Origin of the sequence: Dawidia soli, assembly GCF_018598185.1 — a bacterium.
GTDB classification, from domain to species: domain Bacteria; phylum Bacteroidota; class Bacteroidia; order Cytophagales; family Cyclobacteriaceae; genus Ohtaekwangia; species Ohtaekwangia soli.
The window spans coordinates 173015-230685 of the sequence record NZ_JAHESC010000003.1; the positions used below are offsets into that span (position 1 = coordinate 173015).

A 57671-nucleotide genomic window follows, 5' to 3' on the forward strand; every position below is an offset into this window, starting at 1 on the left:
ATACCACGGATTCAGGTTGAACGTCAGGATCAGATGCTGTTTCCACTCCTCTTTGTCGGCGCTATCAAGCTCGATCACCAGTTGTTTATTATCGATCTTAAACATCTTCCGGTCGATCAAAGCACTTGAAACACCTACACGAAAAGACAGATTTACCTTCTCTTTAATCTTGATTTTCACCGTATCGTTCTTGGCTTCACCATTGGCATCTTCACCTGGAAAAAGTGCCACTACGTTCACAGGAGCATTCATCTTCTTCTTCTCAAGTTCAATAAAGGTGGCCTTTGCCGTCATGGTAGCCAATCCGACTTTTCCGGCCGGCCCCATTGACAAAATGCCGGCATCCTTCACAATACCGATGACGTCATTAAATTCCTGCAAAACAACTGACTTCTGCGTCTCCGCGTAAAAGTTCGCCGCTGCCAATTTTCCCGAGCCATCGATCAACACCATTAGTATCTTGTCGCAAGCAACTAGGTCCTCGTCCCACGTCCTTCCGTCTGTAGAATGAAGAATGGCCGTATTCGTCGTCTCTGTTGTATTGTATATCAAAGTGTAAAGCTCCTTGTATTTTTCGATCTGAAAGGCTCGAACATCCGAGAGCGTTTCGATAAGTGCTGATATGGCTTCGGCTGCACTGTCCCGGGTGGTCTGGCCCAGGGAAACGTCAATGTGTTTGACAATGTCAGCGCGCACAGTTTGATAAGGCGCCCTTTGGCTTTCCTGATTGATTCTAGCCAACTCCCCATCGATGACCGCTATCGCACGCTTTGCCGACAAAATAGGCATCGCATCATACTTTTGTATTTCCACTAATATTGCTTCCGTATAGGCTTCGATATCTTGCTTGACCAGGAGCAGGTCTGCAATCTTGTCTGTTTGTTTTGGATTGACATTGGTAAACACGAAGATCGCCTGTCTTTTCAACATCTGTTTTTCAATCTTGCTTTTCCACCAATCATTGAACGTACCCGCACGGCCCATCGCAGGCACACCGATATCATTGATAAAAGTCAGTAATTTTGTCGTATCCAGACCAGCGAGCTTATCGCTGACCGCCTTGTCCAGGTTTACATCAACTGATGTTTTGGCGTGAATAATTCTCTTCTCCATCTTTTGCGCCACGGCACAGTAGCACATCAGAACGGCTATCGGCAATATGATCAGGCACTTCGAATTCATATAAAGTTGAGTTTGTGGTTTTGAGTACGATTAAAAAGAATAATACTTTCTTGTCTGGGCAACAGCCGCCGCAGATTTTCCTGTGTTTTCTGCCGCAAGCCCGCCAGTTGTGTGCTTTCGCCCGATGCCATAAGTAAAGCCTCGGTAAAAAAACTCGTGTCACTATTGGCAAACGATCGTTCTTCCTCGGTGCTGCTGGCAAATAACGCCATCGGCGCATCACCGACTATGAACTGCTCGGCGCGATCAATCATGCCGGCAGCGTGACAGCAGTCAAGTATCACTGTAAGGGCTACCTCGCGATTCAGGATGTCCTGCACAATTCCGGTCAGTTCGTCATCGGTAAGAAAAAAATCCCTAAAAGCAGCTCCAATATTACCTGCACGGAATTCCAAGCGCTGATGATATAGCACCAGGAACTCATCAGGAATATTGCTGCCAGATTCTCCCTGCCCATCTACACTTGAGAAGTCACCATGCCCACAATAGTAAAAGAGTATCTCCCGACTCCGGCTAAGCGCAGGCTTGTCAAAAAATTGCAACACATTTTCCTTTGTCGCCTTCTCATCCTGTAAGCATTGAATACTCCAGTTCTTATCAACCAGTTTGCGATTCATACGTTCTACGTTAAATCCCGAAAAGCTCAGTGGAGTATACCATCCCCGTTGAAGGGTTTTATACACATTTCCAGGAGCTACCAGCAACGCTTGCTTTTCCATGCGCATCAGGCAGCAATCAGCCGGGTAAGTCTGTTTTTCAGTATCTGAATCTCGCTTTCGAGCTGTTTACGATGATCTGCGTCTGCGTGTGGCAGCAAAGAAGCCTTATTGTCCATTTGCAAGCGTATCAGCTGCGCTTCGTTCCCTTTTGTAGCCTGATTCAGATTCCGCTTTTGGTTCTTAACCTCCAGCAACAGGTCCAGCAAGTCATGAAAGAACTTAGAGCCAAACGTGAGAAAGAAACCCGTGAGGAGGAAGCCAAGCACCACCATGGGCTTAATGCTGGTGACAACAAACTGAAAGTTGGTAAGATCCACCGGCACTGCTGTGGTCAACTCAATTTTGTCCGACTTGGCCTGGATCAACTCAACAAGGTTGATATCGAAAATGACGGCTACAACCAGACCCAGCAATAGGCTCAATAAAGTTATCTCCTGTTCTTGCGCCGTTTTATCACCGCTATTCTTTTGAATATTCTGAAAGGCCACCAGCGCTACCTTTTCTTTTGTAAAAGGGTTAGTGAACCAGAACTTGCCGATAACCAATACTACCGTGATGACGCTTATAAGAATAGTAAGCCATATCAGGCTATTATCCAGGTTCCCCCAGGATTTCACCAACGCGATAACAAGAAAGGCATTTATCACGAGGGTGAGCCACTTGAATTGCGTTGGATACTGGCGAACCAGTTGTGTAAGCTTTTCCGTGATCACACTCAGGGTAAAAAGCACGGTCACGACGTATACCCAGAGGTCGGTTGTATTAGAGAGTTCCATAGATAATTTTTGGGGTTTTATTGATTCAAATTTCTCCTGTTCAGTCCTCGTATTCAATGTGAAAAAGAACCAATCCGTACCGGGAAATTTCACGTGGGCACGCGACTTGAAAAGAACCGGCCCACCGTGAAAAATCCCGTTCTGCGACAGTCTTCCATGCACCAATATTGTAGCGTGAATAAACAGTGACGATTCGCTGGACCTCACGAAAAAAATTCAATTACACAATCCAAAAACATCAGCACTATGGAAAGAAGATTCCGACTCGGAAGTGAAATTGTCGATTTCAATGCCGAGAGCGCTCCGACGCTCACGTATTCAGAAGATCAAACACGCATGATCCTGTCATTCCCGATCATCTCTGAGCCAAGACCTGCTACGGAAAATCCGGAGGCAAGCAACCCACGGCGTCACACCTACCGCGATGTATTCGAGCTCACCGGTGGCAGTGCCTTTGGCACCGAACTAACAGCTTCCCTATCCAGTATCGGACAAAACGCCACGGTACTCAATGTGAGCATGCGCGTTAATTCAAAAGTTCCTGGCACAGGCGCGGCATAGACTGCCGCCGAACCAAAGCGCGAAACGAAGGAGGCTGTATCGATAAGACACAGCCTCCTTTTGTATTATGCCACTTTTTTAACATTTGCGACAGATGCCGGAGCAGCGGGTGCCATCCGGGCCGACGGTTGGATGAATTGATAGATAAACATTTCCCAGCTAAATCTTTTCACGAACAACGTCGGAGACAAGGACGTCTCAAGCATAAAATTACTAAGAAAAGACGTTCTATAATCGCTCAGTTTCTTGGGCAGATACATCGAAAAACAAGACGGTGCCCTGAACCGTATATCCATCTCATTTACAAAATCATGTCCAATATGAGAGGCCGTTACCAATTCGCGCAGTATGGTTTCAAAATATTCATAGGGTATCACGCTGAATAACGATGGCAGTTCATTGTGCAGGCAGCGCAAGAAATTCCGAAAATCAATTAAACAGAACGCTGGAATATTCGGAGAAATATATTCACACTCCTCGATCGCCTTCATAATACGGTCGCGATAGCGCGGCATCTCGCGTATAAGGTCGATCGCCAGTTGGTCAATGAGCTTCGCCACAACAGGATACCACGACAGGTTATTTGCAAACAGGGCAACCGAATTCATCGATTCCTGGTTCCTTTGTGTCCGCTGCAGGGCATATGACGACACAATGGCTTTTGAAAGATTTTCAGGCATAACCAGCGGATCATTGCTGATAGCCTCCAGGATCATGGTGTAATCAAAAGCGTCGCGGAAAAACATTTCAGTCTGGAAGGCGATCAGGTAATCCACACAGCTACTTAATTCATAGCCGGTATCGAAAAACTGCAGGTAACAATTGGCCATCACCAGCACGTCGATCTTGTCATCGCCAAAGGCCCACTCGATAGCCTGGCGCAGCTCGGTGATCGTCAGAATGGGCAAGTCGTCCTCTGTAGCCGTGGCCGCCGCACGCCGCATATTTTTTTGAGATTTGCCTTCCTGTTCCAGCTGCTCCAGTAAACGGAAGTGGAATGTCGCAGGGGTTGTCTTCGCTTTCGCCTCCGCGGTTACGGCCGCCATAAGATTTTTACCGGTATCCGGAAAAATGCCAAAAGGCTGGCCATGATCCCACGTGAAGAGAATATAACGATCGGCCATATACAAAGAAAGCACACTATTCTTAAAAAAGTCAGCAACATCGGCTTGGACAGCCAGCTTGAACGTTTGCTTTTCACATATAAACCTGAAGCGGCAGCCATTCCCGACGGCTTCAAGCGAGTAGAATAACGTTGTCCAACCAACCGCCGTGGTAATGCCCGGGTCTTGCAACGACAAGGGTATATTCTCCGCCCGGATATTGATACCGACGATCACGGCTACCTCGGCCGACTTCTTGACGGCCTGCAATTGCTGCAACAACTGGAGAAGCTCCAGGGAATTATCGGCGGCACCTTTCACCAGAAAGATCGCCGTCCATTTAAATTTATTCATAATAAATTGGGGTTTTAGGTGAATAGTTGACCAAAGTTGCCATCTCCCCGGGCACTCCCGCAACGAGAAAAGATTCGCGGGAATACGGGAAAAATCCCATTATATAGAGTCCCGCAAATGAATAATATTGCCCAGATGACCATAAGCTCGTATATTGACTATACAAGGATGGTCGCTATTGTTAACCCCATAAACAAACGCTATGAAAGTGACGATCGGAATAGCAGATGACCAGCAATTGTTTCTCAAATCGCTAGCCACGCTTATCAATACCTTTAACCGGTTCAACACCGTGCTCGACGCCCTCAACGGCGAAGACCTGCTCAAAAAGCTCGAACGCGCGGAAGAAAAACCCGAGATCATATTACTCGATGTAAACATGCCCCATGTAGACGGACTCCACGCCGCCAAAGAGATCTCGACCCGTTACCCCGGCATCAAGCTCATTGCCCTTTCGATGAACGATGATGATACCACGATCATCTCCATGCTCAAGGCAGGATGTTGCGCGTACCTGATCAAAGACATTCACCCCAATGAGCTGGAAAAAGCCCTGGAGGAAGTAAGTCAGAAAGGATATTATAACGCCGATGCCGTGAACATCAACTTCAGGAGATTACTGCTGCGCGGAGACACCAACGAGGTAAAGATCTCGGACCGCGAACTGGCATTCCTGAAGCTCGCCTGCACCGACCTGACCTATAAACAGATCGCGTCGCAGATGAGCCTGGCCGAGCGTACAATTGACGGTTATCGCGAGTCACTGTTCGAAAAACTGAATGTGCAAAGCCGCGTGGGCATGGCGATGGAGGCGATTAGAAGAAAATTGGTGACGGTGTAAAACGAAGTTTAGTAGCAACCAAAGAAAATAGCCCGTTCTCGTTTCTTTTGAGACTTCATTTTTGTAGTTTTCTCAGCGGTGAGATCGATCTGTTTTATACTAACCCTGGCCGTTGGATTATTGCTGCAGGCTCCCGCTTACAGCCAGGAGGCAAGGTTTGTCACGCCTGCTCAATACACACAAACCGACGGCCTCACCAGCTATTATATTACAAAAATAGTCCAGGACCACTACGGCTTTCTCTGGATCGGAACCCAGGAAGGGCTCAACCTGTTCGACGGTGTAAAATTCCAGACCTTTACCAAGTGGTCGCCCGACAACCAGCGCATTCACGGCAGCTTCATCTCCGACCTGATAGAAGATAAAAAACGAAACTGTCTCTGGGTGCTCCTCTCCTATGGAGATGTATATGCCATCGATCTTCAAACCCGCACCGTCACCACCCGGGTGTCACTCGACACCAGCAACCCCGACAACGTAAAATGGAAACGATGCCTGGCCATACAAGGCGACACCCTCTGGATCGGCGGATTCGATTTCGCCGCTGCGTATCATATACCCACCCATAAGCTCACACCGGTAGACTTTAAAGGCAAAAGCACCCTCGGCAAAGACGAGCTGAACATCGCCATGTTATTTATTGACCGGTATGGCCGGGTGATCATCTTCGCCGACGGCCAGGGGGTGATCGTACTGGACAAGCATTTCACCCCGCTGCAGATGATTCACCAGCAAGCCCTCCACAAACCGGAGAACGACACAAAACTTCGGTTTTGGGATGCCGCTATAAAGAATGACGCGCTATACATCGCCAGCAGCTGGGGGCTTCAACAATTTGAAATAACACCCACCGCCATAACACACCTACCGGCGATCAACTACCCGGATACACGCGCGGAACTGCTCAGTATTACGATCTCGTCCGATAGTACGATCCTCTTCTCCGCCCACCACGGCGTTTTTGAGTTTAACTTTCGTCGCCTCAAAAGCACAGCGTTCAAAGATGTAAATCCCGACCGGAACCTCTTCACATCCACCTACGACATCTTTTACGACAGCGCTACACGCCGCGCCTGGGTGGGCACGCTGGCGGGCTTTGCTTCTTTCCCGACCAGGCTGGATCACTTCAAAATGTTCTCCAAGTCCACCACCACCAAGATCCAGCATTTATTCTCCGTTCAGCCCAAATCAGAGAACGAAATATACGCCGGCGATGAGAACGGAATTTACTATGTCGATACCCGCACAAATGAAATCACCAAAATTGATGAAACCGGCTCCAACCTCATGTTATTTAAGGATGCGTCAGGTCATATATTTGTTTCGAATAAAAAAGGCCTTCTTCTGATCGAAGGCAAACAGCTCAAGCCCGCCCGCACCGTATTTCCCGAGTTAAGTCCGCTCGATGCCGACCATCTGAGCTGCGGCATTCAGTATAACGACTCCCTGGTAATTTTCGGTAGCATCATTCAAAAGGGCCTGACAGTATGGAATACCAACGCAGGCAAGCTCAACGTCTACCAGCAGTATTCGAAGACACACGCCATCACAGGGCTCACGATCATCAACTACCTGCACAAAACAACGTCCGGCGAGGTAATGATCCTCACCGAGCGATCGATCATCGCATTCAACCCGCTCACCGGCCATCACACCACGCATACGATCCGCAACACCGCCACGGGCGAAGTGATCAGTAACTTCATGGACATGGGTGAAACAAACGAGCATTATTACATCGGAACCTACGGCGACGGGTTGATCGAGACCACCAAACAATTTGAGGTAAAACGAATCATCGGCGCAAAAGAGGGGTTGAACAATACCTGCATTTACCGCGTATTCCCCTACCGGAACCGTTCCATCATCGCAACGACCAACGACGGCTTATCGGTTGTACACCTCAACCCATTCAAGATCAAAAATTACTTCCAGACAGATGGCCTGCATTCAAACGCCTTCGAGCAACTGTGCGGCTATCAGGATGACCATCGGATCATCACCGGGGGTGTAGACGGGTTTACGATCATCGACCCCTCGCAACTGCCCGTCAACCCCCATCCCCCCAGGTTGTTTTTAAAAAGCCTCCGCATTAATACGGCTGACGGCCTGATCGACACCAGCCACATCGCATTGCAGAAAATGACCATCCCCACCAACACGCTTCGCACGACCATTACATTCTCGGCCCTGAACTATAAAAATCCGAAAGCCACTACCTACGCCTACAAGATCCAGGAGCTAAACAGCGACTGGATCAACATCGGCCGGCAGGACTTTGTAGACCTTATCGGTCTGGCACCGGGCGACTATACCTTTCAGGTCCGTGCAGCCAACGAAGACGGCGTCTGGAACGACACCCCTCTCACGGTGAAGCTCAATTACCTGCCCCAGTGGTATCAAACCACAATCTTCAAAATAACGCTGGTCTTCGTGTGTATGTTCATGATCTACGCCCTGCTGCGGTATCGCATCGCACAGCTTCACAAGCAACAAAAGATCCGCAAGGAGATCGGCAACGACTTGCACGACGACATCGGCAGCACCCTCAACACGCTCAAAATGTTCACCCACCTGGCGATCCGCGACCCCGACAACAAAAGCCACCTCGCGCAGATCGAAGAGTCCCTCACGCAAGCCACGGTCGGCTTGCGCGACATGATCTGGGTACTCGAAGACTCCGAAGACTCAGTGTTTGAGCTGGCCGAACGCATTAAAAAATTTGCCCTTCCCATTTGCGTGGCGCAGGGCATCAAGCTCACCGTAGACGTTCACGCCGACAACGGCAGCAAGCCCCTGCTCAAAACCGAAAAACGAAACCTGCTGCTCATCGCCAAGGAAGCGGTCAACAACAGCATCAAGTATGCAAAGTGTAAAACGATCGATGTATCCCTGGTGCAGAAAAAAAAAGAAATAATCATGATCGTAAAAGATGATGGACAGGGGTTTGACAGGCATGCCATCGACCACGGCAACGGCCTCTTGAATATGGGCTACCGTACACAACAGATCGGATACGCGTTCGATCTTCAATCCGGTCTGAAACACGGCACCCGGATCGAAGTACGAAAACGCATCCCGCTCTTCGCCCGGAACAACTTCCGGGCGCACTCCGCATCACCCGATACCCGTTAAAATCACTTTACGACCCTAAAATTTCCGAATTGCGACGCAAATCGCTTATTTTCACCGGCAGCATCTAAATTGCCGCGCCAGACCCGCACGTTTTACGCCCAGACATGAAAAAGAGCAAAGTTTCGATAACCGATATTGCCGCCCAGCTCAAGATCTCCACGACCACGGTGTCCTTCATTCTCAATGGAAAAGCCAAGGAAAAGAGGATCAGCGACGAGCTGGCGGAAAGGGTTTTAAAGCTCGTGGAAAAGGTGGGCTACCGGCCCAACCACTTTGCACAAACGCTGCGCACCGGTAAGACCAACATCATCGGGCTTATGGTCGAAGATATTTCAGACCCGTTCTTTGCCAGCCTGGCCAAACATATCGAAGACGTTGCCCTGCAGCGCGGCTATAAAATCCTATACTGTAGTACCGAGAACGGAAAGAAACGGGCCCAGGAATTCCTCCGCATGTTCGACCAGCTCGGCGTCGACGGCTACATCGTCACCCCTCCGGCCGGAATAGAAGACGACCTCAGTGCGCTCATAGCAAATGGCAAAGAAATAATACTGTTCGACCGCTATTTCAAAAATGTAGCAACCGACTACGTCATCACCGATAACGCAGAAAGCGCCTATGAAGGCGTTAACCACCTCGTAAAGCAAGGCTATAAAAAAATCGCCTTTATAACGCTCTCGTCACGTCAGCAGCAAATGACCGGCCGCCTCAAGGGCTACGAGCGCGCTATGCGCAAATATGATCTACCGGCGGTAGTCCACAAACTTGCCTATTCCGCCAACCGGGCCGAGTACATCGAAAAGATAACAGACATCGTCAAACAGGATCCCTCCATCGACGCCATACTCTTCAGCACCGGCTCGCTGGGCCTGAGCGGCGTCGAAGCACTCACCCACCTCGACATCAACATCCCCGACCAGATCGGCGTGGCATCATACGATGACCCCGACCTGTTCCGCATCAACCGTCCGACCATCACCGCCATTGCCCAGCCCATCGAACAACTCGCCCAGGCATTGATCACCCGACTCCTGAACAAAATAGCCGAGCCCTCCAAAAAGGCCCGTAAAGAAAAACAGGAGATCATTATACCCGCCACATTGATCCCGCGCGAGTCCTCACGCCGAAAGGCCTGAGCTTCGTTACTTCACAGAAAGCGTCTCTTCCAACTCCTCCAGTGAAACTCCTTTTGTCTCCGGCATGATAAACGCCGTAAACAACAGCTGCAGCACCATCAGGAAAGCAAAGCCGCCAAAGATCATCCAGGACTGGAAAGCGTTGATCAAAATGGCCCCCAACAACGTGATCAGCGCCGCTAACCCGTTGAGCACGCCCATACCCCAGGCCTGCCCGTAGGCCCTGACGGCGGTCGGGAAGATCTCGGACATATACACAAAGATCACCGCGCCCTGCCCCACAGCATGAGAAGTAATGAACAGTAGCATAAAGACCAGCATAAAGACCGCCGGCGCGCCGATATAGAATCCATACGCAACCATGGTCAAACTAATAATATACCCAAGCGATCCCACATACATAAGCCGTCGCCGCCCGATCCGATCGATCAGATAAATACCCACCAACGTAAACACCACATTAACCACGCCAATGGCAACGGAGCTCAACAGTGATTGCGCCATACCGGAACCCGCTTTTGCCAGCACCTCCGGCGCATAGAACAGAATAAAACTGATCCCCGAAAACTGGTTAAAGAAGGACATCAAAAAAGACAATACCAGCACGCGCGTATACTTGCGGGAGAAAAGCCGTTCCGCATGAACACGGGAAGGCTCTTCCATATGGATCGCGTGAAGCAACCGATCGGCCTCTTCCCGGGTGCTGATCCGGTCCAATACACGAAGTGCCGTCGCGGTATCACCCTTGCGCAAGATCAACCACCGGGGACTTTCGCTGATACTAAAAAGCAATAACGTGAAAAGGCTGTACGGCACAACCATGATCCCCAACATCCACCGCCAGTTGCCCGCGCCAAAAGAAATCGCAAAGAAATAGTTAGAGAGGAACGCCAGTAAAATGCCCAGTACAAGATTTAGTTGAAACAACATGCCCATCCGGCCCCGGTGCCGCGGATCGGCAACCTCCGATATATAGGTTGGCGCGGCAATCGAGCCTATACCCGCACCAAGCCCGCCGACAAACCGGAAAAAAGAGAACATATACGGATTCACGGCAAGCGCCGTACCAAGCGCCGACGCAACAAACAAACCGCCTACCAGGATCAACGTCTTCTTCCGACCCAGCTTTTCCGTAGGGTACCCTCCCAACAACGACCCGGTAACACTCCCCCAGAGCACCATGGAAATAATAAATGTTCCATGAAACCAGTCCGAGGTGTGCCACAATTGTTTCAGCGGAAGATTGATCCCCGATATAATAACCGAGTCAAACCCAAAAAGAAAGCCCGTGATGGAGACGATTAAAACACACAGAAGCCCCTTACGTTTCATAGCACATACAAGATACAGGCGTTTTCAGGGTAATTCAACGGTTACGCCGTGTGTCAGGAAGAATTTCTGGCGATCAGGAGCGTCGGCAGCGTGATATTCTTGACAGAGGGCTGCTCACTGTTTTGCATGCGCGCCAGCAATGTATCGATCGCCGTCTGGGCAATCTCTTCAATGGGCTGTGCAACGACCGTAATATTGGGTTTATAGATCCGGAAAAGATCGTGATCGTCAAAAGACACCACCGCAAGGTCGTCCGGGATCTTCAACTCCAGCCGGCTGATGGCCTGCAGGCCGCTAATGCCCAAATAGTTCGTACCGAACACCACTGCATCCAGCTGCCGGTTCTTGTCCAGGAACGCCTCGATCTCGCCGACATAGCTCAGGTAATGCTCCCGGAAAGGCAACGGAAAAACGCAGGGCGTCAGACCGTGATCGGCAATAGCCTCGTTATACCCGATGACCCGTTCCTCCTTCTCCGGCTTGTCCAGTGCCAGTGCCACCAGGCCGATATTGGTAAAGCCCCGATCGATCAAATGCTTTACCGCTTCGTACATACCACCCCGGTTGTCCACCATAACCGAGTCCGTAACCTTGTTCCCAAACTTCCGGTCAAAGAGTACGACATTCATCCCGCGTTCCACCATCTCCTTGATCTCCTTCTCCATGCCGCGGGTGGGAGCGATAATACAGCCGTCGACCCCCATCGTGGTAAACATCGACAGGAACTCCTTGCCGCGCTGTTTGTCGTTCTCCGTGCTGCAATACGCGATCTTATAGCCGTTTTGATAGACCTTCTCTTCGATCCGTTTGGCGATGCTGGCATAGAATGGGTTCGAGATATCCTCCACCATCAGACCGATGATGTTGATTCTGCCCGTCCGCAACCCCTGCGCAAATTGGTTGGGGTGGTAGCCCGACTTCTCCGCGGCACTCCGTACCCGCTTGATCAGCTTGTCGCTGAACCGGCTTGCCTGCGCCTCACCGTTCAAAATGATCGAGACCGCCGTTTTTGAAACGCTCAGCTTCTTTGCTAAATCTCCAATAGACGGTCTGGCCTTTTTCATGCTGATCTCCAATATCCCCGGGCACATAACAGGGGATCTTTACCTGCCAAAAATATAAATTAAGTTGACATCACGCATTCCCTAGCGCGCATCCGCACCAAAATGTTCGTTGGGCTTGTCCCCCATCACCAGGTGCAGCTCGCCTCCCTTTACAATATCTGCAAAGTCGATAAAAGTCTTGTTATAGTCAGCGCCATTTAACGTGGCCCGCTGAATATAGACATTGGTGGGACTATTGTTCTCCGCCACGATGGTAAACTGCTTACCGTCATAGTACTTCGGATCCAAAGCAATCGACACTTTGTCAAAAACCGGGCTGGTAATATCGTACTGGCTCTTTCCCGGGCACACCTGGTACAAACCGGACGCCGCCAGCACATACCAGGCCGACATCTGCCCTACGTCCTCATTCCCCACCAATCCCTCCACCGAATTCTGATACGCCCGGCCGCAGATCTGCCGCGTCCACTTTTGTGTGAGCCAGGGCGCTTTTACATAATTGAACAGGAACGGAACGTGGTGCACCGGCTCGTTGGCGTGATTGTAATACAGGTTCCAGAGAAAATCCTTGGGCGCCTGCTCAAAGAAATGAACAAGATCATCCTTCACCCGGGCGTCGCCCCCCATAAGCGCTACCATACCCGGTATATCCTGTGGCACAAACCAGCCTTGCTGATACGGGTTGCTTTCAATCGAACCCAACCACTCTTTCAAACGCCCCTCTTTGGGCCACGCTTCCCACGAGCCATCCTCCTTGCGCGGCCGGAACCAATTCACCGAGTCATTAAAAATGTTACGGTAATTTTGGCCCTTTGCCAGGTAAACCTTCGCCAGGCTGTCCTTGCCCATTGCAGAGGCCAGCACACCCGTGCACCATTCGGTATACGCATACTCCAGCGTGTTGGAAATTCCCAGCGACTGGTAGAAGTAACCTTTGTCACCGTTGCCGAACCGCTCGCTGGTCTTCACCGCCAGGTCGAGCAACGCCTTGTCGTCCACTTTTAAGATCCCCTTGTTATAAGCATCCGCCATAACCGAAATCGCCGGGTTACCGATCATACAGCCGCTGTAAGCATTCAGCAGTTCCCAACGTTCCAGGTAGTCACGATTGGATTCATGCGCCAGCGCGATCAGTGAATTGGACATATCGTTCACCAACGATGGGTTGATGATCGTCTGCAACGGAAACTGGCTGCGGAACACGTCCCACCCACTAAAGATCGTACGGCGCGTATAGCCCGATGCCTGGTGTACTTTCCCGTCACCCCCTGTAAAGCTGCCGTCCACATCGGCGAATGCCCGCGGGTCGATCATCGTGTGATACAGGGCTGTATAAAAGATAGACTTCTCGTCATCGGTGCCACCGCTCACCGTCATTTTGCCCAGCGCGTCATTCCACACATCAACAGCACGCTGACGTACCGCATCAAAGTTCCAATCCGTAATCTCAGACTCCAGGTTGTGCTGAGCCCCTTCCATGCTGACAAAGGAAATACCCGCCCGGAGCATGACCTGCTCGTTCGCCGTACTCGGAAACTCGCTAAAGAAACCCAGGTGCTTACCCTCCGCTTCCGTCGCCGAATCGAGGACGTTGGCTTCTGCCACCCGTTGCTGATACCGGTCGCTCTCGACATCCTCGCGCTTGCGCGTCCACTGGTCCGGAATATCGGCACTCCACACACCAAATTTCCGGAACGGCTTATTGAACTGCGCATAGAAATAAACCGTATAGTTCGCATGACCGTCACCATTACCCCAGCCACCGCCGTCCGGCGTGCATTGCATCCAGCCCTTGATCGTATGATCATCGACCACCTTCACGTACTGGCGCACGGACGTACCACCCACCCGCCGGGCAAGGTCGATTTGAATACGGGCCTGGTCGTGTTGCGGAAAGGTAAACCGCAGCATGCCGCTGTGCGGTGCCGCCGTCGCTTCAGCCCGAACGTTGTAGTCACTTAACAAAGTGGAGTAATATCCCGCCGAGGCTTGCTCCTGGTCTTTCGCATAATGCGAACGGTAGCCTGTATTTGGACCACCTTCTTTACCGCGACTGGTTTTGAGCGGCCCCGTGGTAGGCATCACCAAAAAGTTACCCAGGTCGCCGTACCAGCCGATCCCGCTCATCTGGGTAAAAGCAAAACCCTCGATCGTAGTATGCTCATAACTATAGCCGGAGCCGTTATCCCCCCCTGTAATGGTATTGGGGCTCACCTGTACCAATCCATAAGGCGTCGTAGCCCCCGGAAAGGTCTTCCCGAGGCCATGATAGGTACCGGCCTTACCCGTACTGGTGCTGGCCCCGATAAAAGGCCGCACATACGCGGCCGGTAGATCTCCGCCCGTATCCGGTGTTGAAGTTGACTTACAACCTGTCAGCAGTGTGATGACAAAACACCATTGCGCTATCCGTCCCATAACTATCACTATTTTGTTTTTCCTGTACCTACCGCAACGATTTCGATCCGGTGACTCTTGGGTTTATTCATATCGTAGATCATATCCACCAGCAGCTTCATCTGGTCCACATACGACTGACGCACCGCGGGAAACCGAAGGCTTTCATAGGCACCGATCTTTCCGGCAACCGTCCAGTCTTTCTTCGCCTGCTTACTGGCGAGATCGTATGCCGCCTGGTCATCTTGAAAGAGCATGCCGCGCGACAGGAAAAAATTGAATTGCAGGCCGTAATAATCGCGCAGTTTACCCTCGATCTCTTTACGCGCCTGATTCAGATTCGCCACCTGCACCGCTTGTTTATATTGAGGCGTTCTTACGACCAGGGCAAGGTTGACGCCGGCCGCAAACTCTTCCTTCTTCCAGGTACCCATCACGTTACCGTCGATCTTCAACTCATATTGCGCCGCCGTAAGCCCTGTAACACGCAGCAGCTCCTGGTTGAAGTCTTGAATAAAGGGAACTACCGCCAGGGCATCGGATTGTTTTTGATCACTTCCCCACATACGCGAAGCCGAATCGACTGGAAAAGGTAACGCCTTCGCCAGGTAGTCGAACGCCACGTCGTCCGTTACAGCAAGTCCATTAACATCGGCGCCGTTGTTTTTCTTAACCACCTTCTTCCGGGCATCTATCTCTACCTCCGCCAGTGGCACGCCGCCCAATCCCTGCGCCTTCAGGAACAGATAGGCCATCACCAGGTGCCCGCCGTTACCGGGGTGGATGCGGTCTTTACCAATGATCGTAAACTCCGGCGTGCTCTTCTGCCCTTCCAGGTTGATCTGCTGCATCGGGTAATACAGATCGACAAAGGGCCACTGATTCGCCGAGGCTGCTTCCTTTTGGAATGCAATAATACGTTCCATCGCCTTGCTCTTACCCGGAAAATAATTGTCCTTATTCTTCATAGTCTCGTCATAGGGGGGCGACGACATCATAACTTTCTGCGCGGGCAGAGCCTTCAGCTTCTCCACCAACGGCAGAAAGCTCTCGCGTGAAGCAGCGACCTTCTTGTCTGCCTCTTTCGCCGGTTCGGCACCGTTGTACTCAAAGTAACCCGAATCATTCATACCAAACGTCAGCACAATGGTCGACGGATTGCGCTTGACCACATCCTCATCAAACCGCGCAGCGATGTCTTTCACCGTATTGCCGCCAATGCCAACGTTCATCACCTCGATCCGTTCACCGGGAAAACGCGTCATATAGTACAACCAGACATAAGACTCATAGTAGCCCGCCTCGGTTATGCTATTGCCCACAAATGCCACCCTGCTCCCGGTGGGAAATTTCTGAAGGGACTGCGCGCCGGTCATCAGGGCACTGCCCGAGAGGATACCGGCAAGTATCATATCTTTCAAACGCTGCATATACTTACTTGGATAATTTCATTTTAATAGTACAAATCCCAAACTGCGGCACCGAGATGGCCACCGTGCTTTTTCCATCTGCCACCACAACCGGCAGTACCCGCCGCACATCACCATTAAGCTCGACCTGCCGGGCCTCTTGTACGACACCCTGAACAACCGCCGCCCCGGACGACTCCTTCGCCGACACATTAAAGATCCTCACCAGCACGTCATCGCCCTCCATCTGCAATGAGCTTACTTCCCACCCTTTACTGAGTGTCAGCCACGACTTGCTCCAGGACGCCGGCTTCTCGCCAGACACGACCGCCACCAAAGGCTCATTCCAGCGAGTAGCCGTTTCACTCACGCCGGCAGCATCCCATTTTTGCGCGTGCGGCACCAACGCGTAGTGAATTCGCGACGGACCTGAAAGACTATAATTTCTACCCCACAACGCTGTACCCGAATATTGAAGGGTCAACGCCAACGGATGATCCGCACCCGAAACATAGCTGGTAGTATGATCGGTCAGCAAGGTCATGCCGTAGTCACCGGCGGCATCTTCTGCATCTACCCACCGAAGCGCTACGTTGTTTTTAATACTGTCCCACCGGTCAAAGTACGTATTCTCCAATGCGCTCGCTGTCACATCGAACGGTGCGTCTTTATAGATCTTCGTTTTACCGAGCGTCGTGGGAAACACGGCCAGCAGCTTATACCGGTCGTCGTAAAACGCCTTCTCGGGATTCTCGGCTTTAAAACCTGTGGCCTGCGAATACTTGCCGATCCCGGGATTTCCTTTCCAGTCGATTATCAGGTCGATATCGATCTTCGGATCATGCTGGTATAGCGTCACCACCTGGTAAAAAGGATGCGGCCCGATCTGCCCGGCAATCTGCAATCGCGTCTGCAAAGGTCCGTCCTCCAGCACGCGGATAGTGGCAGGCTTATCCGTACTCGACAGAAAAGCATTCTCATCATAAAAGAAGCCCCGCAACTCGTTAAAGCTTCTTGGATGCGAGGCGTCTACAAACTCTTTATTTTTTAAAGCCTTTGCCTGCAGGCCCTTAATAACACCACCACGGGCAGGGTCGATAACGACGCGATAAAGGCGGGTATCGACAATGTAGGTGTTATCCTGACCACCCGTGACATGCCCTACTTTTGATGTATTTGATTTCTTTTTTTTAACCCGATAGGTCGAGTAGCCCAACGCAGGAACATGTGCCAGGAATGATAACTCGCTATAATACCCATGCTCGAACCGGCTGAGCTGGGACTCCAGCCAGTTGCCATGTTCATCCTGAATGCCCCATGAACTCGCATCCGCGTGGGCAGCCAGGGGAACAGAGACAAGTTCATGCCGATCAGCGGCCGTTGTATTAAACACTCGAACATATTCCCCGGCCGCACGAATGCTCCGCATACTTTTCGACGCCGCCGACCAAACTACAGAATCACTTGCCTGTACCGTGAATTCCGTCCAGTCCTGTGTCATATCCGCCCAGGTATGCCCAGGCTTTCCGTTGTAGGGAACGATCCAGCAATCATGATGCTGTGCCAGCAGCAACGTCCGCCAGGCACGGTCAAATGCCTTCTTCGGATAAGCCGTACGTCCCTCCAGCGCACGCAGCGTGGCGACCTTTTCCGCCATCACGATCTTATTCTCCGCAACCCGCACCTGTTGCGCCAGCCGCTGCAACACCTGCGATCCCCACACCAGGCTCACAAGCATATCCTCCTGGCTTACCCGCCACGAGTCGCGGATGGATGAAGTACCGGCTGTCGTAAAGTAATTCCGCCAGGTAGTATACAGCGAAGGCTGATACGTCGGCTTCGCCACCCCCAGCCACGGGCCGCCCCGCCAACCGGCATCCTGTAAACACATGCCCACCGGCGAGGTGATATTGTCCCGAAGACAGGCCTCGATATACTCCTGCCCGTTACCCCACGCCGTCGTCTGCCAGGTCGACCCCGGAAACAGCTGCTCACAACGGTAACGCGGCACCGTCGGGATCGCCGTACCATCCGGCCCAACCCAGTTTACAATACCTGCGCCATACGCCCGCGTATACCCACCCCAACAGGTATTGGGATTTTTCAGAGAGGCATAGGTAAACCCGAATGACTTCAGAATTTGCGGCAGGGCACTCGTGAAGCACGGCTCCTCTGAGCTATAGGTACGAAAGTCAACGGAGGGAAAATGTTCTTTCATCTTTTCGATACCGTAGGAGAACTGCCGGATAACACTCTCGCCCGTAATATTATACAAGTAAGCCTGGCCATACGCCGGATTCACAAACTCAACACGCTCGCGGACTCCCGGCTTTTGCAACGCCTCTTTAAACGCAGTATACGCCCCCGGATCATATACCTTCACCGAATCCCACGTTTCCGGCTCAATCTCCAGGTTGATCCGCCACGCCGGATGCTTCTCCAGCTGCTCGACCATAAACCGCGTTTGCCATCGTGGATAATGTCCATAGACGCCTCCATGGTAGCCGTCGACAAAGTAAGCCGTCTGCGCACGACCAACCCCGCCTCCCAATACCAGGCAAAACCCGATGAGAAATAATCCTTTTATACCGCCTCGTACCATACTATCATTTCTGTTCACGCCAGGAATCCGTTCTAAAGGGCACTGCCGGCAGACCGTTGCCGTTTTCAAGATTAGTCACCGCATAATTTGTAAAGGCATACCGAAGTGCGACAGGCCGTTTGACCTTGGCCGAGCGCACCTTTACCTGGCTCCCGACAATGACCGCCTCCGCCGGATAGAACATACCATCCGCACCCGCCAGCGAAAAGAACTTCGGAGCAGAACCATCCTTCGTCCTCAATCCCCCCGCAACGGTCTCCGGCAGGTACGTAACCAACGCGGTGCTTTTGTCAAATGTCACGGTCTTCATCTGTGGCCCCTGATACATCACCGACAACTGGTTATATGTCCGGTGCAACGCCGTCAATGCCAGGCGTATCCCTACCGGCTTTTTATTCTTCGGATGCAGGTCCTTCGCTTCGCCGACATCCATCGTCAGTACCATACCGGTATTGTCAAGCTTCAAGATGTTGGCCTGCGCCTCGCGGAAGAAGGCATAGTCCGCCAGTTGGGGATTCTCCTGGTCCCAGAAGAACGGAGCCACCTGCACAAAATAAAAGGGCAGCTCTCCTTGTGCAAAATCAGTCCGCCAGCTCCGGATGAGTGTATGCATCAGGTGCGTGTAACCACCGCGTTCATTCCGGTTGGACTCGCCCTGATACCAGCAAAAGCCGCGAATCGAAAGTCTGACAAACGGGTGGATCATGGCATTGTACAGCAGGAACGGCCGGGTAACCTTCTCAAAAGAAAACCCACCATCGATAACCTCACGTGATTTTTCACTGGTCAGGTACGGCTGCAAATAAGCCGAGTCCAGCAACGGATCGGCCGCCAACACCTCGCGGGGCACATACGCCTGTGCTGCCGATGCGCCAATACCCGAAAAGATAACACCAACGGGCACGTTAAGCGTCGTGTGCAACTGCCGCGCAAAGAAATACGCAACAGCGCTGAATCTCTCCACCGTCTGCGGTGTACACACTACCCACTGTCCCTTCACATAGTCCAGCGGCGTATTACTAAAGTTCAGGGCCGCATTAAAAAGCCGGATGTTCCTATAATCCGCCTTCGCAACCTCCGTTTTACCATCCAGTATATCACCCACCGGCGATTGCATATTGGACTGCCCACCGCAAAACCATACCTCACCGATCAGTATATGGCGTAGAACAACGGGTGCCGCTGTACCACTGGATATCTGAAGTGTATGTTCGCTGAAATCTCCCGGCTGCACCCTCGGCACCGGTATAATCCCCACAAAATCACCCTGATCGTTGGCCTGTACAACGAGCGTGGTTTTTAACCAATCGGCTTCGATCTTTACCGGTTCGTACCGGCCGGCCTTGCCCCACACCGTAAAAGGTTTGTTCTGCTGAATTACCATGTTATCGGTCAACACATCGGCAAATCGCAGCACCGGCTGTCCACTCGCCCACAGGAAACTCCCCGACATCAGAAATACGATCAGCCAACACCGGCAACCCGGCATAACCTTACTCAAAATCGATCTTATCTTCACGTTATACTATTAACATCAAAAATATCAATCTTTACCACGCTGGCCGATAACATCACTACCGGAATAGATACCGTTCGTGTAAAAGGTTACCGGAAGCGGTGCCTCACCTTCGCTTAATGCTCCGGGTTCGATACAGAAAAAGGCTTATCCCGCGCATCCGTGCCCCGGTCGAGCGCCGGCGTATCACTCATCTCGAACTGTAACACACCGCCGTCCATGATCGTCTGGTACGTGATCCAGTTGTGCGTATACACTTTCCCGTTCAACAATGCCGATTGGATATAAACACGGTCTTCGTGGTTGTTACGGGCGTCGATCACAAACTTCTTCCCGTTCTCGAGGGTGATCGTCGCCTTCCGGAACAATGGACTGCCGATGACATATTGATCCGTTCCAGGGCACACACTGTAGATACCCAATGCGCTCAGCACATACCACGACGACATACCACCCTGATCTTCGTCGCCGGGAAATCCGTTTTCCGTAGCGTTGTACAAGCGTGTCATAATGGCGCGCACCTGCTTCTGCGCCTTCCACGGCTGACCTGCATAATTATATAAATACGGTGCGTGCTGAACAGGCTGATTGCCGTGAGCGTATTGCCCCATTTTCGCCAGCACCATTTCCCTCATCTCGTGGATGGTCTGACCATACGTACCAACCTTGAACGTTGAATGCATGGTAAACAATGAATCCAGCTTCGACGCGAAGCGTTTCTCACCTCCCATTAAATTGATAAGCCCCTGCACATCGTGGAAGACAGACCAGGTGTAATGCCATGCGTTTCCTTCCGTAAAAGGCCCACCCCACTCGATCGGGTCAAAGCCGGGAAGCCATGAACCATCGTTCTTCTTTCCGCGCATAAAGCCAGTAGAAGGATCGAATACAAACTGATAGTTCATCATCTGTCGTTCAAAGACCTTCTGGTAAAAAGTATTACCGGTGGTCTTTGCCAATTGATACGCGCAGAAATCGTCGTACGCATACTCCAGCGTTTTGGCCGTAGACTCGTGATAGTCAGGATAGGGAACGAATCCAAGGTCGAAATAGGGCTTGAATCCTTCTCTTCCGTTGGCGCCACCCCACGGCCCCTTGTTTGTAACTTCATGAAGATAGGCGCCCAGCGCCCGGGCGGGATCGAACGTGCGAATGCCCTTCGCCCAGGCGTCTGCCAGCAGCGAGATAGAATGGTTACCCACCATGCCGCCAGTCTCACCCGGGTTAGACCACGATGGAAGCCACCCACATTCCTGCTGCGCGCTTAAAAGGGCCTGCATGTACCGGCCTTGCTGGGCAGGATGCAAAATATTACTCAACGGAAACTGCGAGCGGAACGTATCCCAGAATCCATTGTCGGTATACATGTAGCCTTCATGTATCTTGCCGTCATACGGACTGTAATAATGAGGCTTATTGTCCTTGTCATACTCAAAGAACTGTCGCGAAAACAGGTTGGCCCGGAACAGGCAGGAGTAAAATGTCGCTTTGTCCTTCTCGTTGTCACCTTCCACCAATACCCTGTTAAGAAGCGTATTCCAGCGTTTGAACGCAGCGTCCTTTGTCTGTTCGAATTTCTTATGAGACCCCAGCTCCTGCTTAAACGTAAGCTCCGCCTGCTCCGGGCCGATGTAGGACGACGCCACGCGCACCTGTACTACCGCGCCCGGCCTGAACTGCAGATACGCTCCTTTGCCCGCACCTTCGTCTAATGTGTTGCCACTTTGGATCTTGCCTTCTTTGTTCTCCCACGTACCGTAGGCCTGAAAAGGCTGGTCGAAGATCATGACAAAGTAATTCCTGAAATTCTGCGGTACAAAACGGCCGTTGTCTACCCAGCCGATGATCTTGCGCTCGCCGGGAATTATTTTGACATGGCTGTTCTTCACATAGCCATCCAGGACAAGGAAAGCATCACCCTTCGGAAAGCTGAACCGGAACTGCGCCCCACGCTCCGTCGGAGACATCTCCGTGCGAATGCCGTTATCGAATTTTACACTGTAGTAATGAGGCTTTGCCGTTTCATTGGCGTGCGCAAAGGCCAGCGCACGTTCTTCCTCCTTAACCGTCAGCTTACCGGTACCTGGCATCAGGGAAAACACGCCGTAGTCGTTCATCCACGGACTGCATTGATGAACCTGTTGAAACCCGCGGATCGTTTTGGCTGTATATTGATATTTCCACCCGTCACCGCTCTTGCCGGTCTGGGCAGACCAGAAATGCATGCCAAAGGGAAGACCCGTCGTCGGGTAAGTATTGCCATACGACAGGTCCCAGGTCGAGTTCGTTCCCTGCAGTGTATTGACATATTTCACCAGGTCAACCTCCTGCGCCGATACACGCACACACAGTCCAGCAAAGATCAGGGCAAAGGCCGCACGGCGAAACAGATCACATTTTATACGCATCACTTAGAAAAAGGTCTTTTCTTTAATTACTCTCCCAGTTATACACTCGTACGAAATACGGCCGGTAGTTATCGGCACTTCCCGGAGTATTGAAGTTATCGCCAAAATCAATCGGGTTGATGTTGTACGATATCACCAGCTCCCCTTCCTTCGACAACGCATGGTGAACCACCGCGTTGTACGTAATAAAGGCCGGATCGGCATCTTGTGTATACTTATCAGGGATCGTATACAGTGTGCGCTTGTTTGTGAAAGGACCGGTAGGGCTTGTACTTTCATAGATGAGGATCTCCAGGCCGAAACAGGTTGCCTGCGTCACGAAATAGTATTTATCGCCTTTCTTGAACACGTTCGCCTGTGTGGCGGTGCCGTCGAGCACGGCGATGTATTTGCTGTGATCCGTCGGCGCGGTAGATACCCAACCATCGGTGGTATAATATTCCCATGTGCCACGCAGGTCCTGCCCGGGAACACGGGCTACGTAGATCTTAGCGGCGCAAATACCGTAGTTCTCCTGCGTGTACATGTAGGTATAGCCGTCATCAGCTTTGAAGATGCTGCCATCCCACGCCAGCTCCCCTACATATTTATCCTGGATCAGCTCCTTGAAGTTCATCTCCGTATCGAAAATCGCAACGTCGGTGGAGACGTGCACGCCGGCAAAGACCGCCGGTTGGATCTGCCCCATGAGCATCTGTACCTCGCCATTGATCACCTGAGAAGGACCACCCCAGTACCATTTATCGTCATCGTTGTCATTGGCGCCAGGATACCGCACCCACGTGTCGGTATTCTCGTTAACACCGGGATTGAGCTGAACATAGCTGTACAGCGACTTATTTTCCTGGATAAATCCCGCGTTACGCGCAAACGTGTTGTTGGAACGCGAGCGATTATTATCGATCAACCCAAAGAAGCTATCCTGAAAAGACCATAAGAGCGATCCATCGGGCAGCTCCGTAGTCACACATCCGTCGCCCCCGTTCCATCCGGAATAGCGGGTGAGGTATTTATTATAGCTCAGGTCATGATACACCGTGAATTCCGGGTTCCAGCCTCCTGTATTCGGAATCAGCTCCAGCAGGATCGCCTCCGGATCGCCGGTGAGCTCCACCTCGACCGTCCATTCGCTTGTCTTGCCCGATTCGGACGTTACGACATAATTAACTTTGTTATTCGTCTTGAAGTTAACCGTAGTCCCCGACGCGGGAACGATCGTGGCGTTGGAAGAAATACCGATCGCAGGAACCACATGCTCCAAATCCGTATCAAATGGCAAGGTGACGTGAACCGTTCGCTTTGCTTTATCGATCACGGCGCTGCCGACCTGTCCCGGAACGCTGTAGGAAACGATGTTGCTATACGGGAACACGACGGTGCCCGTGTCGTCATCCTTGCATCCGAAGATCACCGATGCCAGAACGACCAGGAAGAATATAGACTGCTGACTTCTTTTCATGTGGATTGTTGTTTTTTATTAGAAACCTACCTGCACACCCACGTTCACAACGCGCTGGTTGAGGTACGCGTCACCCGCGGTGTTTGTCGAGATCTCCGGGTCCTGCTGATACTTTGAAAAGTTGGTCCATGTCAACAGGTTGTACGCAGTAAGGTAGAACCGTACGTTGTTGACGTTTTGAGGCACCAACCTGTCCGGCAGCTGATAGCCGATGTTCACCGTCTTCAGACGCACAAAACGCGCGTCGATCAACCAAAAGTCAGACGGGTAAGCGCTTCCGCTGTTCACCGTCGTGGGGTTGCTTGTCAACCGGGGAAACTCCGCGCTCGCTGCATTGTCAGGCGTCCACCGTTTAAGATGTACGGGCTGAAACTGGCTTTTGAAAGGTTCAATGCCGGTACCTACCACGCTGAAGCTGTAGTTGAACGATCCTTGAAACAACACCGATACGCTGAATCCCTTGTAGCTGGCGCCGAGGTTCAATCCAAGCGTGGTATTGGGCAGGTTCGGTTTGCCGATAGGTCCCTGATCGAAGTTGTCGATCACACCGTCGTTGTTCAGGTCCTTATACTTCAGGTCGCCTGCCTGGATGGGAGTACTGGTGAGCGGCGCAGCAACATTGTTGGTGGCATCGCCGTCGCTGTTTCTGGCAATATCTTCTTCGGAATAAAAGCCGATATACGTATACCCGAACGGTTGATTGATGGCCCGGCCGGTTGCCGCCAGCCAGGGGTATGCCGGGCGTGCCTCATCGTTGTACAACACCTTGTTCTTCGCAACGGAAAACACAAAGGACGATGTCAGGTTCACCTGCCCGACCTGCGTCTGATAGTTCACAGAACCGTCGAAACCCTGGTTGCTGGTCTCCGCAATGTTTGTGGGAGACGTGCCGATACCGATGATGGACGGAACACTGCCCCGGTTCACCAGCTGGTCATAGCGGAAATCATAGAAGTAATCGATCGTAAACGAGAGCTTGTCACCAACGATGTTGGCATCAAGTCCTATGTCAAACTTCCGCGCCTTTTCCCAGGTAACATTGGGGTTGCCGAGATCGCCTTCACGAATGGTGCTAACACCCTGCGGAATTTGCCCGAAGGCATAGTTGCCGCCCGGAGCGTAGTCCTGCGTAAACAGGTAGCGGTTTCCGAAGGCAACGTCCGAACCCACCAGACCATACGAAGCCCTCAGCTTGAACAGGGTGAAATAAGGAACGGCATTCTTGAAAAAGTCCTCCTCGGAAAGGCTCCACCCCGCTGCGATCGCAGGAAAGAATCCATTTCTTTTATCTTTCCCGAAACGGTCTGTGCCGTTATAGGCGCCGTTGAAATCCACCAGGTATTTATTCTTGTAGTTGTAGCTGATCCGGCCGGTGTAACCACGGTAGTTGAACGGCACTTTCGAAGGACTGGCGAAGGGCTCTGCCAGCACCGTGGTGCTTTGGCGATTGTATAAAGCCATGACCTTGAGCGTGTGCACATCGTTGATCACTTTATCATAGGTCACGAAAGCCTGCAGGTTCGTGTTCTTGGAGTATATGCTGGTGTATCCATACACGGCATACCCGGCGTAGTCGTAGTTACCGCGGGGGTCGATCGAGTAGGAGCCGTCTACGGAGTTGTAGTGATACGTGGGGATACCATATCCGGGAGCGTCGCCACGCGTCACCTGCCGGCTGTTTTCTTCGATGCCCGAGTAGGCAAACGTACCCTTCACGGTAAGGCCCGGTGTAATGAAATCCAGGCGTTGTGTCGCGTCCAGGAGGATGTTGGAATCCGTGCGTCTGGTGCGCGTATAACCGCCGTTGGCGAGACGCGCGTTGAGCGTGGGCAAGTTGTCCTGCGTATCGAACGCGTAGGCATAGGTGCCGTTCGGATTGAGGACAGGGGCCGAAAAAGGCCGGATCTTCTGAAAATTGTAGATCTCCGAAACCGCGTTCTGATTGCGGGGCTCGTTGATGTTCGAAAAACGGGCCGTCATATCCAATCGCAGATCCAACGTTTTGGTTACCGCAAAGTCCAGGTTGGTGCGGTAGTTGAACCTCCTGTAGAAGTAATTGGTGTTCACATCGCTCTGTGGTCCGGAAAAATCCTTTACCAGGCCATCCTGAGAAAATGCACCGCCCGATATAAAGTACTTCAGTCTGTCTATACCGCCCGATACGTCCACATTGGCATTGTGCTGCCAGGCGTGTGTTTTGAAGATCTCCTCATACCAGTTCACATTCGGGTGTCCGTACGGGTCGTTGCCTGTCCGGAATGCATCGAGATCGGCTTGCGAGAACCGCGGCTGAAGACCGTCGTTCTCATAGGCCTCGTTCATCAGCAGGGCCGAGTTATAGGAATCCAGGAACTTAGGTTTTCGTACAGGCGTCTGAACGCCCGTTTCCACGCGCAGATTCACCTGCGGCCGCCCGGCTTTACCCCTGCGTGTTTTCACCACCAATACGCCGTTGGCACCTTTGATACCATACACCGCGGTAGTAGACGCATCTTTCAGAATGGAGATACTTTCAATCTCATTGACGTTGATCTGTTGAAGCTGCTCATACGAGTATTGTACATCGTCAACGATGATCAGTGGCTGGTTACCGGCAGCATTCAATGAGCTTACACCCCGGATGAAGAAGTCGGACGCATCCCGGCCGGGTTGGCCCGAACGCTGTACCGCAAAAAATCCAGGCATTCTTCCGACAAGCGAGTTCTGAACGTTAGAGTTCGGTACCGTGCGGATCTCCGCAGCCTGTACGGAGCTTACCGCACCCGTGTTGGTAATCCGCTTGGTCTCACCATAGCCGATCACCATCACTTCTTCCAGCGTGGTAAGGCTGCTGGTCAGCTTCACATCCACAAATGTTTTTCCTTTCACGGATACCTCTTCCGTGGCAAAACCGATAAACGATATCACCAGGATATCGCCGTCATCTGCCTTGATCGTGAATTTCCCGTCGCTGTCCGTCGTCGTACCGACCTGCGTGCCCTTGATCAGGACACTTACACCCGGAAGCGTCTCGCCTTCCACTGAAGCAACTTTTCCCTCAATGGTGTGATTTCTCTGCGCAAAGGAGACTGTCACCAAGAGAGAAAAAATAAAAATCAGTAAAATGTTTTTCATGTCTATAGATTTTTTTCTTTGATGATTTCCTTTACTACCACTGCGGGTTCTGACTCATATTGCCGTTCTTGATCACCTCATCGAATGATATCGGATAGAAATATCTTTTTTCATCGAAGGTTGCATTCTGTACAGGCACGATATTGTAATTCAGCACCGTCCCGGACTTCACAATAACCACTCCATTGACGGGAGTAGAGAATACCTGCTCGGCAATTTTCCAGCGACGAATGTCCCAATAACGATGCTCTTCGAACGCCAGCTCGATCCGGCGTTCATTTCTGATAATGGTGCGCATTTCCTCTTGCGTAAGGTCGTCTTCGAGACCATAGGTACCACCCCCCGACTGGATGCCGGCACGCTCACGAATAGCCCGTATCATCTCATAAACTTCCGTCGTAGGCCCGGCGAACTCGTTCTGTGCCTCTGCATAGTTCAACAGGATCTCTGCGTACCGGAACACCACCCAATCGTGCGGCGTATTGCCGTAGTTCTGGGCAGTCTCGAATTCTCCCATGAACTTTCTCAGATAATAGCCGGTCTTGGTCTGCTGAACCTGTCCGCCCGGCCGGTGACGGCCTCCCTGAAATGTCTCTACGCTCGCATTAAGCCACATCGAACCGTTATGGATCACGGTCTGGTCAAGCCGTGGATCACGGTTAGCATAGGGGTCGGCAGGGTTATAGCCCGATCCCGGATCCGTAATAAACTTCCCGTCTGCCATGAGGAAGGCATCCACCAGGTTTTGCGATGGACTGGTGCGGCCGAGACCCTGATTGGAGCCGGAAAAGCCCACGGGACCGTTATTCTTCTCGATGTTGGTATTAGCTCCTCCCGAACGGAAAAAGATAGTCTCCCCGTTGCCATCGGTAATGAAAAGTTTCGCAAAGCTCGGTGCGAGAGAGAAATATGTATTCTGATCTATAAAGTCTTTTGCCGCATCGGCAGCACGCTTCCAGCGGCTCACGTCATAGTTCGTGTACCCCGTCAGCGCGTTGTCCGGATCAACGTTGCCTCCGTTGTACAGCGGGCTGGCGGCATACAGCAGTACCCTTGCTTTCAGGGCAAGCGCAGCCTCTTTCGTAACCACGTGGCTGTTGGCATTCGGATCGGCGATCGGGTGCGTACGAAGGCTGTCTTTGATGGCGTCACACTCGCTTACGATGTAGTCCACACATTCCTCGAACGTGTTTCGCGGCAGCTCCACATCTTCACCTAGCTCCAGAACACGGTTTCCCATCAGCGGCACGCCACCATAGCGCTTCAGCAGCTCGAAGTAATGCATGGCCCGGATAAACCGCGCCTCGCTTTTCCATACTTTCGCCATCGGAACACCGCTAGGAAGCTTGTCTCTCAACGGCACCACCTCAATATTGGTGATAAAAGTAGTGGCGCTTCGGATGCCCGCGTAATAATTTGCCCAGCGCATGTCGCTTGGCACCTGCGACACGGCATTGTATTGCCCGGTGCCCAGCTTGGTGATATCCACCACTACGGTAGCCGACGATACAGCGTCGTCTGATGCGGCATCGAGGTAGTCGTCCCCCACCCGGTTGTGTCCGTTCTGCAATTGAGAGTACACCGTCGTCAGATATTGCCGGGCATTTACACCGAGCGAATCCGTTTTGCTGAAAATAAAATCGATGGTGTACTGCTCGACCGGGAGCGCTTCAAAATCATCGTTACATGAAGAAGCCAGCGCCAGCGCACCGATAAAGAAAGAGAATTTAAGTATTCTATGCTTCATAACTTCCCTAAGCTTAAAGTTTGATATTAATACCGCCGCTGATCACCCGCATGATGGGGAAATTCCTGAAGCTGGTCACTTCCGGATCCACTGCGTCGTAAGAGGCCGCGGTGAACAGGTTCTGTCCGTTCACAAAGAATTTCAGCTGCGAAATACCATAGCGGTTTGAGATCCGGAACGGCAGCGTATAGCCGATGCTCACATTCTTGAGCCGCATGTAATCCCCCGAACGTACCCAGAACGACGATGTCTGTGTGTTGTTGAAATTGTTACTGGTAGAAAGTCTCGGATACGTCGCAGTCTCTGCTGTCTCCGGTGTCCACCGGCCCAGGATCTGCTCATACGCCTGACCATACGATTGGCCTGTCACCTGGAAACCTGCATCCATCACGCCATCCCGGATATACTGATCACGGTTATACGCCCCCTGGAACAACACACTTACGTCAAACCCCTTGAAATTAAAACCGGCCGTTAAACCGTAATACGAAAGCGGTTTGTTCTTCCCGATGATGGTCTGATCATACTGATTGATGACATTGTCGCCGTTGAGGTCTCGGTACTTGATATCCCCGGGCTGAACAACAATGTTCTCCAGCTTTGCGCTGGAAGCGACATCGGCCGCAGACGAGAAAAACCCGTCGGCAATATATCCGTAATAAGCGCCAACCGACTCGCCGGTTACACGGTTATAATCGTACACACGCTTCTGTTCATCCAGGAAGACCACTTCCGTTGCCATGCTCGACCAGTTACCGGTCAGGAAGTAGTTGAAGTCTCCGAAATTGTTCTGATAGGTGGCCGACAGCTCGAGCCCCTTGTAGAGATTCTCGCCGATATTCTCCTTGGGATAAGCAAACCCGATCAGAGCAATGCTCTTTCCTCTATCTTGCAAGAGGTCGTAGTACCGGTCGTAATAATAATCTGCGGTAAGCTGCAGGTGATTGTCCAGTGCGGAAATATCTACGCCCACGTCAAGCTTATGAGCCTTTTCCCAGGTGATGTTAGGATTGGCCAGCGGCGTGTTCTCCAGCATACCGGTTCCGTTCGTACGGCCGAAACCCTGCTGGTACGTGCCATCGGTAAACGTACGCGAGTAGGTCTGACGGAAGATGTAGTATCCGGAGTTGTCTATACCGTTGCCCGTCTTGCCATAAACGCCGCGAAGCTTTAACTGATCCAGCCATGCAACATCCTGAAGGAATGCCTCCCGGGTAAGTTCCCAGCCCAATCCAACCGCGTAGAATGAGCCCCACTGTCTGCCCGGCGCATATACATTGACGTGGCTACGGGTGAACGCCCCTTCCGCGAAGTATTTGCCCTCATAATCATACTGAACACGGGCAGCAAGATTGGAAGGTGTCTGCGGAAGGTCGAAGTTTATCGTTGCCACACGGCGATCTCCAAAGAGCTTGCCTACGACGTGATGTTTGCCGAACGTCCGGTCATAGTCGAGAGAGAGCTGGGCATACCACAATCGGGAAGTGGACACAGGTGCAAAATCATTGGTCTGTGCCAGGGCGCTGCCATACTGTGTATATGTTCCACCTTCTCCAGACTCGCTCGGCACATACTGAAATACCGTATTTTGTTTGCGCCTCGTCAGCGCCGTGATATTCTGCGTGGAAATATTGGTCACGGCGTTTGCCGATAACCCCTGCACGAAATCATTCAGGTCATAGTGCAGCCCGATATTGGCAAGCGCATCACGGCTGTTGTCCTGAATGTAGCCCGAGTTGATCAGGCGTGCCATCAGGTTGGTCTGATACGAAACGTCGCCACCATACGACCCGTTGGGGTTATAAATGGGGTAAGCGCTGTTCGGCGTTTCCAGGATCTGCGAAAGGAGCGCCCCCATACCCGCCCCGGGCTGAGAACCGTCCAGCACCCGGGCAAACAAGGATACGTCTACGAGAAAGTCGTCGGTAACATCTACCGCTACATTTGAGCTGATCGTATAGCGTTTCTGTTCGATATTGGTTTGATATGAATTTTGTCCGGACGTATGGAACAGTCCCTGCTGGTTCATATAGCTACCGCTGATCGAGTATCGTGCCACCCGGCCGCCACCGCTTATATTGAGGCTGTACGTTGACATGGGCGCGCTGGATTTCAACGTCTGATCATACCAGTCTACGTTCGGTCTGCCCGTGGGGTCCGTGCCGTTCTTGAACGCTTCGAAATCAGCGTTCGTGTAGACCGCCGCCTTATTGTCGTTCTGAAGGGCCTCATTTAGCAAGTAGGCATATTGATACGCCGGAAGCGGCTTCGGCATGTTGAGCGCGCTTTGCACACCTACCTGGCCGGTGAATGAAAGTTTGAATTCCTTTGTATCGGGTCTTTTGGTGGTGATCAGCAGCACACCGCGCGAGCTGCGCATGCCGAGCAGCAGAGACGAATATGCATCCTTCAACACCGATACCGATTCAATATTATCCGGGTCGATGGAGTAAAGATCGCGCTGAACACCGTCAATAACCACCACCGGCGCCTGACCTCTCAGGCTGATGCCGAACTCGGTGTTGTCACTCGGTGCACCCAGAAAATACCGCGGTACATTTCCGCCAAGGTCCGCGACGTAATTGTTGCCTGTGGCCGGCATACGGATTCCGCTTCCCTGCGACAGGTAAAGTCCGGGCAGACGTCCCGCCAGCGCATATGCAACGGTGGGCGCAGGCGTAGTATTCAGCTGCTCGGTATGGATCGTGCTGACCGAACCGATCTGGCTGCGACGGTCCGCCTTGCCGTACAGCACATAAACTTCTTCCGGGGTATGCAGGTAGCGACTGAAAAGCGTTACCGTAAAACGTTCCGATGGTTGTGAATCGTTTTTGATCGTAACCGATGTTTCGGTACCCAGGGTCAGCGTTTTCACATAAAAATCCGGATGTTCGAATACAAGCACCTCGCCGTTTGGGACCGTGGAGAGTAAAACAAAGTTCCCTTCGCTGTCAGAACCGGCGACGGAATCGCCCTGCACCCGGATGGTGGCACCTTCGATCGGATTGCCGTAGCTGTCGAGCAATATACCGCCGCGCACGGATTCCTGAACGACGGATTGTGCCAGCATAGACGTTGAAATAAAGGACATCAGCATCAATAAGGCCAGTGCACCTTTTCTACGTCGCGTTATATATAGACAAATCATAATTTTATTTTAGGATTGAGTAAACTATAGATCTGTTACTGGCACTTGAATGTGTAAACGAAGTCAGTACCGACGGCTTCGTCAACGACCTCGATGGAACCGTCTTCATTGGTAAAAGAATATTCGATCCGCTCGAGCTCCTCTCCTTCCGCCAGGTTGTAATAGCGGGCAGGCCATACCGTAATGGCATATGAATTCCCGTACTGGAACTGCTTTTTCATCTGCTGTGCCGCGGTATTATCCCGGACCTCGATCTGCCGACCGCTGCCGCGAACGTACGCCGTTGACGACAGGAAGATCTTGTCTACGCCGGCTTCGACCAGGTCGTTGGTATCGACATCGCCCTGAAAACCGATGGTGATAAAGTCATCTTCCGTGGCCGTCAGCGGCTGAACAGAGTTGAAGTGCAATTCGCAGAAGTCTATCACATCGCCGGTGCCATTGGTCACGGCAAAGCAATCGCCTTTGTAGACTTTGTAGAAATCCTGATTCGTGGTCATGCCATCGGCCGTCTCATTGACGAAAAACGTCGGCTTGAATTTGAGATTTTCCGGTCCGGCCTTGGCTCGGATGGTAACATAGACGTATATGTCCTGTCCGTTGTTCACCGAATAGGTCTTATCCGTCCAGAACGTGATCCACTCCATATCGTCCAGTACGTTCTCGCCGATCCCGACGCGTCCCCGGATGGCAGCAGGCCAGGATTGGCCGGGAGCCTGCGACGGGCTCGTTCCAGCAGGAATGATGCTCATCGTTTGAACACCCGACTCTTCGGAATCGGTATACGTTGCCGTAATGTTCTGCGCAGCGTTCCAGCTTCTGGGCGCAAGAAAACCGACCACCAGCCGGGCGTCGTTCCGGGCCTCCGCTACGTCCAGGAAAACCGTTAACTTGAACTCCGCGATCTGTCCGGCATCAACGGACGGCGCGTATTCCACTTCATTGATGAATACGCAGGTGATGGCAAAAATACCGAGCACGATCACCACGACATTGCCAACAAACCACTTGCGACTGAGTATGGTATCGGCTTTCATTTTTTGGGTATTAAACTTCATATTACTCCCGCCTTTATTCGTTGATCCTCTCCAGAACATATTTATACCTGTTCAGCTGACATCCAGGACTGAATGTCAACTGGATCTGCCGCCTTCCCTGCACGACCGGATAAGTCAGATCGGCCGCCACCATTTCAGCATTGTTGCCTTCGCTGAAATTGATCTTGAAAGGATATTGCGGGTCGTCAAGAGCCCAGGTACCCTCCTGCTTTACGATAAAGGGCAGGTAGTTCTCGAAACTATAGCTGCCGTCTTCGTTGAAGTTGACCCTGAACTGCGTGAAATCAAACGCTTCCGTAATATCCACGTCGTTCCGTGCTGCGCTCACCACCTTCCAGCTTCCATCGATGCTCTTCACGGACTCAATCCGCGCGTCATCGTCGTTATTCTCGCATGAAAGACAGGATACCAGCATCATGATGGCCAATGCCTGTATGTAAATAGTTTTCATATCAACAGCGTTAAGGTCTAGTAATAAGGATTTTGTAATAGCTCCGGAGATTTAGCCGTCTCCGAATAAGGAATAGGCCAGAAATACATCGCCTCCCGGAAATTATGCTTGCGAACATTGAATACATTAAAGCTGGCAGCCGAACCGTTCCTCACCACTTCCATTCCGGTCATGGTCTTGTTTTCAGTCTCATCTGCGATCATCCAGCGGCGTACGTCGAAGAAGCGGTGCCCCTCGAATGCCAGTTCCACTCTTCTTTCATTCCGGATGATTTCCCGCATGGCTTCTTTCGAGAGGCCCGCAGGGAGTGTGAACGGAGATAAGCCCGCACGCTCACGAATGGCTTCAACCGCAGCGTATACCTCTGACGTGGGACCCTCAAATTCATTCTTTGCCTCGGCGTAACTAAGCAGGATTTCCGCATAACGCAGCAACGGACGCGACCCAGGTCCCTGGATAAAACCATTCGCAACGATAACCCGGTGCACCATCTTATTCACATAATATCCGGTAGGCGTTCCCGCGCGTACGGCGTCCTGCCCCGACTGTCTGCCCTGATAATTCCCCAGGAAGATATCGATCGGAACACGCGGCCCCTGCAGTACGGCCGGCATCAGACTTTGGTCATGATTGATGCTGTTGTCCAGGCGTGGATCACGGTTGGCGTAGGGATTTTGCGGATCATAACCGGAAGTCGGGTCGGTGATCGGTTTTCCATTCGCCATACCAAATGCATTGACCAGATCATGATAGGGATACGCACCACCCTGTCCACCGCCGCGTGACGGCGGCTGCCACAGCCCCTCCTCGTAATTGCCATCGGTGGCTACACGGTCCACAATAATGCCGGAGTAAGCATTGGTCGACTGAAAATCCTTCGCGACAAACTCCTCGTAAAATCCTTCACCGGGAATCGGTGAATTATTGACATGCAATTGATATGCGTTGAGACTGATGACAGCCTGGGCAGCGTCGGCTGCAATTTTCCACCGGTTAGGGTCGGCTGTAGGATATCCTAAGATAGCCGTCAGCGGTTCCGGCGCAAACCCGCTTCCATTAAATAACGGACTCGCAGCGTAAAGCAGAACGCGGGCTTTCAGCGCTTTACAGGCACCCGCCCCGATCCGTCCATGATCCCGGGCCACCGGCCGGGTAATTAAATTCCCCGCGGCCTGATCACATTCCGAAACGATATAATCCACGCACTCCTGATAGGTATTCCTGACGGCAAGGATCTTGTCTTCCGCACGATATACCGTGTCGCCGATCAGCGGAATCCCCCCGTAATGTTTCAGCAGAATGGCATAGTACCATGCGCGCAAAAATCTCGTCTCCGCGGCCAGCTGCGTCTTCAAAGACGGCTGAAAGGGCGTAATGTCAAGGTGCTTCAGGAACTGGTTCGCCTTCCGGATATTCCTGTAACAGACATCCCACGCATCCGTCGATACGATCACAGAATTGACCGTCCCGGTCGCAAACTGAACGTTGGTGGTAATAAAAGGGATAGCACGCGGCTCCGACTCATCAGATCCACCGTCCAGTCCGCCTGAGCGGGCGTTCCCATCACTGAATCTTCCGGGGTCCGAATCGAAACCGATGTTCTCGAACAACCCATAAAAAAACTGGGTCGCGTACGTACTGTCGGCGAAAACAGTCCCCTCATTAAGATTCGTAGTCTGGGTGTTGTCCAGGAAATCTGCATCCTGGCAGGCGAGCATAATGCCCCCCGCGAATACGGCCAAAAGAATTACTCTTCTCATTTGCCTCATTTTAGTTAATCGTTTTAGCAAAAAATATAAGTGCAACCGTCCACTGCAACCGTTCTACGACCGGCTGCATCGTTTTACTTATGTCTTTATCTCGGTTATTGATTTACGTAGTAGAATCAGCGCAACTCCTGTCAGAATATAAGGGATGCTCAGGATCTGCCCCATATTGAGTGAAAGATCGCTCTCGAACGCCGATTGGTTTTCTTTGAAAGATTCCACGACAAATCGAAACGTCCACAGAACGGTTAATATCATGCCCAGCATTACGCCTGAACGCCAATCGCGGGCATACATATACCACATATATAACATAGACAGAAAGAACACCGTATAAAAGATACATTCATACAGCTGCGCGGGATGTCTCGGTAGTTGATCGACCCGGGCGAAAATAAATGCCCAGGGCACATCAGTGGGCACACCGACGATCTCGGAGTTCATCAAATTGCCGAATCGTATACACGCGCCGGCGCTGATCGCGACCAGGGCAAGCCTGTCGATCACAAAAAGATACTCCGCGTGGTTTCTTCTACACCATATATATACGCCGATCAGAATGCCCAATACGCCACCGTGGCTCGAAAGGCCGTGAAAAGGAGGTCTGATGATTACAAGCGGATCCCTGATCAGGACATGAAGATCATAGAACAAAAAATGTCCAAGCCGGGCACCTACGATCGCCGGAATGACGATCATCAAAAAAAGATTGGGCAGGTTTACCGTATACCGGTCCTCCTTTAAAAAAATATAAAGACCGACCTGGCGACTGATGACAAGGCCAAGCGCCCACATCAATCCGTACCATGACAAAAGAACAGACGTTCCCGGAATGCGGAACATAACCGGAGAAACATTCCAGTAAATAAAGCCATCGATAAGACTCAGCGTCAGGGATAGCACGTTAGGTCAGGTTTAGATTAGTTAATCGTTTTAGCAAACATAATCATTTATCTCTTTTTTGCAAACGTTTTAGTTAACCGTTTTAGCAAATCCGCTCAGAAACCTCAAAAACGCAGTTTCTGATACTTTCCCCGCACGATGGCCCTAAACCAGTATAAAAAAGCCTATAACGGGAAATAAGTCAGAAATAAAGCCGCGTGTGCGTCAACGCAGCGCACCTGTTATGCGCACAAAGGATTTTTCAAAAAAGATCATGTGCCAACAACGATAGGCACCAGCGCAAATAAAAAAAAACAGCCTTACCCTGCCGGCAACGATTCGCAGGGGCTTTACTAAAGAGAAGACGCTGCTAAACGGCTACGATACCCGCCAGCAGAATAACGATGGGTATATCAAAAGAAAAGTAGCGGATCTATACTGAACGAAAGACGTTGGGCAATATCCAAACACTAACAAAGCGCATAGCCTGCAAGAACGGCCAGGATACGGGCGTACGATTTTTCGCGCATCCCCGGGGTTGATTACGAACGATTATAGCTCCAGCTCCAGGCTGGCAAAACCACACAACCCATCGAGCATCTCGCTCAACCTGTTGCCTTTGGGCGTGAGCGCATATTCGGTGCGGGGCGGATTGCCCGGCAGGTAGCTCTTCTGGATCAGCTGGTGTTGTTCCAGCGCGCGCAAACGGTCGGCAAGAATATGATCGCTGATGTGCTCCAGGTTTTCTTTCAGGAGCGTGAACCGCGTGTTGCCTTCTTCAATACTGAACAGCACATCGGTCATCCACCGTTTACTTAAGAAATACAGCAGCTCATTCAAAGCACACCGTTCTTCTAAAAAGGCCTGGTTCTGATAATTGGTGGACGTCAGTTTTCGCTCTGTCATGTCTTACTAATCTTTTAATGAGTGCCTCATTCCCGGGAAATGTATTGATCTCCAAAGCCGCTTCCCGTTCCTTTACGGCATATTACAGTGGGGTTCCCTCGCCACAACGGCCCATACGCAACAAAAGGTTCCAATCCATCCGCTCAGGGCATACAAAAACACCGCGCGTCACACACCCTTCTGTAATACGTAGTTAAAACAAAAAAATTAAAAATCACAGCCCTTATGATCGCTACAAAAGCGTATGCAGCGCAAACCAAAGATTCTGGCCTCGCACCGTGGAATTTTCAACGTCGTGATGTTGGTCCTCGCGATGTCCAGTTCGATATCCTCTTCTGTGGCGTATGCCATTCCGACCTGCACCAGATCAAAGACGAATGGGGAGGCAGCATCTTCCCCATGGTACCCGGCCACGAGATCGTCGGCCGCGTCGTGAAGGTGGGCGCTGACGTAAAAAAATTTAAAGTAGGCGACCTCGCCGGCACCGGCTGCCTGGTCGACTCCTGCCGCGTGTGCGACAACTGTAAACACGGCCTGGAACAGTATTGCACCAACGGCCATTCCCAAACCTACAACGGCCTGGAGCAAGACAAAAAGACTCCCACCTATGGGGGGTATTCCAACACCATCGTCGTTCACGAAGACTTCGTCCTGAGCATCTCCGACAAGCTCGACCTCGCCGCCGTGGCACCGCTGCTCTGCGCCGGCATTACAACGTACTCGCCACTGCGCCACTGGAAAGTCGGCAAAGGTCATAAGCTCGCCGTACTCGGCCTCGGCGGCCTTGGCCACATGGCCGTAAAATTTGGTGTGGCCTTTGGCGCGGAAGTAACGGTACTCAGCACCTCCGCCTCCAAAGAGGCCGACGCCAAAAAGCTCGGTGCCCACAAGTTCGTCGTCACGACGGACCGCGAGCAAACAAAAGCGGTCGCCGGCTACTTCGACTTTATCCTCGACACCGTGTCCGCCGACCACGATCTGGGCCTGTACCTGTCGCTGCTAAAAACCGACGGTGCCCACATTCTGGTGGGAGCACCTCCGGATCCCGCGCAGCTCCATGCCTTCAGCCTCATCCCGGGCCGCAAAACACTGGCCGGCTCCATGATCGGCGGACTGCCCGAAACGCAGGAAATGCTCGACTTCTGTGCCCAGCACAACATCGTCTCCGACATCGAGCTCATCGACATGAAGGACATCCAGAAAGCCTTCGACCGCATGCTCAAAGGCGACGTCCGCTACCGCTTTGTCATCGATATGGCGACACTTTAAAAGTCTCTTCATTACACTAAAAAAAGCACTGGCCACAACCGGTGCTTTTTTTAGTTATAACTGACTATAACAAGTCTAAGCCCCGGGGCGGTGCCCCCAAGAGCAGCTATCGGGTGCCGGACTGTCGGCAGTTTCAACCTGCCGTCCACCCAGCCAACCCCCTCAACAAAGCATCTATATAAAACCAATAGCCAGACTCACAACATTCCCCGACCTTCGTTCCATATTAAACAAAAGTCACCATGAAAACACCACTCCTCATACTGGTGCTGCTCCTCGCCTTCTTAACATCCGCACAGGCCCAACAAAAGAAGCTCCGCATCGGCATCGCCGGCCTCACCCACTCGCACGTACACTGGATCCTCAACAGCGCCAACCGCCCCGAGTTCGAGATCGTCGGTATCTCCGAACCCAACCGCGACCTTGCCACGCGCCTGCTCAAACAATACAACCTTCCCCTCACGCTGCTATACCCCACACTCGAAGAGATGCTGGACAAAGCAAAGCCCGAAGCTGTCACCGCCTTCCACAGCATCTACAACCACCTGGCCGTCGTCAAAGCCTGCGCCCCGCGCCACATACATGTAATGGTGGAAAAACCACTCGCTGTCAGCAACGACCACGCCCGGCAAATGGCCGCGCTCGCCAAACAGTATAATATACACCTGCTCACCAACTACGAGACTACCTGGTACGCCGGCCACTACGAAGCCTACGACATGATCTACCGCGACAACCGCATCGGCAAGATCCGGAAGGTTGTCGTGCACGACGGCCACCGCGGTCCGAAAGAGATCAACGTCAACCCCGAGTTCCTCGCCTGGCTCACCGACCCGGTAGAGAACGGCGGCGGCGCGCTCATGGACTTCGGCTGCTACGGCGCCGACCTCATCACGTGGTTACTCAAAGGCGAAAAGCCCACCAGCGTTACCGCCGTCACACAGCAGATCAAACCCGACGTATACCCCAAGGGTGACGACGACGCCACCATCCTCCTCACCTACCCCGGCACCACCGGCGTCATCCAGGCCTCGTGGAACTGGCCCTACAATCGCAAAGACATCGAGATCTACGGCCAGACCGCCTACATCTGGGCAGACAAAAACTCCCTCACCTTCCGCAACGGCGACGACGCCCCGCAGCAAACGCCCATGACCACGCTGCCCGCGCCGATGGATAACCCGTTTGCGTATTTCGCAGCCGTGGTGAACGGCAACATCGTGGTAAAAGACACCGATCTCTCCTCGCTCCCGCTCAACATCACCGCCGTGGAGATCCTGGACGCCGCCCGTCGCTCCGCGAAAGAAGGAAAGACAATCTATCTCCAGAAAAAATAACCTATGTTCATGGCCAGCCGTTTACACGGGCAGGCATACTCTTCAACCTGCCCGCGTAAACCCTGCCGATGATGAAAGCTGCTGCAACCACCCTCACCCGTAAGATCAATCGTTTGCCTGCCGCCCTCAAACGGCGCATGGAAGAAGAAGGCGTGCTGGAGCTATACCGGCAGCGCCCGCCCTACCAACGAAACGACTACCTCGGTTGGATCGACCGCGCCAAACAGGAAGCCACCAAACAGAAGCGCACCGACCAGATGATTGCCGAATTGAAGAAGGGCAATGTATATATGAACATGAAGTGGAACGGTTCCCGCTAACCTGGCAACCGCCGTTGTCGACAAAATATACGCCCTGGCAGCTTCAGCAAACGCGCTCGCCGCGCAACACTCCCCGCGGTTGATAATTATTCCGTATTTTTCGGGCCTGTTGTACAGCCTATGGAAAGCAAAAGTCCGGAACCCGGCGGAACGCTGCTGACACCGCTTTATTGCATCGCCGCACACGTTTTCAATGCCGGTATCGTTCTCCGATTGTGGCCCTGTTTTTGATTATTTACCCGATGAAACAACCTCCGGGCAAACCCCGCGTTTTTAGCATAGCACATTTCCAGCAATGAACCCCAATATAAAGAAGTGGATCGTCAGGCCACTGCTCATACTCCTGATCACCGTTGTTGTCCTGGCCGGTATCGGCCTGATCGCGCTCCTTACCCAGCAGCAGCGCCTTGTCAACCTGGCCGTAGCCGGGGTCAACAAACAATTCAAAGGCGAACTGACCATCGAAACCAGCAGCATCTCGCCCTTCAAGAACTTTCCCTACGTGTCGGTAGCCCTGCACGAAGTGCGTTTCTTCCCGACCAAAGCCACCGCCGGCAGACCCCTCGCAGAGATCGGCCGTATTTACGTAGGCTTCAGCCTGCCCGATATACTCCGGCAGCAATACAACGTACGCCGGCTCTTTATACAAGGCGGCTACGTAGACCTGGTCCGCCAGGAGAACGGCCAGCTCGACATTGTCGAAGCTACCGCCATCCAGGCCGACACCACCCGGCAGTCTGCGCCACAGACCGGCGAAGCCGCCGCCTTTGAAATCGACCTGCAACGCGTAGTATTAAAGGACCTTACCGTTTCCTACGCCGACAAAGCCAGCGGCCAACAGATCAGCACGTCCATTGAAAAGCTGGTCTCGTCCTTCCGCATCGATAGCGCCAACATCACCGCAGCCCTCGACGGCGGCATGGTCCTCGACCTTGTCACACCCACCGACACGAGCTTCTTCCGCCACAAGCACCTGCAGGTGGACCTTAAAGCCGACTACAACACCGCCAGCCAACACCTTACCGTCACCACCGGCGGCCTCCTGCTCGAACAAGCCTCGTTCAACGTCACCGGTACAGCCAGTCTGTCACCCCAGACCGTGGTCGACTTCCACATCCGGGGCGACAAACCCGACTTCAACCTCATGAACGCATTCCTGCCGGCCAATGCCAGGGACGCGCTCAAGCCGTTCCAATACGACGGCCGTATATACTTCGACGGCAAGGTGAAAGGTGTCGTGGCGGAAAATCAACTGCCCCATATCGAAGTAACCTTCGGCTGCGAAGAAGCCTGGTTCCTCAACACAGCGTCCGATAAAAAAGTAGATCAGCTGGGCTTTAAAGGATACTACACCAACGGTCGCGAGAACTCGCTGAAGACGTCGGAGCTACACATCACCAACGTCAACGCCCGTCCGGAGAAAGGCATCTTCAAAGGCAACTTCGTCATGCGCGACTTTACCGACCCCCATGTGCTCATGCAGATCAAGTCGGAACTGGAATTAAAATTCCTCGGGCAATTCCTCGGCATCCCCGGTCTGCAACAGATCACCGGCAAGATCAAGCTCGACATGAACTTCAAAGAGCTGGCCGACATCGAGCTGCCCGAACAGGCCCTGAACAAACTGAAAGACGGTCTGCAAAGCGAGCTCAGCGTCGAGAACCTCGCCTTCCGTGTGCCCGGCTACCCGCACCAGATCCGCGACATGAACGTACACGCCAAGATGAAAGACGGCCGCATCACGCTCGACTCGGTCTTCCTGCGCATCGGCAACTCCGACCTGCGCATCGACGGCAGCCTCAGCGACCTGCCCGCGCTGCTGCACCATCCTGAAAAGTCCGTCACGGTCACGATGAACGCCCGCAGCCAGAACATCATCCTCAAAGAGCTGTTCGCCCACGATACGGCCCTGTCGCGCAAGATGCAGGAAGAGATCCACGGCTTCAATATCGGCGTGGCGTTGCAAACGTCGGCCAATCAGTTAAAACACCCCGCGCCACTTCCCAAAGGGAAGCTCGAGCTCAAGAACCTCAGTGCCTCGTTCAAAAAATACCCGCACGCATTCCATGACCTGGGTGCCACACTCACCATCAACGACACCGCCCTGCTGCTGCGCAACTTCACCGGCATGATCGACAAGTCCGACATTCGTTTCAGCGGCCGCGTGGTGAATTACCAACTATGGTTTGCCGACCATAAAAAAGGCAAGACCCAGATCGCCTTCGACTTTAAGTCCAACCGCTTTGCCATGGACGACCTGCTCGGGCCTATCAGCCGCAAGCTCATCCCGCCCGGCTATCGCCACGAAGAGGCCAACGACGTATGGCTGCGCTCCAAGATCGACCTGAAGTACGACACCGTCTTTAAGATCGCCCGCATCAAGATTGCCAACATCTCCGCCAACCTCAAACAACACGGCCTGCAGCTCAAGGACATCAAGGGCAGGCTGGTATATGCCTCGAAGATCATAAAAGCCGACACGCTGCGCGGCACCATCGGTCGCAGCGACTTCGATGTAAATTTCCGCTACTACACCGGTGACAACCCCAAATACAAAGAGAAACACAATTACCTCTACTTCAACTCCAAATTCCTCGACATCGACCAGATCACACAATACGACTTTTCGGCCGGCGTAGACAGTGCCGACGCCACTACCCCCACCGTGGCCACCACAACACCCGCCGCCAACACCGCGACCGGCAGTAAAGATACCAGCCAGCACGCAGCCGCGTTCAACGTCTTCATGATCCCCTTCTCGACATTCGACGTACAAGTGAATATCGGCAAGCTGAAATACAACAGGCTTTGGTTGCGCGACGCCCAGGCGCGCATCCGCATGCAGGAAGATCACCACATCTACATCGACACCCTGTCGACCAAGATCGCGGGCGGTACCCTGGCCATGCGTGGCCACTTCAACGGCAGCAATCCTGAAAAGATCTACCTGCGCAGCCGCATCAAGGTAGACCAGGTCGACCTCGAAAAGATGATGCTCAAGCTCGACCACTTCGGCCAGGATGTTGTCATCAACAAAAACATCAAAGGCCGCGTCACCGGTCAGATCAAAAGCTATATCCGCATACACCCCGACTTCGTACCGATCCTCGACAACTCCAAGGCCGAGCTAAACGTCGCCATCTACAAAGGCAGCCTGGTAAACTTCGCTCCCATGCAGGCCATGGCCGGTTACTTCAAAGACAAGAACCTGCGCATGATCAACTTCGACACGCTGCACAACGTCCTGACCTTTGCCGACGGTGTGTTGAACATCCCCTCCATGAATATCAACTCGTCGCTGGGCTTCGTCGAGATCTCCGGTAAACAATCGCTGGATCTGAAAATGGAGTACTACATCCGCGTACCGCTCAAGATGGTCACCAAGGTGGGCTTCAGCTCGCTGTTCGGCAAAAAGCAGGAAGAGATAGACCTCGACCAGGTCGACGCGATCGAGTACGCCGACAAAGACAAAAAAACACGCTTCATGAACCTGCGCGTAACCGGTACACCTGACGATTTCAAAATAGGCCTCGGCAAAGACAAACGCCGAAGCTAAAAAAAACGGCTGCCCCTCAACCCGGGCAGCCGCAATAACCATCAACACATAACAAACTTACTAATGGATCACCACCTTGCGGGTGGTGGTACCGGTGCGCGACTGAACCTTGAGCTGATAGATTCCGGGCGTAAACCCTTCTACATTCAGCTCCGTACGCGGCGTGGTAATGGCTTGTTCTTTTATCACCTTACCCATCGGATCATACATCTTGACTATAGTCTTCTTGCCCAGCGCCCCCCGATACTCCACCGTGAGCGTGCCACGCGTAGGATTCGGATATGCCGCCAGTGACCCGTCTTCCTCAACGCTTGTGCCGAGGACTACGTTCACCACTTTTTTCTTCACGTTTGCATAGTTGAAATTAAAGGCCCCGTCGCCCATCAACACCCGCATGATGTGTTTGCCCGCCGTCAGCTGAACGTCGCGGCTCACCGTGGCATATTGCTGCCAGTTACCCGTGTTCGGCACGGCGATCGTACCGGTCTTGTCCTCCCCGTCAAACTCCACGCGGATCGAGCTCCCCGAGGCATTCTGCGACGCCACCCGCAGCTCGACGGCATACGCGCCCGCTTCTGCCACGTTCACGGTATACTCCAGCCACTCACTGCCCCCCAGCCAGCCCACGTTGTAGCCGCCTTCACCGCAGTGCTCGATATCGACAAACTCATTCGTACGATATTGTCCGCCGTTGTTCAGTGTATCGCTGTCGCTATAGGCCACGGCCGGGCCGCCGTCGTCAAAGTCTTCGGCTTCGATCTTGCCGGGGATCGGCCACGGCGTGCCTCCGTACGGCGTACCGTGCCCCTTGGTCTGGATCACTTTCTGAAGGGTACCGTCGGCGTTGTAAAACAACTTGTCCACGCAGATTGAACGCAGCCAGTCGTTCCCCGACAAAGCACTGTTGTGATAAAAGGCATACCACTGACCTTTGTACTCCACGATCGAACCGTGGTTGGTATAGCTGTCCGTCGGATCGATGTAAACACCCCTGTAGGTCCACGGCCCCAGCGGACTGGCGCTCGTCGCATACCGCATACGGTTGTGTTTCACACCGTCGTCGTTGTTGTCGGCGTACGACAGGTAGTATAGACCGTTGCGTTTGTGTACCCACGAGGCTTCGTGAAAATCCACCACGCCCTGCATGGGCTGCATGGCCCCGTCAAGCTCGATCATATTGGACTTTAATCTGCCACCCAGGCATACACCGCCACCGCCGTAATAAAAATATGCTTGTCCGTCGTCGTCGATAAAGACGCATGGATCGATGTGCGACTGCAACCCTTCGATATACCCCTGCACCGTAAAGTCGCTGGCAGGCTTGCTGCTGGTCGCGATGCCGATCTTCCAGGTCGAATTCCACTCCGTACCACTCGGGTGCGGAAAGTAGAGGTAGTATGTGCCGTTCTTGTACGCGCAGTCGGGTGCCCACATAAAGCCGCCTTCCGGCCGGCCCCAGGGCACCTGGCTTGCCCGCAGGATCTCGCCGTGGTCGACCCAGTCCACCATGTTGTCGGTCGAGAAGACGTGGTACTGGTCCATCAGGTCGGCCCCTCGCGGTGGCGCGATGTCGCGCGAGGGGTATACATACAGGCGGCCATCGCTCCACACGTGGGCCGACGGATCGGCAGTATACAGGTGCTTGATAAAAGGGTTGCCGGGCATGTCCTGCGCCTGAGTCCCTGCCGGCAGGAGCAACGATCCACACAGGATCGCCAACATCAGTCTTGCGTTCATAAACGGTTATTTATTCTCGGGTTGGTTTTGCAATGGTATAGCCGTTCTCTCCATGGAACCAGCGGGCAGCCTGCCCGACCAGCCACAGGTAATGATCGGTCTCCAGGTCCGCTTCGATGCCTGTGAACTTCAATCCCGTATCGCCATTCAACGGCACATCGCCTTCGTTCTTAACCTTGAAGATGGCCGTACCCTCGTCGATCTCATCGAACATCGCCACATACAACGATGACGCACCTTGCAGCTTGGCACCCCACACCTGGCGCCACAAAAAGTCGCCCTTCAGCCGCGGGATGGAATTATACAGGCCCGGATCGTTGTGCATGTTCGCCCAGCTAAAGCCCGGAAACACCAGCGGCACATAGTCCACGCCGTTGGCCTTGCACCACTTGACATCTTCCGCCACATTGTTCGGGTTATAGCCGTTGATATCATAGCGACCCACCGCCCACGGCATAATGATATCCGCCTTCTTGATCAGGGCGTGCAGCGCCGCGTCCTTTTCTGTATCGGCCCCGTTGGTGCGCCAGTAATACGGCACCCCCAGCATGATCGACACCTTGTTCGTGGCCTTGAGCTTATCCACCAGCGCCGTGACGTCCGCCGTCGTATAGGCACGGTTGTCGTTAAAGCCGACGCCCCAGATCACCACCAGCGGCTTGCCGCGATGGCGCAGGTAGGTAGGATTCTCCTGGCTGTCGAGCAGGTTAAAAAGCTCCTGAAGCTCTTCCCAGTCATCGTACAGGTACGCCACATCCGCAGGCGAGCTGCCGCTCAGGTCATACATCACGCTGATGGCACGTTCGTATTTCCGGGCAGCCTTCAGCGCATTCTCCAGCACCTTGTTAAAGTGACGCTTGCCGCTGGCGTTAGACGGCTTGATCTCCCCCACAAAGCGCTGCATGTGCACACCGTCCAGGCCATAGTCCTTCATCCACTTGAAGTGCAGGTCCACTGTCGACTCGTCATACGGACTATATACATAAGCGCTCGATCCGTCAGGATACCGAAAGGCCGTTTCATAGGTCTTGGTATACTCACGCACATCGGGCCACAGGTCTACATTCGTACAGCCGGGGAAGAATCCGCAACCATTCTTCTGGTAGTGGTACCAGCCGCGGTTCGACTCATCACCCTCGGCGGCAAACCACCCCTGGTACCCCGCCATCACCAGCTTCGTATACGACGGGTACTTTACATTTGCGTCCACATCGGTAGAGTCCTCCGGCTCCGGCACGGGATCGGAGTCGCTGGAGCTGCAGGCCATGGCCATCAACGGAAAAATCAGTAAGGCTAAGATCTTCAGTAGTTTCATATCACAGGTTTAGGTAATTCAAATCGGGAGTGCTTTATTTTCCTCGCGGCTGCGCAGACATCGTAAATTCCAGCGTTCCGCCCTTCGCCAGGTCGGCATGGAAAAAGAACGGCGTGCGCAAGACCTTACCGTTCAGCTTCGCCTGTTGCACATACCGGGTCTGCGCCGTGTTGTGCGGCGCCTTGATCACAAATTTCTTGCCACCGTCCAGGTGGACCGTCACCTCCTCGAACAACGGCCGCCCCAGGGTATACGTCGGATCGCCCGGGTTTACCTGGTAGAAGCCCAGGCTGCTCAGGATATACCATGCCGACATCTGTCCGCAATCTTCATTACCCGACAATCCATTCTGATCGTTAAAATAGAGTGTGGTCAGGATCTGATCCACCAACGCCTGCGTCTTCCACGGCTGGCCTACATAGTTATACAAATACGCGATGTGGTGGCTCGGCTCATTACCGTGCGCATACTGGCCGATCAACCCCGAAATATCCGCCGACACATTCTGACCCGCGAGGTCCGAGTCGGCCGCAAACAAACTGTCGAGGCGCATCGCGAACGCCGCCTTGCCGCCGTGCAGCGCTACCAATCCCTCCACATCGTGCGGCACAAACCACGACCACTGGTACGCATTCCCCTCCACATATTCGTCTTCGCGGTGATTCGAGAAGCGCGGGTTGAACGGCGACTTCCACGTGCCATCAGTTTTTTTACCACGCATAAACCCCGTGGTCTTATCAAAGTAGAGTTGATACCGCTTAGACCGCGCGCTGAATTTCTCATAGTCCGCCGTCTTGCCCAACGCCTTGGCCATTTGTGCTATACACCAGTCGTTATAAGCGTATTCCAGTGCCTTCGATACCGACTCGTTCTCTTTGTCGCACGGTATAAAGCCCAGCGTCTGGTTATAATACTTCGCCTTAGGCATCAGGTTCCGTTTGATCTCCTCATCGGGAAACGACACATTGATCGTGTCATACGTCGAAGCATGTACGATCGCCTGGTACGCTTTCTCCACGTCAAAATTGCGATAGCCCTTGAAATAGGCGTCCACGATCACCGGCACCGAGTGGTAACCGATCATCGTACCCGTCTCGTTAGACGACAGCTCCCACATCGGCAACACGCCCCGCTCCTCGTACTTCCGCACCAGGGCGCGGATCCACGCTTCATTGCGTGCGGGGTTGATGATGGTCATCAGCGGGTGGAATGCCCGGAAGGTATCCCACAGCGAAAACACGGTATAATTATCCGAACCGTTGGCGGTATGTGTGCGCGTATCCATACCACGGTAACGACCGTCGGCATCGGTATAAATATTCGGACTGATCGCCGTGTGATACAGCGCCGTGTAGAAGATCTTCTGCTGGTCGGGCGTACCGCCTTTGATCTCGATCTTGCCGAGCCATGCTTCCCACGCGGCCGCGGCCGCCGCATGTACCGCGGCGAAATCCCACCCGGCAATTTCACGCATCACGTTGTTGCGTGCACCGTCATAGTCTACCGCCGAGATGCCCACTTTCGCCAGCACCGCGTTGCCCGCGCCGTTCCTGAACTTCAGCAGCGCCTTCGCGCCGCGCAGGTTGGTCGTTCGTACGGAGGCATCCAGTAACGCCTCGTTGACAGCCAACGTGCACGTAAACGGCTCCGAAAAAACAGCGTGAAAATATACATGCTGATCGCGCGCCCAGCCTTTGGTCACCTTCCGGCCGCGCAGCTCGTGGTCGTTGATGATCTCGATCTCGTTGACCACGTTCTGATGGCTTTGCAACGTATGGCCCACATCCACGATCAATCCGGCGTCGCTGCCCGCGGGAAAAGTGTAGCGGTGCATCCCCGCGCGCGTGGTCGCCGTCAGCTCGGCCTTTACGTTATAATCTTTGAGGGTCACCGTATAGTATCCCGGCGACGCATGCTCGGTGCCCGGCACTTTGGCCGAACAATATCCCGCGTCAGGCGTCTCGGCAGTACCTTGCGCCAGCGGCTGCGCACCCGTGGTCGGCATAAACAAAATGTCGCCATAATCACCGATGCCCGTGCCGCTCAGGTGCGTGTGCGAAAAACCGAGGATAGCCGGGTCGGAACTGTGATAACCAGAGCAGGCATCCCATCCATTCAAGCGTGTATCGGGACTGAGCTGCACCATGCCGTACGGCACGGTCGCCCCGGGGAATGTGTGGCCGTGGCCCCCCGTACCGATGAATGGGTCCACCAGGTCGACTTTGTGAGAAACAGGAGCGCGTGACTCCCGCGGAGGTTGTGCATATGCACCGCTCCCTACTATAATAAGGAGTCCTAAAGCGGATAACATCTTCATAGGCTGGTTGCTGATAAGGAATGCCTCGAAAATATCCGCACACACTTAAAAACAGATTAATATCCGCTTAAACCCGCAGTGCAAACGTTTTTTAATTCTGATTATGCGGTTTTTTGAGTAAATTGTCACTATTGTAAATCTTATGTGTGGGAGAAACTTAGTTGAGACACGGATATCCGGAAGGATTCTGATCATGGGCCTGCTGACCTTGTTCTTTATCCAGGAGGGTTGGGCACAGAACAGCACGCCAACACCCGATTACGGCCTCTCGTTCGCCTCACACGAAGTCACCAAAGACCAACGCACATCACTTTCCCTCACGCCCGAAGAACCTTTCACCATCAAAGAGGACTTCGAGATCCGCTTCGACTTCTCGCTCAAACGCCTGATCGATGCATACGGCTACGTGCTCCGCATCATCGCCAACGACTCTATTAACATAGACCTCGTATCGAGTCCCGAGCACGACGACTTCCACGACCTCAACCTCATCATCGACAACAACCCACCGCAGATCCACTACGACCATCAGGACATCGGCCTGCGCCCGCTGCAGTGGACACCCGTCACGATCAAGTTTGAAACCCGTCGTAAGAAGCTCACCGTGTCGTGGGCCGGTAAGACCAAAACACAGGAGCTGCCCTTCGCGAATCTGCGCACCTTCCGCTTTTTCTTTGGCGCCAACGATTTTGGACGTTTCAATACGTCCGATGTACCGCCCATGATCCTCCGCCACATCGCGCTCCAGCGTGTAAACGACAAGACCATTCAGTGGGACCTGCGTCGCCACGGCGTCGGCCAGGTATACGACAACACCAATACCTACGCCGCCATCGCTAAAAACCCGACGTGGCTCATCGACAAACATACCACCTGGGTACACGCCCAGCAGTTCACCATCGCGCGTTACCCATCCGTAGCCTTCAACAGTGCCACGGGAACCGTATACGCCACCGACAAAAATCACGTATATACCTACCACCTCTCCGACGGCCAGATGCACCACGCGCGCGTGCGCCAGGGCAAGCCCGTCTATATCGATGCCAACCAGCTGCTCTACATCGACGCGACCCATACCCTCGTCAATTACGATCTGTATACCAACGTACTCTCCGCCTACGACTTCGACCACCAGCGATGGCAGAACAGCGACACCACTTACAACCTGCCCAACTACTGGCACAACAACAAATTCTACAACTCCTTCGATCGCTCCGTATATACCTTCGGCGGCTACGGTCACTTTAACTATAAGAATAAATTCATGCGCTACGACTCCGCGTCCCACGCATGGATCGAAGTAAAGACCCAGGGCAGTATTCCCCCGCGTTACCTCGGCGCCCTCGGCCTGACCGCGGCCAAAGACAAGGCTCTCATCTTTGGCGGCTACGGCAGCGAAAGCGGCAAACAGGAGTTGTTCCCGCAAAGCTTCTACGATCTATATACGTTCGATCTAAAGACCCACGCCATCCGCAAGCTCTGGGAGCGCAAGTCCGAACCGGGCGAAGAAGATATCGTCTTCTCGAACTCACTGGTGGTAAACGAAGAAGACAGCTGCTTCTACGTTCTCAGCTTCCCGAAGAACAAATACGAAAACTACATCAAGCTGCGGAAGTACTCCCTCTCCAAACCCGAGTGGCAGGTGCTGGCCGACTCCATCCCCTTCCAGTTCCACGACGAGCACGCCTTCTGCGACCTGTTCCTCTCCAAAGCCACGCGTCAGCTCGTAGCCGTCACGTCGCACAAACAGATCGACCAGTACAAGATCAATCTATACACCATCAACTATCCGCCCCTCAGCACCACCGATGTGTTCCAGGACACCGCGCCACGCATCGCACGGGCATCCTACTATAGCATTCTCGTCTTTATACTAATCACCGGCACGCTCGCCACGCTGGCCGTCATCATCTTCGTCCGCCGCAAAAAGAAAGCACCCGCTGTCGCCGTGATGACGACAGCCACCACCACGGTGGCCCACGACGCCGCGCGCCATGCGCACGAGTCCGAGAAGAACATCGGAACGATCTACCTTTTCGGAGGCTTCCAGGTATTCGATAAACACGGTCACGACATCACCGGCAAGTTCACGATGACCATCAAAGAGCTGTTCGTGCTCATCCTGATCCACTCCGTAAAATTCGAGAAAGGCATCTCCACCACCACGCTGCAGGAATACCTGTGGCCCGACAAAGGCGATATGAGCGCCCGCAACAACCGCAACGTAAACATCAAAAAACTGCGCGGCCTGCTCGAAGAGATCGGCGACCTCACGATCGAAAACAACCACGCCTTCCTCCAGCTCGCCCTGGGCAAAAACGTCCTCTGCGACTACCACATCGTCTCACGTATCCTGGCAACCGAAACGCCGCTCACCGCCCAAACCGCCGAAACCCTGTTACGCTTCGTAAAACGCGGCAACCTGCTCCCCAACATCCAAACCACCTGGCTCGACAACTTTAAGTCCGATATTTCCAACCGCATCATCGACGTCCTGCTGGAATATTCCCAAACCCTCAACGCCACCAAAGACGACCGCGTATTGCTGGAGATCGCCGACACCATCTTCCACTACGACAGCATCAACCAGGAAGCCCTCGTCATCAAATGTTCGGTCCTAAATAAGAAGGGCAAATATTCACTAGCCAAAACGTGGTACGATCACTTCGTAAAGGAATATAAAACCCTCTACGCCGAAAGCTACCCCAAGACCTTCGATGAGGTAATATCCTGACAGTAGCTGGCGCAAGTCTGAGCGAAGCGGTGACTTGTGCCTATACCTGACGCCAGTTTGCAACTGGCGTCAGAGCATTGGCGCCGGCCTCTCCGCTCGACGGCAGTTACAAACTGCCGTCAGTTCCAGGCATTATTATAAGGCTCCGCCACCACCCTAAACCCATCATTCCCCACCAAACCCGCATCAAACTCCACCGCCACACTCCTACTCTCCCCCGGCATCAACGTAAAATACCCATCGCTGATAAACGCCGGCAGCACCTGCTCCCCCGTCCTTGCATTCAACACCTGCACGCGTACAGCAAACGCCACACCGGTCTTTCCATTCACAACCTGGGCCTTCACGACCTGCTTGCCGTTCACCTTCTCCGCGCTCGAAACAACTTTCAGATCAACCGGCTTCAACGAATTCAGCGCCGTAAAATCCTTGCGCTTGTTCCCGCGCCAGTAGAAGTTCTCCGACACAATCTTACCTGCCTTATCCTTCAAACGCAGTTTGATAAAGTGCACGGCCGTCAACCCGCTATTCTTCGGCGTACCGCCATATACCCTCAGATCATACAGTGAATACCCCCAACCCGTGCCGCGCTCGACACCATACACCCGCACATACCGCGCTTCTGCGTCATCCACAAAAGCGACATCCTGTACCCCTTCCTTACCATAATTGACTGTCGCCGCGTCGCGCCAATTCGAAGCATCATCCGACACCTGGATCTTATACACCTTGGCATACGCCGTCTCCCACTTCACACGCACACCACTGATCGCCTCCCGGGCACCCAGATCAACATATACCCATTCGTTATTGCGCGCCGCACTTGCCCAGCGGGTACTCTCGTCGCCATCCGTAATAGACTCGGCACGGCCCGTCTCGGTCGAAGAAGCCACCACAGGCTTACCTTTTGCCAGATCACCCCGCTCGCCGCCAAACGGTAATGCAAAACAATGCACCGCCGCATTCGACAACGCATCCACCGTCCGCGACAGCGTATACTTATCGACCACCTTGCCGTCCAGGTTATAGATCATCGCTTCTGCCGTCGCCCCTTCCAGATCCTTGCGCGTGGTATTGACCACCTTCACCGCATCGCTCACCGGGTTCCACTGAATGTGCACCGGTTCACACGCACTCTTAATGCCCCAGTATGCACCCGTCAGGTCATAGTAATAATCGTACGTCTGCCAGATAAAAGTCGGCAGACCGGCGTTGCTCGTCCAGGTCATGATGCCCGCGGCGTCGTTCCAGATGTGGTCCTGCCAGCCTTCATACATCGCCTTGTTCGTCTCGATATTGACCAGCTGCGCCTTGCGGCAATACTCCTCGATGTTCGAAGGTTTACCATACCGTGTCTCGATGCTGCGGTCGTAGCCGTCCGCGTCGGCGTTAAAGGCCCAGTTGCCGAAGAAGTGGCGCTCCCACATCTCGTTGCGCGGCCACCAATGCTCCTTCGGTATAAATTTCTTAAAGCTTTCGACGTTCGTGAACACGGCACTGCCCAACTCGGTGCGGAAGCCCCAGCCGTCGTTGCCACCCAGGCCGGTGGGATACTCGGTAAAGTAATAGCGCGGATCACGGTTGCCCCAGGGGCCGCTGCCGGAAAGGTTGTCGGCGTGCGAGTTCGCTTGGTAATAGCGGTCGCCACCGTCAAAGGCGCGCACGTCTTCTTCCAGCCACTTGTTCAGCGGCGCTTCCGGCCAGCCTTCGTTGTCGGCGCACCACACCGCAATAGACGGGTGATTGCGCAGCCGCACGATTTTCTCGATCGCGTTGGCGTTGAAGTTGCTCACGTCGCGCGGCAGGCTGGGGTTCGAGTTCAGCCAGAAGTCGTCCCACACCATGATGCCGTACTTGTCGCAGGCTTCGTAAAACTCTTCATCCGTCGTCGAGCCGATCCAGTTGCGGATCATGTTAAAGTTCATCTCGCGGTGCAGGCGTACCTTGGTATCGTACTCCTCGCCCCGGCACCGCAGCATATACTCCGACATGCTCCAGTTGCCACCCTTCACAAACACACGCGTGCCATTGATCGAAATGTGCAGCACCTGCCCCAGCGTATCGTAGCTGTACTGCTTGATGCCGAATGTCACCTGTTTTGTATCGGAGATCGTATTATTCTCTACCACGTTAAACACACAGGTATACAGGTTAGGATCGCCATACCCATTGGGCCACCACAGTTTCGGGTTGTGTACGACCAGTTGGGAGAAGTGCCGCTTGTCAAGCTTTACCTGTGCCGTGCTGTTAGCCCCCACGTTCACCTTTTCTTCAAATGTGATGTTACCGGGTTGGATCACCCCTTTGACAACCGCCGTGCGCGATGCGTCGGTATTGTTTTTTACATCCAGGGCCACCGTCAGGAACGCCGTGGCGTTTGTCGGCAGCTGCGTACGGATCCAGGGATCCCGAATGGTCAGCGCGCCAGAAGTACTCAGGTATACATCGTCGGTAATACCGGCGTTCAACCCGGGCACATAAGGCATCCAGTCCCAGCCACCACTGGAAACATACGTCGGCGACGCCGCGTTGGCCATCGGGTGGCGCGGCGGCGATACCAGCACCGCCAGGGTATTGGCACCCGACGCCCGTACAATGCGCGTAATGTCATATTTGCCGCGCTGCATAAAGCCGTCCAGCGCGCCCAGCTTCTGGCCGTTGAGATAGATCTCCCCCTCGCGGTTGATTCCCTCGAAGTTCAGCCACAGGATTTCGCCCTTCATTGCTGCCGGTACGGAAAACTGCGTCACATACCAATAGGGCTGATCGAACTTGGCTTTATCTGCCTTCCAGATGTTATCTGCATAGTTGGGGTCCTTTTCCAGTCCGGCCGCGACATACGCCGTATACACCGTACCCGGCACCACCGCCGTTACCCATCCATCGGGTTTAAAATCCTCAAAGAGGCCGCGAAGATCCGTCCCCACCTCGCGCTGGGACTTGACCCGCCACACCTGCCGCGGCGAGCTTTTCAGATCTATATTCGTTTGGCCGCCGGCGATGCCCGACACGCCCACACACAAAAAACCAAGGCACACGACCTTGTAAAAAAACTGATATATATACATGCTGTGAATATGGTTAAAGAAGGAGTGGCGCCAGATAACAATTACCCGAAAGCACCCGGCAGCCACCCCCGAAACACGATGACATTAATGAACCACGATCGTTTTATGAAAATGAATTTGGTCGGAAGCACTGCCGATCTGAATATCGAACTCGCCCGGCTCTACCACGTAGCGCATGCGGTCGTTGTAGAGCCCCAGCTCCGACACGGGCACCTTTAACGTAACGGTTACACGCCTGCCCGCCTTGACCAATACCTTCTGAAAGGCCTTTAACTGCTGCACCGGAGTGGCCACCGAGCTCACCTTGTCGCGCACATACAGTTGCACCACTTCCTTGCCATCGCGCGGGCTGGTATTTTCCAGCTCCACATTGATTCGGACCGTATCCGTCGACGCCAGCAACGAGTCGCGCGACACACAACGCAGATACCGGAAGCTCGAATAGCTCAGACCATACCCGAAGTTCCACAGCGGCTCGGGGGTATCGAATATATAGTGACCCCGCGGCTGCTCCGGCGTACCCGGCTGGTCAAACGGACTCTCGCGATCCGTCACATAGTGGTTATAGTAACACGGCGTATTCCCCGTGCTGCGCGGAAACGACACGTTCAGCTTACCCGAAGGGTTCACACGGCCCACCAGAATATCGGCCATGGTGCGTCCCTGCATCTCGCCACCGTACCACTGCGCCACCACGGCGTCGGCATGGTCCTTCACCCACGGCATCGCCAGCGGCTTACCTGAAATGAACACGACTACCATCGGCTTACCGGTAGCCTTCACCGCCTGGAGCAGCTCCGCTTGCACCCCCGGCAGCTCCAACGACGACAGGCCAAAGCCCTCCCCCGCCGTCGAGTTCTTCGCACTGCGGCCCAGGTACGTGCTGCGGGTACCGATCGCCACGATCACCAGGTCGCTGGCCTGCGCGGCCTTCACCGCATCCGGTATCCGCGAGCGATCCTGGCTCCACCAGTCACACCCTTCGACGTGACGCAGCGTCACCTTATTACCCACAACATCTTGCAGGCCCTTTAGCAGCGTAACACCCTCTTTCGTATCCGGTCCCGTCCACGAGTAATCGCCAAACACCGTCTGGTTGCTGTTCGGCCCCAGCACGGCAATCGACTTATACTTCGCCAGGTCCAACGGCAGGATGTTGTTGCTGTTCTTGAGCAACACCGCGCTCTCGTCGGCCACTTCTTTCGATAGGGCCACCTTGTCGGCACTGCGCACAACCTTGGCCACTTTGGTCGAGTCGCCGTACGGCGCATCGAACAACCCGAGCGAAAACTTGGTCGTCAGCACCCGGCGCACAGCCTGGTCGATATACCGCATTTCCAACTGGCCGCTTTGCACCAGCGCCTCCAGCTTGGTGTAGGCGCCGTCGATGTTCAGGTCCACACCGGCCGTCAGGGCGATCTTCGCCGCCTCTTCCTGCGTAGCGGCCTGGTGGTGGAAAGACTGCAAGCGGTCCACCGAACCCCAGTCGGAATATACATAGCCCCGAAAGCCCAGCTCGCCGCGCAGAATGTCCGTCATGTAATACGCCGAGCCCGTCACCGCCAGGCCGTCATACGCGCTGTAGCACGACATCACCGACCACGGCTGTGTCGCCGCGATCACGCGCTTGAATGGATACATATAAATACTGCGCAGCTCACGCTCACCCCCGCTCACGTTGGCGCAATTCAAACCACCGGAGGGCGAGCCGTGTGCCACGAAGTGCTTAGGCGTACACGTGATATTGTGTTTCTGATAACCGCTCACAAACGCAGTAGCCATCTCGCCGATCAGGTAGGGATCTTCCCCATAGGTTTCTTCGATCCGACCCCAACGCAGCTCACGCGCAATGTCGAGCACCGGCGACAGGATCTGGTGGATCCCGATCACCCTAGCCTCCTCGCCCGCCGCTTCCGTCATGCGGCGTATCAGCGCGGGATTGAACGTACTGCCTTGCGCCAATGCCTGGGGAAAGATGGTACACTCGTTTTGCAAAACGCCTTCGATACCTTCCGCCGCCGTAAGGATGGGAATCCCCAGCCGGGTCTTTGTCGCCATATACTGCTGCAGCCTCTGGTACATCTTCGCGCAGTCGATGGCGCGCATGCCCATCTCGTGGGTACAGCCCCAGCTCTCGCCGTTAAAGATCCGGTCGATCTCGTCGGCACGGCCGCTGCCGCGGTTTTGCAGTTGCAATATTTTTTCTTTCAGCGTCATGCGCTCCAGCAGGTCTTCCACCCGTGCCGGCACCGATGCCGTCTTGTCTTTATAGAGAGCCTTGCCCGCGTTGGTTTGGGCATAGCCGGAGAATGTCAGCGTTGAAAGAACACCGATCGTAGCAAAAAAAACAGTCTTCATTCCATTGGTTAAAAGTCGATGAACAATAATTCTTGATGGATATTGGGTAAATTGGGATAGGAAAGAAACACCGGCGGCAAATGCCACCGGTGTAGGAGTTATTTAGATTGGAGATGAAATCAATTCGAATCTTCCGGGTGGACCACCAGTTTCACGCTCCTGAATTGCAGGTATACATTCTGGCCCGTACTGATCACCCAGCCTATCGCAACCGGCTTGGCCTCTTCTAATGTGAATGTCAGATCGTGCGTGCCTCTCAGATCGTCAACGTTTGTAGCGTGGAACAGTGCCAGCGGCGTGCCGATATTATTGATATCCGGCAGTTCCGATCCCTCTGCTATGATCTCATAAACATCAAAGGGACTACCGCCGCAGTTACCGGTTTCAAAAGACATGGTGTATGTACCGGCCGGCAATATAAAAGTCTGCCACACCTTGCCATTGTCTACACCCGCGCCACTCCAGTCCTGTGTTTCAAAATGGATCACACCACCTTCGTCCCATGACCATCCGCCACCCTGACCGCCATTCTGATTGGTAGCCGCCGGGTTGAACAACCAATCCTTAGGTGTACCCCACTTTTGGTTACCACTA

35 protein-coding genes (2 of these 35 running past the window's edge) are annotated in these 57671 nt (G+C 53.3%); 9 read left to right on the top strand and 26 right to left on the bottom strand.

Features of this window, described 5'->3' with window-relative positions; all coding sequences use genetic code 11:
• The 3 genes from KK078_RS03330 to KK078_RS03340 all read right to left on the bottom strand — a co-directional run.
• Nucleotides 1-1113: the 5' portion of a hypothetical protein gene (locus tag KK078_RS03330; RefSeq protein WP_254088821.1), read on the bottom strand. Its footprint begins 348 nt before the window's first position; the window shows 1113 of its 1461 coding nt (coding positions 1-1113); its start codon is at nt 1111-1113; its stop codon lies beyond the left edge, outside the window.
• Between the two features lie 65 nt (nt 1114-1178).
• The gene (locus KK078_RS03335) at nt 1179-1907 is read right to left on the bottom strand and encodes a caspase family protein (protein ID WP_317195866.1); all 729 of its coding nucleotides are present in this window, start codon (nt 1905-1907) and stop codon (nt 1179-1181) included.
• Nucleotides 1907-2677, bottom strand: coding sequence for a hypothetical protein (locus KK078_RS03340; RefSeq protein ID WP_254088823.1), 771 nt, complete (start codon nt 2675-2677; stop codon nt 1907-1909). The genes KK078_RS03335 and KK078_RS03340 overlap by 1 nt, the downstream gene beginning before the upstream one ends.
• 246 nt (nt 2678-2923) lie before the next feature.
• Between KK078_RS03340 and KK078_RS03345 the strand changes: the two genes are divergently transcribed.
• Nucleotides 2924-3238 carry a hypothetical protein gene (locus KK078_RS03345; RefSeq protein ID WP_254088824.1) on the top strand — a complete coding sequence of 105 codons (315 nt, stop codon included), beginning with the start codon at nt 2924-2926 and terminating at the stop codon, nt 3236-3238.
• A 65-nt stretch (nt 3239-3303) separates the two neighbouring features.
• On the opposite strand, the gene KK078_RS30610 is transcribed toward KK078_RS03345, so the two are convergent.
• Complete coding sequence (locus tag KK078_RS30610) at nt 3304-4662, bottom strand: clostripain-related cysteine peptidase (RefSeq protein ID WP_254088825.1); 1359 nt, start codon at nt 4660-4662, stop codon at nt 3304-3306.
• Nucleotides 4663-4897: 235 nt separating this feature from the next.
• Here KK078_RS30610 and KK078_RS03355 point away from each other — a divergent pair, with 235 nt between their 5' ends.
• The 3 genes from KK078_RS03355 to KK078_RS03365 all read left to right on the top strand — a co-directional run bounded on the left by KK078_RS03355 (nt 4898) and on the right by KK078_RS03365 (nt 9807).
• Nucleotides 4898-5536: a response regulator transcription factor gene (locus tag KK078_RS03355; RefSeq protein WP_254088826.1), complete on the top strand. Its 639-nt coding sequence runs from the start codon at nt 4898-4900 to the stop codon at nt 5534-5536.
• Nucleotides 5537-5614: 78 nt separating this feature from the next.
• Entirely contained in the window at nt 5615-8671 is a 3057-nt protein-coding gene (locus KK078_RS03360) for a sensor histidine kinase (protein WP_254088827.1), read from the top strand.
• A gap of 104 nt (nt 8672-8775) precedes the next feature.
• On the top strand, nt 8776-9807 hold the full coding sequence (locus KK078_RS03365; protein ID WP_254088828.1) for a LacI family DNA-binding transcriptional regulator: 1032 nt from the start codon (nt 8776-8778) through the stop codon (nt 9805-9807).
• Between the two features lie 6 nt (nt 9808-9813).
• On the opposite strand, the gene KK078_RS03370 is transcribed toward KK078_RS03365, so the two are convergent.
• From KK078_RS03370 to KK078_RS03445, 16 genes are all read right to left on the bottom strand, one after another.
• Nucleotides 9814-11139, bottom strand: coding sequence for a sugar porter family MFS transporter (locus tag KK078_RS03370; RefSeq protein ID WP_254088829.1), 1326 nt, complete (start codon nt 11137-11139; stop codon nt 9814-9816).
• A gap of 53 nt (nt 11140-11192) precedes the next feature.
• A complete protein-coding gene (locus tag KK078_RS03375) occupies nt 11193-12203 on the bottom strand; it encodes a LacI family DNA-binding transcriptional regulator (protein ID WP_254088830.1) in 1011 nt (336 codons plus the stop codon).
• 81 nt (nt 12204-12284) lie between these two features.
• Nucleotides 12285-14621 (bottom strand): GH92 family glycosyl hydrolase, encoded by a 2337-nt coding sequence (locus KK078_RS03380; RefSeq protein WP_254088831.1) that lies wholly within the window; start codon nt 14619-14621, stop codon nt 12285-12287.
• An 8-nt stretch (nt 14622-14629) separates the two neighbouring features.
• Nucleotides 14630-16030: an SGNH/GDSL hydrolase family protein gene (locus KK078_RS03385; protein WP_254088832.1), complete on the bottom strand. Its 1401-nt coding sequence runs from the start codon at nt 16028-16030 to the stop codon at nt 14630-14632.
• 4 nt (nt 16031-16034) lie between these two features.
• The gene (locus KK078_RS03390; RefSeq protein ID WP_254088833.1) at nt 16035-18464 is read right to left on the bottom strand and encodes a glycoside hydrolase family 38 C-terminal domain-containing protein; all 2430 of its coding nucleotides are present in this window, start codon (nt 18462-18464) and stop codon (nt 16035-16037) included.
• A gap of 151 nt (nt 18465-18615) precedes the next feature.
• Nucleotides 18616-20130 carry a sialate O-acetylesterase gene (locus KK078_RS03395; protein ID WP_254088834.1) on the bottom strand — a complete coding sequence of 505 codons (1515 nt, stop codon included), beginning with the start codon at nt 20128-20130 and terminating at the stop codon, nt 18616-18618.
• A 113-nt stretch (nt 20131-20243) separates the two neighbouring features.
• Complete coding sequence (locus KK078_RS03400) at nt 20244-22535, bottom strand: GH92 family glycosyl hydrolase (RefSeq protein ID WP_254088835.1); 2292 nt, start codon at nt 22533-22535, stop codon at nt 20244-20246.
• 22 nt (nt 22536-22557) lie between these two features.
• Nucleotides 22558-23994 (bottom strand): DUF5005 domain-containing protein, encoded by a 1437-nt coding sequence (locus KK078_RS03405; protein ID WP_254088836.1) that lies wholly within the window; start codon nt 23992-23994, stop codon nt 22558-22560.
• Between the two features lie 18 nt (nt 23995-24012).
• Nucleotides 24013-27108, bottom strand: a complete 3096-nt coding sequence (locus KK078_RS03410) for a SusC/RagA family TonB-linked outer membrane protein (protein ID WP_254088837.1) — start codon at nt 27106-27108, stop codon at nt 24013-24015.
• 34 nt (nt 27109-27142) lie between these two features.
• Nucleotides 27143-28855 (bottom strand): RagB/SusD family nutrient uptake outer membrane protein, encoded by a 1713-nt coding sequence (locus tag KK078_RS03415; RefSeq protein WP_254088838.1) that lies wholly within the window; start codon nt 28853-28855, stop codon nt 27143-27145.
• A 13-nt stretch (nt 28856-28868) separates the two neighbouring features.
• On the bottom strand, nt 28869-31925 hold the full coding sequence (locus tag KK078_RS03420; protein ID WP_254088839.1) for a SusC/RagA family TonB-linked outer membrane protein: 3057 nt from the start codon (nt 31923-31925) through the stop codon (nt 28869-28871).
• A 113-nt stretch (nt 31926-32038) separates the two neighbouring features.
• Nucleotides 32039-33061 (bottom strand): DUF4961 domain-containing protein, encoded by a 1023-nt coding sequence (locus KK078_RS03425; RefSeq protein WP_254088840.1) that lies wholly within the window; start codon nt 33059-33061, stop codon nt 32039-32041.
• Nucleotides 33062-33074: 13 nt separating this feature from the next.
• Nucleotides 33075-33512 (bottom strand): DUF5004 domain-containing protein, encoded by a 438-nt coding sequence (locus KK078_RS03430; RefSeq protein ID WP_254088841.1) that lies wholly within the window; start codon nt 33510-33512, stop codon nt 33075-33077.
• 17 nt (nt 33513-33529) lie between these two features.
• Complete coding sequence (locus KK078_RS03435; RefSeq protein ID WP_254088842.1) at nt 33530-35272, bottom strand: RagB/SusD family nutrient uptake outer membrane protein; 1743 nt, start codon at nt 35270-35272, stop codon at nt 33530-33532.
• Nucleotides 35273-35359: 87 nt separating this feature from the next.
• Nucleotides 35360-36121 carry a prolipoprotein diacylglyceryl transferase gene (lgt, locus tag KK078_RS03440; protein ID WP_262898587.1) on the bottom strand — a complete coding sequence of 254 codons (762 nt, stop codon included), beginning with the start codon at nt 36119-36121 and terminating at the stop codon, nt 35360-35362.
• Between the two features lie 591 nt (nt 36122-36712).
• Nucleotides 36713-37066, bottom strand: coding sequence for a winged helix-turn-helix transcriptional regulator (locus tag KK078_RS03445; protein ID WP_254088843.1), 354 nt, complete (start codon nt 37064-37066; stop codon nt 36713-36715).
• Nucleotides 37067-37291: 225 nt separating this feature from the next.
• Here KK078_RS03445 and KK078_RS03450 point away from each other — a divergent pair, with 225 nt between their 5' ends.
• The 4 genes from KK078_RS03450 (at nt 37292) to KK078_RS03465 (ending at nt 43548) form a co-directional block, all read left to right on the top strand.
• On the top strand, nt 37292-38335 hold the full coding sequence (locus tag KK078_RS03450) for an NAD(P)-dependent alcohol dehydrogenase (RefSeq protein WP_254088844.1): 1044 nt from the start codon (nt 37292-37294) through the stop codon (nt 38333-38335).
• 242 nt (nt 38336-38577) lie between these two features.
• Complete coding sequence (locus tag KK078_RS03455; protein WP_254088845.1) at nt 38578-39672, top strand: Gfo/Idh/MocA family protein; 1095 nt, start codon at nt 38578-38580, stop codon at nt 39670-39672.
• 68 nt (nt 39673-39740) lie between these two features.
• Nucleotides 39741-39992: a YdeI/OmpD-associated family protein gene (locus KK078_RS03460; protein ID WP_254088846.1), complete on the top strand. Its 252-nt coding sequence runs from the start codon at nt 39741-39743 to the stop codon at nt 39990-39992.
• Between the two features lie 295 nt (nt 39993-40287).
• On the top strand, nt 40288-43548 hold the full coding sequence (locus KK078_RS03465) for an AsmA family protein (protein ID WP_254088847.1): 3261 nt from the start codon (nt 40288-40290) through the stop codon (nt 43546-43548).
• Between the two features lie 60 nt (nt 43549-43608).
• Here the strand turns inward: KK078_RS03465 and KK078_RS03470 are convergent, their stop codons facing one another.
• From KK078_RS03470 to KK078_RS03480, 3 genes are read right to left on the bottom strand one after another with little or no spacing between them, the layout of a single operon-like run.
• Nucleotides 43609-45285, bottom strand: a complete 1677-nt coding sequence (locus KK078_RS03470) for a family 43 glycosylhydrolase (protein WP_254088848.1) — start codon at nt 45283-45285, stop codon at nt 43609-43611.
• A 10-nt stretch (nt 45286-45295) separates the two neighbouring features.
• On the bottom strand, nt 45296-46600 hold the full coding sequence (locus tag KK078_RS03475) for a glycoside hydrolase family 71/99-like protein (RefSeq protein ID WP_254088849.1): 1305 nt from the start codon (nt 46598-46600) through the stop codon (nt 45296-45298).
• Nucleotides 46601-46634: 34 nt separating this feature from the next.
• Complete coding sequence (locus KK078_RS03480) at nt 46635-48917, bottom strand: GH92 family glycosyl hydrolase (protein ID WP_254088850.1); 2283 nt, start codon at nt 48915-48917, stop codon at nt 46635-46637.
• A gap of 193 nt (nt 48918-49110) precedes the next feature.
• Between KK078_RS03480 and KK078_RS03485 the strand changes: the two genes are divergently transcribed.
• A complete protein-coding gene (locus KK078_RS03485) occupies nt 49111-51651 on the top strand; it encodes a Kelch repeat-containing protein (protein WP_254088851.1) in 2541 nt (846 codons plus the stop codon).
• 119 nt (nt 51652-51770) lie between these two features.
• On the opposite strand, the gene KK078_RS03490 is transcribed toward KK078_RS03485, so the two are convergent.
• The 3 genes from KK078_RS03490 to KK078_RS03500 form a co-directional block, all read right to left on the bottom strand.
• Nucleotides 51771-54719 (bottom strand): discoidin domain-containing protein, encoded by a 2949-nt coding sequence (locus tag KK078_RS03490; protein ID WP_254088852.1) that lies wholly within the window; start codon nt 54717-54719, stop codon nt 51771-51773.
• 84 nt (nt 54720-54803) lie between these two features.
• Nucleotides 54804-57077, bottom strand: coding sequence for a glycoside hydrolase family 3 N-terminal domain-containing protein (locus KK078_RS03495; protein ID WP_254088853.1), 2274 nt, complete (start codon nt 57075-57077; stop codon nt 54804-54806).
• 119 nt (nt 57078-57196) lie between these two features.
• A protein-coding gene (locus KK078_RS03500) for a DUF4998 domain-containing protein (protein ID WP_254088854.1) crosses the window boundary here: on the bottom strand, nt 57197-57671 show its end. Its footprint extends 728 nt past the window's final position; only the last 475 of its 1203 coding nucleotides appear in the window; the start codon falls outside the window, past its right edge; the stop codon is at nt 57197-57199.

Excerpts from the sequence above, each read along its gene's own strand:
- KK078_RS03335 (WP_317195866.1), bottom strand. The coding sequence starts at position 1,907 with ATGCGCATGGAAAAGCAAGCGTTGCTGGTAGCTCCTGGAAATGTGTAT.
- KK078_RS03340 (WP_254088823.1), bottom strand. The coding sequence starts at position 2,677 with ATGGAACTCTCTAATACAACCGACCTCTGGGTATACGTCGTGACCGTG.
- KK078_RS03345 (WP_254088824.1), top strand. The coding sequence starts at position 2,924 with ATGGAAAGAAGATTCCGACTCGGAAGTGAAATTGTCGATTTCAATGCC.
- KK078_RS03355 (WP_254088826.1), top strand. The coding sequence starts at position 4,898 with ATGAAAGTGACGATCGGAATAGCAGATGACCAGCAATTGTTTCTCAAA.
- KK078_RS03365 (WP_254088828.1), top strand. The coding sequence starts at position 8,776 with ATGAAAAAGAGCAAAGTTTCGATAACCGATATTGCCGCCCAGCTCAAG.
- KK078_RS03370 (WP_254088829.1), bottom strand. The coding sequence starts at position 11,139 with ATGAAACGTAAGGGGCTTCTGTGTGTTTTAATCGTCTCCATCACGGGC.
- KK078_RS03375 (WP_254088830.1), bottom strand. The coding sequence starts at position 12,203 with ATGAAAAAGGCCAGACCGTCTATTGGAGATTTAGCAAAGAAGCTGAGC.
- KK078_RS03380 (WP_254088831.1), bottom strand. The coding sequence starts at position 14,621 with ATGGGACGGATAGCGCAATGGTGTTTTGTCATCACACTGCTGACAGGT.
- KK078_RS03385 (WP_254088832.1), bottom strand. The coding sequence starts at position 16,030 with ATGCAGCGTTTGAAAGATATGATACTTGCCGGTATCCTCTCGGGCAGT.
- KK078_RS03390 (WP_254088833.1), bottom strand. The coding sequence starts at position 18,464 with ATGGTCGAGCAGCTGGAGAAGCATCCGGCGTGGCGGATCAACCTGGAG.
- KK078_RS03400 (WP_254088835.1), bottom strand. The coding sequence starts at position 22,535 with ATGCGTATAAAATGTGATCTGTTTCGCCGTGCGGCCTTTGCCCTGATC.
- KK078_RS03405 (WP_254088836.1), bottom strand. The coding sequence starts at position 23,994 with ATGAAAAGAAGTCAGCAGTCTATATTCTTCCTGGTCGTTCTGGCATCG.
- KK078_RS03410 (WP_254088837.1), bottom strand. The coding sequence starts at position 27,108 with ATGAAAAACATTTTACTGATTTTTATTTTTTCTCTCTTGGTGACAGTC.
- KK078_RS03415 (WP_254088838.1), bottom strand. The coding sequence starts at position 28,855 with ATGAAGCATAGAATACTTAAATTCTCTTTCTTTATCGGTGCGCTGGCG.
- KK078_RS03420 (WP_254088839.1), bottom strand. The coding sequence starts at position 31,925 with ATGCTGGCACAATCCGTCGTTCAGGAATCCGTGCGCGGCGGTATATTG.
- KK078_RS03425 (WP_254088840.1), bottom strand. The coding sequence starts at position 33,061 with ATGAAGTTTAATACCCAAAAAATGAAAGCCGATACCATACTCAGTCGC.
- KK078_RS03430 (WP_254088841.1), bottom strand. The coding sequence starts at position 33,512 with ATGAAAACTATTTACATACAGGCATTGGCCATCATGATGCTGGTATCC.
- KK078_RS03435 (WP_254088842.1), bottom strand. The coding sequence starts at position 35,272 with ATGAGAAGAGTAATTCTTTTGGCCGTATTCGCGGGGGGCATTATGCTC.
- lgt (WP_262898587.1), bottom strand. The coding sequence starts at position 36,121 with ATGTTCCGCATTCCGGGAACGTCTGTTCTTTTGTCATGGTACGGATTG.
- KK078_RS03445 (WP_254088843.1), bottom strand. The coding sequence starts at position 37,066 with ATGACAGAGCGAAAACTGACGTCCACCAATTATCAGAACCAGGCCTTT.
- KK078_RS03450 (WP_254088844.1), top strand. The coding sequence starts at position 37,292 with ATGATCGCTACAAAAGCGTATGCAGCGCAAACCAAAGATTCTGGCCTC.
- KK078_RS03455 (WP_254088845.1), top strand. The coding sequence starts at position 38,578 with ATGAAAACACCACTCCTCATACTGGTGCTGCTCCTCGCCTTCTTAACA.
- KK078_RS03460 (WP_254088846.1), top strand. The coding sequence starts at position 39,741 with ATGATGAAAGCTGCTGCAACCACCCTCACCCGTAAGATCAATCGTTTG.
- KK078_RS03465 (WP_254088847.1), top strand. The coding sequence starts at position 40,288 with ATGAACCCCAATATAAAGAAGTGGATCGTCAGGCCACTGCTCATACTC.
- KK078_RS03470 (WP_254088848.1), bottom strand. The coding sequence starts at position 45,285 with ATGAACGCAAGACTGATGTTGGCGATCCTGTGTGGATCGTTGCTCCTG.
- KK078_RS03475 (WP_254088849.1), bottom strand. The coding sequence starts at position 46,600 with ATGAAACTACTGAAGATCTTAGCCTTACTGATTTTTCCGTTGATGGCC.
- KK078_RS03480 (WP_254088850.1), bottom strand. The coding sequence starts at position 48,917 with ATGAAGATGTTATCCGCTTTAGGACTCCTTATTATAGTAGGGAGCGGT.
- KK078_RS03485 (WP_254088851.1), top strand. The coding sequence starts at position 49,111 with ATGGGCCTGCTGACCTTGTTCTTTATCCAGGAGGGTTGGGCACAGAAC.
- KK078_RS03490 (WP_254088852.1), bottom strand. The coding sequence starts at position 54,719 with ATGTATATATATCAGTTTTTTTACAAGGTCGTGTGCCTTGGTTTTTTG.
- KK078_RS03495 (WP_254088853.1), bottom strand. The coding sequence starts at position 57,077 with ATGAAGACTGTTTTTTTTGCTACGATCGGTGTTCTTTCAACGCTGACA.